At 67.4% G+C, this 55,729-nt stretch carries 54 protein-coding genes and 2 tRNA genes (1 of these 56 running past the window's edge); 21 read left to right on the top strand and 35 right to left on the bottom strand.

Features of this window, described 5'->3' with window-relative positions:
• Positions 1-666: the beginning of a bifunctional UDP-N-acetylglucosamine diphosphorylase/glucosamine-1-phosphate N-acetyltransferase GlmU gene (glmU, locus tag AC07NY_RS20540; protein WP_494585487.1), read on the bottom strand. 702 nt of this gene lie to the left of the window's left edge; the window shows 666 of its 1,368 coding nt (coding positions 1-666); its start codon is at positions 664-666; the stop codon falls past the left edge of the window.
• A gap of 308 nt (positions 667-974) precedes the next feature.
• On the opposite strand from glmU, the gene AC07NY_RS20535 reads away from it, so the two are divergent.
• Positions 975-2,534, top strand: a complete 1,560-nt coding sequence (locus AC07NY_RS20535; protein ID WP_494585339.1) for an OpgD/OpgG family glucan biosynthesis protein — start codon at positions 975-977, stop codon at positions 2,532-2,534.
• A complete protein-coding gene (gene mdoH / locus AC07NY_RS20530; RefSeq protein WP_492286299.1) occupies positions 2,522-4,705 on the top strand; it encodes a glucans biosynthesis glucosyltransferase MdoH in 2,184 nt (727 codons plus the stop codon). Before AC07NY_RS20535 ends, mdoH begins: the two co-directional genes overlap by 13 nt.
• Positions 4,706-4,895: 190 nt before the next feature.
• On the opposite strand, the gene AC07NY_RS20525 is transcribed toward mdoH, so the two are convergent.
• From AC07NY_RS20525 to tpiA, 7 genes are all read right to left on the bottom strand, one after another.
• Positions 4,896-5,777, bottom strand: a complete 882-nt coding sequence (locus AC07NY_RS20525; RefSeq protein WP_492286300.1) for a VOC family protein — start codon at positions 5,775-5,777, stop codon at positions 4,896-4,898.
• 73 nt (positions 5,778-5,850) lie between these two features.
• Positions 5,851-7,020, bottom strand: a complete 1,170-nt coding sequence (locus AC07NY_RS20520) for a glutathionylspermidine synthase family protein (protein WP_494585338.1) — start codon at positions 7,018-7,020, stop codon at positions 5,851-5,853.
• 1 nt (position 7,021) lies between these two features.
• A complete protein-coding gene (locus AC07NY_RS20515; RefSeq protein ID WP_494585337.1) occupies positions 7,022-7,645 on the bottom strand; it encodes a DUF1190 domain-containing protein in 624 nt (207 codons plus the stop codon).
• Between the two features lie 7 nt (positions 7,646-7,652).
• Positions 7,653-8,054 carry a DUF350 domain-containing protein gene (locus AC07NY_RS20510; RefSeq protein WP_492286303.1) on the bottom strand — a complete coding sequence of 134 codons (402 nt, stop codon included), beginning with the start codon at positions 8,052-8,054 and terminating at the stop codon, positions 7,653-7,655.
• Between the two features lie 130 nt (positions 8,055-8,184).
• Entirely contained in the window at positions 8,185-9,813 is a 1,629-nt protein-coding gene (gene pyrG / locus AC07NY_RS20505; RefSeq protein WP_492286304.1) for a CTP synthase, read from the bottom strand.
• A gap of 152 nt (positions 9,814-9,965) precedes the next feature.
• On the bottom strand, positions 9,966-10,379 hold the full coding sequence (secG, locus tag AC07NY_RS20500; protein ID WP_257733041.1) for a preprotein translocase subunit SecG: 414 nt from the start codon (positions 10,377-10,379) through the stop codon (positions 9,966-9,968).
• A gap of 144 nt (positions 10,380-10,523) precedes the next feature.
• Positions 10,524-11,288, bottom strand: a complete 765-nt coding sequence (gene tpiA / locus AC07NY_RS20495; protein WP_494585336.1) for a triose-phosphate isomerase — start codon at positions 11,286-11,288, stop codon at positions 10,524-10,526.
• A 188-nt stretch (positions 11,289-11,476) separates the two neighbouring features.
• Here tpiA and AC07NY_RS20490 point away from each other — a divergent pair, with 188 nt between their 5' ends.
• Positions 11,477-13,390, top strand: a complete 1,914-nt coding sequence (locus AC07NY_RS20490; RefSeq protein ID WP_494585335.1) for a SurA N-terminal domain-containing protein — start codon at positions 11,477-11,479, stop codon at positions 13,388-13,390.
• Between the two features lie 2 nt (positions 13,391-13,392).
• Complete coding sequence (gene trpE, locus AC07NY_RS20485) at positions 13,393-14,907, top strand: anthranilate synthase component I (protein WP_494585334.1); 1,515 nt, start codon at positions 13,393-13,395, stop codon at positions 14,905-14,907.
• A gap of 243 nt (positions 14,908-15,150) precedes the next feature.
• Here trpE and AC07NY_RS20480 read toward each other — a convergent pair whose 3' ends face one another.
• Positions 15,151-15,726, bottom strand: a complete 576-nt coding sequence (locus AC07NY_RS20480; protein ID WP_492286308.1) for a TIGR00645 family protein — start codon at positions 15,724-15,726, stop codon at positions 15,151-15,153.
• A gap of 243 nt (positions 15,727-15,969) precedes the next feature.
• Between AC07NY_RS20480 and AC07NY_RS20475 the strand changes: the two genes are divergently transcribed.
• A complete protein-coding gene (locus tag AC07NY_RS20475; protein WP_492286309.1) occupies positions 15,970-16,440 on the top strand; it encodes a BA14K family protein in 471 nt (156 codons plus the stop codon).
• 135 nt (positions 16,441-16,575) lie between these two features.
• On the top strand, positions 16,576-17,355 hold the full coding sequence (xth, locus tag AC07NY_RS20470; protein WP_492286310.1) for an exodeoxyribonuclease III: 780 nt from the start codon (positions 16,576-16,578) through the stop codon (positions 17,353-17,355).
• A gap of 69 nt (positions 17,356-17,424) precedes the next feature.
• Here xth and AC07NY_RS20465 read toward each other — a convergent pair whose 3' ends face one another.
• The 7 genes from AC07NY_RS20465 to dps all read right to left on the bottom strand — a co-directional run bounded on the left by AC07NY_RS20465 (position 17,425) and on the right by dps (position 26,860).
• Entirely contained in the window at positions 17,425-17,658 is a 234-nt protein-coding gene (locus AC07NY_RS20465; protein ID WP_492286311.1) for a hypothetical protein, read from the bottom strand.
• A 197-nt stretch (positions 17,659-17,855) separates the two neighbouring features.
• Positions 17,856-18,773 carry a tetratricopeptide repeat protein gene (locus tag AC07NY_RS20460; RefSeq protein WP_492286312.1) on the bottom strand — a complete coding sequence of 306 codons (918 nt, stop codon included), beginning with the start codon at positions 18,771-18,773 and terminating at the stop codon, positions 17,856-17,858.
• Between the two features lie 25 nt (positions 18,774-18,798).
• Positions 18,799-20,529 (bottom strand): dihydroxy-acid dehydratase, encoded by a 1,731-nt coding sequence (gene ilvD / locus AC07NY_RS20455; RefSeq protein ID WP_494585333.1) that lies wholly within the window; start codon positions 20,527-20,529, stop codon positions 18,799-18,801.
• A gap of 390 nt (positions 20,530-20,919) precedes the next feature.
• Positions 20,920-21,501, bottom strand: a complete 582-nt coding sequence (locus AC07NY_RS20450) for a YqaA family protein (protein ID WP_492286314.1) — start codon at positions 21,499-21,501, stop codon at positions 20,920-20,922.
• A 161-nt stretch (positions 21,502-21,662) separates the two neighbouring features.
• Positions 21,663-23,294 (bottom strand): alkaline phosphatase D family protein, encoded by a 1,632-nt coding sequence (locus tag AC07NY_RS20445; protein ID WP_494585332.1) that lies wholly within the window; start codon positions 23,292-23,294, stop codon positions 21,663-21,665.
• Positions 23,295-23,340: 46 nt separating this feature from the next.
• Positions 23,341-26,160 (bottom strand): valine--tRNA ligase, encoded by a 2,820-nt coding sequence (locus AC07NY_RS20440; RefSeq protein ID WP_494585331.1) that lies wholly within the window; start codon positions 26,158-26,160, stop codon positions 23,341-23,343.
• A gap of 148 nt (positions 26,161-26,308) precedes the next feature.
• Positions 26,309-26,860 (bottom strand): DNA starvation/stationary phase protection protein Dps, encoded by a 552-nt coding sequence (gene dps / locus AC07NY_RS20435; RefSeq protein WP_494585330.1) that lies wholly within the window; start codon positions 26,858-26,860, stop codon positions 26,309-26,311.
• Between the two features lie 189 nt (positions 26,861-27,049).
• Between dps and AC07NY_RS20430 the strand changes: the two genes are divergently transcribed.
• Together AC07NY_RS20430 and AC07NY_RS20425 are read left to right on the top strand one after the other, a co-directional pair.
• The gene (locus tag AC07NY_RS20430) at positions 27,050-27,535 is read left to right on the top strand and encodes a pyridoxamine 5'-phosphate oxidase family protein (protein WP_494585329.1); all 486 of its coding nucleotides are present in this window, start codon (positions 27,050-27,052) and stop codon (positions 27,533-27,535) included.
• A gap of 24 nt (positions 27,536-27,559) precedes the next feature.
• On the top strand, positions 27,560-27,790 hold the full coding sequence (locus AC07NY_RS20425; RefSeq protein WP_494585328.1) for a hypothetical protein: 231 nt from the start codon (positions 27,560-27,562) through the stop codon (positions 27,788-27,790).
• Positions 27,791-27,828: 38 nt separating this feature from the next.
• On the opposite strand, the gene AC07NY_RS20420 is transcribed toward AC07NY_RS20425, so the two are convergent.
• From AC07NY_RS20420 to AC07NY_RS20405, 4 genes are all read right to left on the bottom strand, one after another.
• Entirely contained in the window at positions 27,829-28,440 is a 612-nt protein-coding gene (locus AC07NY_RS20420) for a PopZ family protein (RefSeq protein WP_494585327.1), read from the bottom strand.
• A gap of 260 nt (positions 28,441-28,700) precedes the next feature.
• The gene (locus AC07NY_RS20415) at positions 28,701-30,116 is read right to left on the bottom strand and encodes a TolC family outer membrane protein (RefSeq protein ID WP_492286321.1); all 1,416 of its coding nucleotides are present in this window, start codon (positions 30,114-30,116) and stop codon (positions 28,701-28,703) included.
• A 159-nt stretch (positions 30,117-30,275) separates the two neighbouring features.
• Entirely contained in the window at positions 30,276-30,917 is a 642-nt protein-coding gene (locus tag AC07NY_RS20410; RefSeq protein ID WP_494585326.1) for a protein-L-isoaspartate O-methyltransferase family protein, read from the bottom strand.
• Between the two features lie 193 nt (positions 30,918-31,110).
• Positions 31,111-31,185: transfer RNA gene (locus tag AC07NY_RS20405), tRNA-Asn, on the bottom strand.
• 169 nt (positions 31,186-31,354) lie between these two features.
• Between AC07NY_RS20405 and AC07NY_RS20400 the strand changes: the two genes are divergently transcribed.
• A tRNA-Cys gene (locus tag AC07NY_RS20400) sits at positions 31,355-31,428 on the top strand.
• Positions 31,429-31,663: 235 nt separating this feature from the next.
• Here AC07NY_RS20400 and AC07NY_RS20395 read toward each other — a convergent pair.
• Positions 31,664-31,807, bottom strand: coding sequence for a hypothetical protein (locus AC07NY_RS20395; protein WP_336814580.1), 144 nt, complete (start codon positions 31,805-31,807; stop codon positions 31,664-31,666).
• Positions 31,808-31,886: 79 nt separating this feature from the next.
• Positions 31,887-32,144, bottom strand: coding sequence for a hypothetical protein (locus AC07NY_RS20390; RefSeq protein WP_494585325.1), 258 nt, complete (start codon positions 32,142-32,144; stop codon positions 31,887-31,889).
• Between the two features lie 382 nt (positions 32,145-32,526).
• Here AC07NY_RS20390 and AC07NY_RS20385 point away from each other — a divergent pair, with 382 nt between their 5' ends.
• The gene (locus AC07NY_RS20385) at positions 32,527-33,981 is read left to right on the top strand and encodes a cryptochrome/photolyase family protein (RefSeq protein ID WP_494585324.1); all 1,455 of its coding nucleotides are present in this window, start codon (positions 32,527-32,529) and stop codon (positions 33,979-33,981) included.
• A 193-nt stretch (positions 33,982-34,174) separates the two neighbouring features.
• On the opposite strand, the gene AC07NY_RS20380 is transcribed toward AC07NY_RS20385, so the two are convergent.
• A complete protein-coding gene (locus tag AC07NY_RS20380; protein ID WP_494585323.1) occupies positions 34,175-34,957 on the bottom strand; it encodes an SDR family NAD(P)-dependent oxidoreductase in 783 nt (260 codons plus the stop codon).
• A 165-nt stretch (positions 34,958-35,122) separates the two neighbouring features.
• Here AC07NY_RS20380 and AC07NY_RS20375 point away from each other — a divergent pair, with 165 nt between their 5' ends.
• Genes AC07NY_RS20375 through AC07NY_RS20360 form a run of 4 tightly spaced genes read left to right on the top strand, consistent with a single transcriptional unit; the run spans position 35,123 to position 37,738 of the window.
• Positions 35,123-35,839, top strand: coding sequence for an alanyl-tRNA editing protein (locus AC07NY_RS20375; protein ID WP_494585322.1), 717 nt, complete (start codon positions 35,123-35,125; stop codon positions 35,837-35,839).
• Positions 35,840-35,872: 33 nt separating this feature from the next.
• The gene (gene sseA / locus AC07NY_RS20370; RefSeq protein ID WP_494585321.1) at positions 35,873-36,730 is read left to right on the top strand and encodes a 3-mercaptopyruvate sulfurtransferase; all 858 of its coding nucleotides are present in this window, start codon (positions 35,873-35,875) and stop codon (positions 36,728-36,730) included.
• 34 nt (positions 36,731-36,764) lie between these two features.
• A complete protein-coding gene (locus tag AC07NY_RS20365) occupies positions 36,765-37,286 on the top strand; it encodes a cupin domain-containing protein (RefSeq protein WP_494585320.1) in 522 nt (173 codons plus the stop codon).
• A 14-nt stretch (positions 37,287-37,300) separates the two neighbouring features.
• On the top strand, positions 37,301-37,738 hold the full coding sequence (locus AC07NY_RS20360; RefSeq protein WP_494585319.1) for a GNAT family N-acetyltransferase: 438 nt from the start codon (positions 37,301-37,303) through the stop codon (positions 37,736-37,738).
• A gap of 13 nt (positions 37,739-37,751) precedes the next feature.
• Here AC07NY_RS20360 and tsaA read toward each other — a convergent pair whose 3' ends face one another.
• Positions 37,752-38,243, bottom strand: a complete 492-nt coding sequence (gene tsaA / locus AC07NY_RS20355) for a tRNA (N6-threonylcarbamoyladenosine(37)-N6)-methyltransferase TrmO (RefSeq protein ID WP_091859313.1) — start codon at positions 38,241-38,243, stop codon at positions 37,752-37,754.
• A 5-nt stretch (positions 38,244-38,248) separates the two neighbouring features.
• On the bottom strand, positions 38,249-38,455 hold the full coding sequence (locus AC07NY_RS20350) for a TOBE domain-containing protein (protein ID WP_494585318.1): 207 nt from the start codon (positions 38,453-38,455) through the stop codon (positions 38,249-38,251).
• A gap of 117 nt (positions 38,456-38,572) precedes the next feature.
• On the opposite strand from AC07NY_RS20350, the gene modA reads away from it, so the two are divergent.
• The 7 genes from modA to AC07NY_RS20315 all read left to right on the top strand — a co-directional run bounded on the left by modA (position 38,573) and on the right by AC07NY_RS20315 (position 46,658).
• Positions 38,573-39,376, top strand: coding sequence for a molybdate ABC transporter substrate-binding protein (gene modA / locus AC07NY_RS20345; RefSeq protein WP_494585317.1), 804 nt, complete (start codon positions 38,573-38,575; stop codon positions 39,374-39,376).
• Positions 39,373-40,071: a molybdate ABC transporter permease subunit gene (modB, locus tag AC07NY_RS20340; protein ID WP_494585316.1), complete on the top strand. Its 699-nt coding sequence runs from the start codon at positions 39,373-39,375 to the stop codon at positions 40,069-40,071. Before modA ends, modB begins: the two co-directional genes overlap by 4 nt.
• Positions 40,068-41,162 (top strand): molybdenum ABC transporter ATP-binding protein, encoded by a 1,095-nt coding sequence (modC, locus tag AC07NY_RS20335; protein WP_494585315.1) that lies wholly within the window; start codon positions 40,068-40,070, stop codon positions 41,160-41,162. Before modB ends, modC begins: the two co-directional genes overlap by 4 nt.
• 251 nt (positions 41,163-41,413) lie before the next feature.
• Positions 41,414-43,900, top strand: a complete 2,487-nt coding sequence (locus AC07NY_RS20330; RefSeq protein ID WP_494585314.1) for a heavy metal translocating P-type ATPase — start codon at positions 41,414-41,416, stop codon at positions 43,898-43,900.
• 1 nt (position 43,901) lies between these two features.
• Positions 43,902-44,312: a Cu(I)-responsive transcriptional regulator gene (gene cueR, locus AC07NY_RS20325; RefSeq protein WP_265059373.1), complete on the top strand. Its 411-nt coding sequence runs from the start codon at positions 43,902-43,904 to the stop codon at positions 44,310-44,312.
• Between the two features lie 166 nt (positions 44,313-44,478).
• Positions 44,479-45,897, top strand: coding sequence for a M20 family metallopeptidase (locus tag AC07NY_RS20320; RefSeq protein WP_494585313.1), 1,419 nt, complete (start codon positions 44,479-44,481; stop codon positions 45,895-45,897).
• A gap of 209 nt (positions 45,898-46,106) precedes the next feature.
• On the top strand, positions 46,107-46,658 hold the full coding sequence (locus tag AC07NY_RS20315) for a MarR family winged helix-turn-helix transcriptional regulator (RefSeq protein ID WP_494585312.1): 552 nt from the start codon (positions 46,107-46,109) through the stop codon (positions 46,656-46,658).
• On the opposite strand, the gene AC07NY_RS20310 is transcribed toward AC07NY_RS20315, so the two are convergent.
• The 10 genes from AC07NY_RS20310 to AC07NY_RS20265 form a co-directional block, all read right to left on the bottom strand.
• Complete coding sequence (locus AC07NY_RS20310) at positions 46,621-47,331, bottom strand: ABC transporter ATP-binding protein (protein WP_494585311.1); 711 nt, start codon at positions 47,329-47,331, stop codon at positions 46,621-46,623. The two genes, AC07NY_RS20315 and AC07NY_RS20310, sit on opposite strands and share 38 nt — an antisense overlap.
• Complete coding sequence (locus AC07NY_RS20305; protein ID WP_494585310.1) at positions 47,331-48,104, bottom strand: ABC transporter ATP-binding protein; 774 nt, start codon at positions 48,102-48,104, stop codon at positions 47,331-47,333. The genes AC07NY_RS20310 and AC07NY_RS20305 overlap by 1 nt, the downstream gene beginning before the upstream one ends.
• Complete coding sequence (locus AC07NY_RS20300) at positions 48,101-49,969, bottom strand: ABC transporter permease (protein ID WP_494585309.1); 1,869 nt, start codon at positions 49,967-49,969, stop codon at positions 48,101-48,103. Before AC07NY_RS20300 ends, AC07NY_RS20305 begins: the two co-directional genes overlap by 4 nt.
• A gap of 199 nt (positions 49,970-50,168) precedes the next feature.
• On the bottom strand, positions 50,169-51,377 hold the full coding sequence (locus tag AC07NY_RS20295; protein WP_494585308.1) for an ABC transporter substrate-binding protein: 1,209 nt from the start codon (positions 51,375-51,377) through the stop codon (positions 50,169-50,171).
• Between the two features lie 392 nt (positions 51,378-51,769).
• On the bottom strand, positions 51,770-52,021 hold the full coding sequence (locus tag AC07NY_RS20290; RefSeq protein ID WP_492286408.1) for a hypothetical protein: 252 nt from the start codon (positions 52,019-52,021) through the stop codon (positions 51,770-51,772).
• Positions 52,022-52,088: 67 nt separating this feature from the next.
• Positions 52,089-52,952, bottom strand: coding sequence for an energy transducer TonB family protein (locus AC07NY_RS20285; protein WP_494585307.1), 864 nt, complete (start codon positions 52,950-52,952; stop codon positions 52,089-52,091).
• Positions 52,949-53,398: a TonB system transport protein ExbD gene (gene exbD / locus AC07NY_RS20280; RefSeq protein WP_492286410.1), complete on the bottom strand. Its 450-nt coding sequence runs from the start codon at positions 53,396-53,398 to the stop codon at positions 52,949-52,951. Before exbD ends, AC07NY_RS20285 begins: the two co-directional genes overlap by 4 nt.
• Positions 53,399-53,401: 3 nt before the next feature.
• Entirely contained in the window at positions 53,402-54,481 is a 1,080-nt protein-coding gene (exbB, locus tag AC07NY_RS20275; protein ID WP_494585306.1) for a tonB-system energizer ExbB, read from the bottom strand.
• 311 nt (positions 54,482-54,792) lie between these two features.
• On the bottom strand, positions 54,793-55,143 hold the full coding sequence (locus tag AC07NY_RS20270; protein ID WP_494585305.1) for a winged helix-turn-helix domain-containing protein: 351 nt from the start codon (positions 55,141-55,143) through the stop codon (positions 54,793-54,795).
• Between the two features lie 7 nt (positions 55,144-55,150).
• Complete coding sequence (locus AC07NY_RS20265; protein ID WP_494585304.1) at positions 55,151-55,669, bottom strand: GAF domain-containing protein; 519 nt, start codon at positions 55,667-55,669, stop codon at positions 55,151-55,153.
• Positions 55,670-55,729: the final 60 nt, after the last annotated feature.

The raw sequence follows: 55,729 nt of genomic DNA, 5'->3' as shown, positions 1-55,729 counted from the left end.
CGCCTGCAGCGCGACGGCGTCGAGCCCGCGCTTGCGCGCGACTTCGACCGCGTCGGTCAAATAGAATTCGCCCTGGGCGTTATGGCTCCCGATCGCTTCCAGGATCGAGAGGGCGTGCTCGCCGGAGAGCGCCATCAGCCCGGCATTGCAGAGCGTGATCGCGCGCTGCTCCGGGGTGGCGTCCTTATGCTCGACGATCGCCTCCAGACGTCCATCCTTCTCGACGAAACGGCCATAGCCCGTCGGGTCCTTCGCCTCGAAGCCGAGCGCGACGACAGCTGCGCCGCCCGACAATGCCTGGCGCAGCGCCGAAAAGGTCTCGGGACGCACGAGCGGTGTGTCGCCAAAGGCGATGATGACGTCGTCATGGCCGGCAGTGATGGCGGCTTTCGCGGCAAGCGCCGCATGCGCCGTACCCCGGCGCTCGTGCTGGATCGCGATCTGCGCATGCGGAAGCTGCTGGCGCGCCGCTTCGCCGACTTCGGGGCGTTCCGAGGAAATCACGACGGCGACGGCATCCGCGCCGGCCTCCGAGACGGCCGCAAGCGCATGCCCGAGCAGCGACCGCCCGGCGACCGCATGGAGCACCTTCGGCCCCCGCGATTTCATGCGGGTGCCCTCTCCGGCTGCCAGGACGATCGCGAGGCAGGATCGGGCCGGCTGCATTTCGGTCATGTTTCTCGTTTCCCTTGCAGGCATGGTTGAACCACCGCCCACGCATCAGAGTCGAATTCACGCATGCTGGCGTTGCAGGCGCCGTGGATAGCCGATCCGCGCGCCCTTTGGCAAAGTTCAATCGCGGTGAAAGGCTCCTTTCGGAGATGGCCGTCCAGCCGGTTTGGCGCCGCCTCCATTTAGAAGGATCGCACCATCCGAAAGGCGTGCATCTTCCCGATCGGAAAGGCTTTTCAGGCGAACTGGAAATGCTCTAGAAGCGCGAGGGGCGAGGGCGTCGCCCGCGTAGTTTGGATCCCATGTCGAAACCCTTGAATCGTAGGCAGTTTCTGGAAGGCGCCGCAGGTGGCGCGGCTCTGCTCTCGTTGGCCGGCCCGGCCGCGGCGCAGGCCCCGACCGGCGCGGCGTCCTTCAACATCCCCACCCTCGTGGACGGACAGCGGTTCGACCCGGCTCTGGTCGTCGACGCCGCCAGGGCTCTGGCCCAGCGCCCGCTGATTCCGATGGCCACGAATGACCTGCCGGAGGGCTACACCACCCTCCCCGCCGACCAGTATGCGGGCATTCGGATGCAGCCGGGCGGCACGGTCTGGGCCGGCGAGAATCGCGGCTTCACGGTCGAGCCGCTGCATCGGGGCTATGTCTTCTCGAATCCGGTGAGCCTGTTCACGATCGAGGACGGCACGGTGCGCCGCATCGGTTTCGATCGCAGCAAGTTCGACTACGGGCGTGTCACGCCGCCGCAGGGCAATGCCGACCTTCAATTCTCCGGCATGCGGATCGCGGCCGGGCTGGAGCGCCCCTTCGAGGTCGCGGTCTTCCAGGGCGGCACCTTCTTCCGCGCCCTGGCGCGCGGCCAGAATTTCGGCGCGATGGCGCGCGCGCTGATCCTGCGCCCAGGCGAGACGCGTGGCGAGGAACTGCCCTTCTTCCGAGCGTTCTGGATCGAGCGGCCGAGCCCAGCCGTCGGCTCGCTGGTCATCCACGGCCTGCTCGATTCGGAGAGCGTCGCCGGTGCGGTGCGGATGACGCTGCGCCCGGGCGACGTCACCTTCATCGATGTCGAGATGACGCTGTTCGCGCGTCAGGCGCTGGACCATGTCGGCTTCGGTTGCACGAGCGCGACCTTCCTATCCGGCCCGCAGAGCCGGCGCGTCTTCGACGATATCCGCCCCTCGATCGGCGAGGTCTCAGGCGTGCAGATGCAGTCGGGCGCCGGCGAATGGATCTACCGGCCGGTCAACAACCCCGCCACCCTGCAGGTCTCGTCCTTCGTCGACGAGAATCCCAAGGGCTTCGGCCTCGTCCAGCGCGAGCGCGACCCCGCTGCCTTCCAGGACGACGACCAGCGCTTCGAACTTCGGCCGAGCGTCTGGATGGAGCCGTTGGGTGACTGGGGCGCGGGTTCGGTGCAGCTCATCGAGATCCCCAGCGATTCCGAGCCGAACAAGAACATCATCATGTATTGGCGGCCGAAGCAGCCGCTGGCTGCCGGCAGCGAGACCTCGCTGAGCTATCGCCAGGCCTGGTGCTGGCAGCCGCCGGAGCGCCCGCCATTGGCGCTCGCCACCCGCACGCGGCAGGGCAAGGGTTCGCAGGGGCGCCGCCGGCGCTTCGTCATCGACTTCACCGGTGACAGGCTTGCGGATGCCGCCCTCGTCGCCTCGACGCGGGCGACGATCACGGCCCAGCCCGGCGCCGTGCATAATGTCCGCCTCTGGCCTTATCCGGAGCGCAAGCTGATGCGCGTCGGCTTCGAGGTCGATCCCGGCAACGACAATCTCTCCGAGCTCCGGCTCGTCCTGCAATCGGGCGGTCAGCCCGTCTCTGAGACCTGGTTGAATCGATGGACCTGGTAACGGCAGCCCGCCGCGACGCCATGGAAACGGAACAGCGCGGCTACAGCGCGGCCCGCGAGCCGGCGACGCCGCCCGAAGAGCCGCTGGTCATGCCGGTGCAGTCGTTCCGGAGCTGGAAGGCTTCGGATCGCCGCGCCCCGGCCGATCCGCGCAACTGGAAGACGCCCTGGCTGAAGCGCCTCTTCGTCTTCGGCGGCGGGCTCGCGCTTACCGCCTTCGGCGCCTGGGAAATGTACAATGTCGTGTCGGTCAGCCGCACGACCTCGCTGCAGTACGCCTTGCTCGTACTGTTCACGATCAACTTCTCCTGGATCGCGCTCGCCTTCACCAGCGCGCTGCTCGGCTTCTTCGGCGTGCTCTTCGGCGCCGGCAAGGCGGATCGCGCCGAGAGCCTCAAGCACCGCACCGTCGTGGTGATGCCGATCTACAACGAATCCTCGGCCCGCATCTTCGCGGCGGTGGCGGCGATCCGTGAATCGGTCGAGGCGACGGGGCTCGGCGACCATTTCGACTATTTCATCGTCTCCGACACCACCAACCCGGATGTCTGGGTGGCGGAGGAGCGCGCCTTCCTGGCGCTGCGCGAGCGGCTCGGCCCCAATTCGCGCGTCTACTATCGCCATCGACCCAAGAATCATCACCGCAAGGCCGGCAACATCGCCGATTTCGTCACGCGCTGGGGCGGGCTCTACGAGCACATGGTCGTGCTCGACGCCGACAGCCTGATGACCGGCACCTGCATCGTGCGCCTCGCCGCCGCGATGGAGAACGATCCCGATGCCGGCATCATCCAGTCGCTGCCGCTGATCATCAACCGCAACACCTTCTTCGCCCGGCTCCAGCAATTCGCGGCGCGGGTCTATGGCCCGGTCATCGCGACCGGCCTCGCCATGTGGTCTGGCCGCGACGGCAATTACTGGGGCCATAACGCGATCATCCGCACCAAGGCCTTCGCCGATCATTGCGGCCTGCCAGACCTGAAGGGCAAGCCGCCCTTCGGCGGCCACGTGCTCAGCCACGATTTCGTCGAGGCGGCGCTGATCCGCCGCGCCGGCTGGTCGGTTTACATGCTGCCGGACCTGACGGGCTCCTACGAGGAAAGCCCGCCCTCGCTGATCGACATCTCGGTGCGCGACCGGCGCTGGTGCCAGGGCAATCTCCAGCACTCGCGGATCATGGGCGGCAAGGGCTTCGTCATGCCGACGCGCCAGCATTTCGCCACCGGCATCATGGGCTATCTCGCCTCGCCGCTCTGGCTGATGCAGCTCGTGGTCGGCATCCTGATCGTGCTGCAGGTCAATTACGCGCGGCCGGAGTACTTCACGCAGGAATTCACGCTCTTCCCGGTCTGGCCGCGCTTCGACCCCGAGCGTGCCTTGCGCCTGTTCGCGATCACCATGGGGATCCTGCTGGCGCCGAAGCTGTTCGGCCTGCTGCTGACCCTGTTCAACACCAAGCTCCGGCAGGCCGGCGGCGGCTCGATCCGCCTGATCGTCTCGGCCCTGATCGAGGTGCTGTTCTCGGCCTTCTTCGCGCCGATCATGATGCTGATCCAGTCCGGCTCGGTCTTCCAGATACTGCTCGGCCGCGACACCGGCTGGAACCCGCAGCGGCGCGACGACGGCTCGATCCCGTTCAAGGACATCGTGCGCCGGCACCGCACCCATACCGTGCTCGGCGTGGTCACCGGCCTCTCGGCCTTCATGATCGCGACCTCGCTTTTCGCCTGGATGTCGCCGACGATCGTCGGCCTCGTGCTGGCGATTCCGCTGTCATGGGCCTCGGGACAGCTCGCCATCGGCCTCTGGCTCAAGCGCCACAAGCTCCTGATGACGCCAGAGGAAGGCGCCCCGCCCGCGATCGCGACCCGCGCCAACGAGTTGCAGGCCGAGTTCGAGAAGGCCGGCTACGACGATGCCGACGGCATCAAGGCGCTCCATGGCGACGCTGAATTGCGCCACGCTCACGAGCTGATGCTGCCCTATGGCCAGTCGCGGCGGCGCGGCGAGATCGAGCCCGACCGCGCCGTGGCGCAGGCCAAGCTCGTCGATGCCGAGACGGTCGACGATGCCGCGATCTGGCTGAAGCCGAAGGAGCGCATGGTCGTGCTGCACGACCGGGCGCTGATCGGGCTGCTCGCCTCGTTGCCGCCCGTCGAGGCAAAGGGCTGAGGTCGGTCATTCAGGCCAGGAGCCACCTCTGTCATTCCGGGGCTTCGCGCAGCGAAGAACCCGGAACCCACGACCGGGTGAGCCGGCTGCAATCGGGTCTTGGATGTCCTGCCCAGTCGTGGGTTCCGGGTTCGCGCCTACGGCGCGCCCCGGAATGACAGAGGTGGTGCCGGGCAAACTGCCGCCGCCCTCACCCCTGCTCGAACGCCACCATGCAGCCGAAGGCGTGCTCGGCCGGCACGAACAGCCGCTCCTCGCCGCGCTGGAACGACACTTCATTCTCGGTCAGGCGTTCCGCCACCGCTTCGAGATCGGGCACCGAGACGCAGAAGCCGAGAAAACGGGCGGGCGTCGTGTCCGGCTCGACATGATAGGCGCCCTGCGCGGCCTCGGGATCGAGCACGTCGATGCGCCCGCGCGGCAGGGCGAGCACATAGTCCTCATTGCCCTCCAGCACCTCGGCGGCGCCGCTGAAAGCCGAAAGGAAGGCACGGTGGAAGGCCGGCTCCTCCGCCAGCATCACGACGGCCGAGAGCGCGGTAGCGCCGTTCGGATGATGCTGGAATTCGGGATTCCAGAAATTCTGCGGCTCGAATTGCTGGCAGACGAAGAAGCCGCATTCCGGCGCGCGCGAATCGGCGGCGAAGGCCAGCTCGAAGGCGACGCGAACGTCGCTGCCATCAGGGCGCCGCGCCCGGCGCTCGAAGAAGAACGGCTCGAAATCGCCGATTCCCTGTGCCTTGAAGGCGGCGGCATCGGCCTTGGCGTCGGTGCTCTCCAGCACCAGCATCGAGAGCCCCTCGCCCTGACCGGCCAGCGCCTCGCGCACGAAGGCGCCGAAGGAGAAGCGTCGCTCGCCATGCGGCGGGATCGCTGCATCATCGGCGATCGTCACCAGCTCCAGGAAGGAGCCGGGAAACTGCACGATCCGGTTCTCGGTGCCCCAGGGATGGCGATTGCGGGCGCCGACGCGGAAGCCGAGCTTCTCGTAGAAATGCCAGGCGGCATCGAGATCGCGGACGCCGATGACGAGATGGTCGAGACCGCGGGGCGTTGAGGCGTTTGCAGGCATGGCAGGCTCCGTCGACAGGCGTATCGGAGCCCAAGGCTAGCACAGATCAGGGCGCGGTCATGTCGTGCCGCGATCAGGGCTCGATATAGTGAGGCAGGAAGCGCGAGGTGTTCTTGGTGATCGGCGAGGCGTCCTCGCGGACGCAAAGCCCGCAGGCCTGCGAGGCGACGAGCCAGGAGCCGAGCACCGCGTATTTCCCGTCCGCCGAGAACAGGTTGGTCGCGGCATCCTGCAGGACATGGCCCTCGGCGCCATAGGGGCCGTCGTCGCTGTCGAGCACGCGGCCGCGCTCCATCAGCGTGACATTGGCGCCCTCGCGCGAATAGAGCGGCTTGCGCACATGCCGGGCCGAGAGCGTCGCGCAGCGCGGATCGCCCTCGAAGAAGGCCGGCAGCAGGTTGGGATGGCCGGGCTCCATTTCCCAGAGACAGGCAAGCAGCCCCTTGTTGGACAGGATCGCCTTCCAGGGCGGCTCGATGAACTGGCAGCCCGAGCCGGCGAGCGCCTTGCTGTAACTCTCCCGGAACATCCATTCCCAGGGGTAGAGCTTGAACAGCGTCTCGATCGGCTGGTTGGCGCCGTCGCAGAAGCGCCCATCGGTGAGGAGGCCTAGCTCCTCGATATAGGTGAAGCGCGCGTCGAGCCCGGCCTGCACCGCGCAATCGGTGAGGTAATCGACCGTGCCCTTGTCCTCGGGACTGCCTTGCACGCAGGTCAGGTGCAGGCGGTAGGGCGAGGGCTCGCGCAGGCCCTTGAAGGCCGCGATCAGGCGCTCGTGCAGCGAGTTGAACTGGTCGCTGCCGCGCGGGATCGCGCCGCGCGCCATCGCCTGCTCCAGCCAGTCCCACTGCACCACGCTCGATTCGAACAGGGCGGTCGGCGTGTCGGCATTGTATTCGAGCAGCTTGGCCGGCCCGCGTCCGTCATAGGCAAGGTCGAGCCGGCCATAGAGGTTGCGCTCGCCGCGCTGCCAGCTCTGCCGGATGTAATCCCAATGCTCGGCGGGAATCGCGAGCTTGGTCAGGGTCTCCTCGTGGTCGAGCGCCCTCTCGATGAAGGCGAAGCAGAGCTGCTCGATCGCCTCGGTCGGCCCCTCGATATCGCGCTCGATCTCCTGCAGCGTGAAGGCGATAGCCGCGCTCTCGTCCCAATAGGTCTCGCCGTCGATCGTGTGGAAGGCGAAGCCGAGGCGCTCGACCTGCTCGACCCAGTCCGGGCGCGGCGGAAGCGTGACGCGGCGCATCTCAGGACGAGGAATGCGAGGAATAGGAGCGCGCGGTCGAGCCGAATCCGCCGCGCGAGGACGTACTGGTCGTCGAGACGCTGCCACCGCGGGAGCCCCCGGCGAAGGCTGCCGTGACCTTGCTCCCGGTCGCCGTCGAATAGGCGCGCGAGCGGCTGCTGCTGCCGCCGTAGGAGCTGCTGCCGCCCGATGAACCTGACGAGGACGAGCGCGCCTGCTGGCATTCAGGTTGCGTCGAGCCCGGAGGGCAGGCCGAGGTGGTCGGCGGCATCAGGGGTTGCGCCTGCGCCTGTCCGCCGGAGAGGCCGCGCGCCAGCATGAAGCCGGCCAGAGCCGGGATGAAGTATTGCGCGCCGCCGATGCTGGCAGAGCCGCAGCCATTGGCGCCGTATTGTGCCTCGCAGGCGGACTGGCTCTGGAATTTCGGCGCATCCTTGAGCCGCGCGGCGCTCGCTTCCGAGAAGGCCGTCTCGCATTGCGAGGCCGAGACCTGCCCGGCCGCCCGGCAATCACTCAGGCTGTTATAGACGAGGTTCTCCTGCGGGTCCTCGCCCGTCATCGACCAGACGGTGGCGACGAGGAGGACGCCTGCGGCTGCGAGCCCGATCTGCGAGGAGCGCTTCATGGCCGCCTCACTCCGTCATGCTGGCCGCGGCCAGCGTCCCGGATACCACCGCGATCACGGCAAGCATGACCGCGGAGGGCAAGCGATCCTCCTCGATCTTCCGTGACAACTCGGGGATCAATAGCCGCGCCAGGCCATAGGCCGCGAACTGGATGATCATCGCCGCGAGAGCCCAGAGCACGCAGTCGGGAATGCTGCTGGCCTGCGAGATCGCCTGTTCCAGCGGCAGGGAGAAGCCGACCGTGTTGCCGCCAAGCGCGACCGCCGCCGAGAGATTGCCGCCGCGGATCAGGGCGATCTCGTCATGGGCGGTCATGCGCAGGTAGACCGCGACGAAAGCGGCGATGAGGGCCGCGCCGACGACGAAATAGAGAAGGAACGCGGGCAGGCCCGCCATCGAGATCGTCATGCGCCCTGCCCCCTGCCCTGTCCCGCCGCGCCGACCACAGGTCGACGAGGCAGCCTATTCTCAGGGTAACAGGAGAACGGCACAAGCCGTCATTCAAAGAGAGGATGCGCCCTCAGAGCCCCTGACGAAATCAGACCAAGCGGCTCTGGGCCTTCGCCGCCTCGATGAAGCTGGCGAAGAGCGGGTGCGGCTCGAAGGGGCGCGACTTCAGCTCGGGATGGTACTGCACGCCGATGAACCAGGGATGGTCGGGATATTCGACCGTCTCGGGCAACAGGCCGTCGGGCGACAGGCCGGCGAAGCGCAGGCCCTTGGCCTCCAGCTGCTCGCGATAGCCCATGTTCACCTCGTAGCGGTGGCGATGGCGCTCGGAGATCTCGGTCGAGCCGTAGATCTCGGCGATCTTCGAACCTGCCGCCAGCGTCGAGGCATAGGCGCCGAGCCGCATCGTGCCGCCGAGATTGCCGCCGGCCGCGCGCTCTTCCAGCTCGTTGCCGCGCATCCACTCGGTCATCAGGCCGACGACCGGCTCCTGCGTCGGGCCGAACTCGGTCGAGTTGGCGTCCTCGATGCCGGCGAGAGAGCGCGCCGCCTCGATCACCGCCATCTGCATGCCGAAGCAGATGCCGAAATAAGGCACCTTGCGGTTGCGGGCGAAGGTCGCCGCCTTGATCTTGCCCTCGGCGCCGCGATGGCCGAAGCCGCCGGGCACGAGGATGCCATGGACATGCTCCAGGAAGGGCGCCGGGTCCTCCTTTTCGAAGACCTCCGACTCGATCCAGTCGAGATTGACCTTCACATTGTTGGCGATGCCGCCATGGGTCAGCGCCTCGATGAGGGACTTATAGGCGTCCTTCATGCCCGTGTACTTGCCGACGACGGCGATGGTGACCTCGCCCTCGGGGTTCTTCACGCGCTCGGAGATGCGCTTCCAGCCGGTGACGTCCGGCTCCGGCTTGGCATCCATCCCGAAGGCGGCAAGCACTTCGGTATCGAGACCCTCGGCATGGTAGGAGAGCGGCACGTCGTAGATCGAGGCGACGTCGCGGGCCTCGATCACGGCGGTCTCGCGGACATTGCAGAACAGCGCGAGCTTGCGGCGCTCCTCGCGCGGGATCTCGCGGTCGGTGCGGCAGAGCAGGATGTCGGGCTGGATGCCGATCGAGCGCAATTCGGCGACCGAGTGCTGGGTCGGCTTGGTCTTCAGCTCGCCAGCGGTCGGGATATAGGGCAGCAGCGTCAGGTGCACGAAGATGCACTGGCCGCGTGGCAGTTGCTGGTTGGTCTGGCGGATGGCTTCGAGGAAGGGCAGGCTCTCGATGTCGCCGACCGTGCCGCCGATCTCGACCAGCGTGAAGTCGTAGCCTTCGTTGCCGGTGAGGATGAAGTCCTTGATGGCATTGGTGACATGGGGAACGACCTGGATCGTCGCGCCGAGATAGTCGCCCCGGCGCTCCTTGGTCAGGATGTCCATGTAGATGCGGCCGGTGGTGATGTTGTCGCCCTTGTTGCAGGGCCGGCCGGTGAAGCGCTCGTAATGGCCGAGATCGAGATCGGTCTCGGCGCCGTCGTCGGTGACGAAGACCTCACCGTGCTGATACGGGCTCATCGTGCCCGGATCGACGTTCAGGTAGGGGTCGAGCTTGCGCAGGCGGACCGTATGGCCGCGCGCCTGGAGAAGGGCCGCGAGAGCCGCCGCCGCCAGGCCTTTGCCAAGCGAGGACACCACGCCGCCGGTGATGAAAACATACCGCGTCATGGGAGGTCACCTCTATCGCCACGGGTTCGATTCGCTAAGCGCGTTCTGAGCAGTCCCGCCTTGCCCTGCGCGCTTGTCCACAAAAGAGAAGGCCGGTCGCCCGGCCTCTCCCATATCAAAAGAGAAGGGCCGGTTTCCCGGCCCTGCCCTGGTTACTGCTGCGGCGCCGCTGGCGGCGTCGGCGGCTGTGCGCCGCCTTGATTCTGGTTCTGCATCTGGCGCAGCTGGTCGAGCACGCCACCGGCATTCGGAGCGCTCGGGCCGGCCGGCGCGCCGGGCGTCGCCGGGGCCGAGGTCGCAGGCGCGCCATCGATGATCGAGCGCTGCGTGCGGCCGGTATTGGCCATCACCGCGAGCACGATCGAGGTCAGGAAGAACAGGCCGGCGAGGATCGCCGTGGCGCGGGTCAGGGCATTGGCCTGGCCGCGGCCGGTCATGAAGCCGCCGACGCCGCCCCCGCCGCCGGAGCCCATGCCGAGGCCGCCGCCTTCGGAGCGCTGCAACAGCACGACGCCGACGAGCGCGACGACGATGATCAGGTGGATGACGATGAGAACGTTCTGCATGGTCTCACGAAAATGGGCATGGCGCGGGCCGCCGCCAAGGGCCACCCGCTCCTCCTCGAAGATCGAGGCGAATTCGGCGCGGCACATAACATGCGTGGACCGGCAGCGCCACCCCTGCGTGCCGGCCTATTCACGTGGGAGTGCTCAGACGGCGCAGGCCCGGGCGATCGCCAGGAATTCCTCCGCCTTGAGGCTGGCGCCGCCGACGAGAGCGCCGTCGACATGGGCGACATTCATCAGTTCGGCAGCGTTCGAGGGCTTCACCGAGCCGCCATAGAGCAGGCGCACGCCGGCCGCTTCCTGCTTGCCGAGCAGGCGCCCGAGCTCGGCGCGGATCGCCTCATGCATCTCGGCGACATCGGCCGCCGTCGGCGTCAGCCCGGTGCCGATCGCCCAGACCGGTTCATAGGCGACGACGAGCGTCGCGGCCGTCGCGCCATCCGGCACGGAACCGCGCAACTGCTTCTTGACGACGGCGAGCGCCTTGCCGGCCTCGCGCTCGTCCTTGGTCTCGCCGACGCAGACGATCGGCACCAGCAGCGCCTTCTGCGCAGCCTCGGCCTTGGCCTTCACCGTGGCGTTGGTCTCGCCGTGGAGCGTGCGGCGCTCGGAATGGCCGACGATGCAGAAGCTCGCGCCCGCGTCGGTGAGCATCGCGGCGGAAACCTCGCCGGTGAAGGCGCCGGAGCCTTGCGTGCTGCAATCCTGCCCGCCGGTCGCGATGCGTGAGCCGATCAGCGCGGCGGTCGCTGCGAAGAGCAGGCTGGCGGGCGGGCAGATCGCGAGGTCGACGGCCGGCTTCAGTGCGCCGTCGTAGCCCTTCGCGACCTCGGCCGCGATCCCGAGGTCGGCCTTCAGGCCGTTCATCTTCCAGTTGCCCGCCACCAGCGGCTTGATGCTGCGCGTCACGTCGATCCTCCGAAATTCGTTCTCCCGGCTCTAGCAATGCCCGGCCGGCGCCGCAATCGCATGCGAGGCCGCATGGCGACTGTGACGGCGATTGCGGCTTTCGCCGTCGGTTCCTATAAGCAGCGCCGGCAAATACGCGCGCGGGCCCGTTTCCGCGCCACGAACAGGTTCAGGGAAAGACAGCTTCCATGATGATGCAGGGCATCCGCAAGGCGGGTCAGGGTTTCTTCGGGAAGCTCGTCATCGCGATCATGTTCAGCTTCCTCATCATGTCCTTTGCGATCTGGGGCGTGGGCGACATCTTCCGCGGCTATGGCCGCAACGAGGTGGCCAAGGTCGGCACGACCGAGATCGGCCTCGAGCAGATGCGCACCGCCTATCAGAACGAGATCCAGAACCTGATCCGCCAGCAGCGCCGGCAGATCTCGCCGGAGATGGCGCGCGCGCTCGGCCTCGACCGGCAGGTGCTCTCGCGCCTGCTCACCGAGGCGACGCTGGACCAGACGGCGCAAGGCATGCGCCTCGCGGTCTCCGACGAGACCATCCGCAACCTGATCTTCGACGACCAGGTCTTCCGCGACGCCTCCGGCCAGTTCTCCTCGGCCCGGTTCAACGAATTGCTGCGCACGAACGGCTACACCGAGCAGAGCTATGTCGCCCTCCAGCGCTCGACCATCCTGCGCCAACAGCTCTCGGAGATGGTCGTCGGCGGCCTCTCCGCCCCGCTCGCCCTGCAGGAAGTCGGCAACCGGCTGCGCAACGAGAAGCGCACGATCACCTTCGCCCGGATGCCGGCGAGCGCCGCCGGCGAGATCGCGGCCCCGACCGAGGACCAGCTCAAGAGCTTCTTCAACGACCGCAAGGCCGCCTTCCGCGCGCCGGAATTCCGCACGGCCAACATTCTCGCGATCACGGCCGAGACGCTGGCCGACCCCGCCAAGGTCACCGACGACGAGGCCAAGGCGCGCTACGACGCGACGAAGGCCCAGCGCTTCACCGCCGTCGAGACCCGCACCGTCCAGCAGATCCCCTTCCCCAGCGAAGAGGAAGCGCAGGCCGCCAAGGCGAAGATCGATGGCGGCGAGACCTTCGACGAGATCGCGACCGAGCGGAACGTCGCCTTCAACGACCTGACGCTCGGCACCTTCACCCGCGATCAGATGATCGATCCCGCCGTGCGCGATGCGGTCTTCGCCCTTGAGGAGGCCGGCGTCAGCGCGCCGGTCAAGGGCGCCTTCGGCACGGTGCTGCTGCGCGTGACCAAGGTCGAGGGCGCGCATGTGCGCCCGCTCGAGGAGGTCATCATCGAGGTGAAGCAGGAGCTGGCCACAAGCCGCGCCGCCACCCAGATCACCGAGCTGCATGACAAGATCGAGGACCAGCGCGCCTCGGCCCGGCCGCTCGCCGAGATCGCCAAGGAACTCAACCTCACCCTGCGCACGGCCGGCCCGATGAATGCCGGTCTCGGCAGGCCGGACGGCTCGCGCGAAGAGGCTCTGCCCGGCGGCGACCCGACGCTGCAGGCGATCTTCCGCTCCGATATCGGCATCGACAACGAAGCGATCCGCCTCCCCCGCAACGCCGGCTATGTCTGGTTCGACGTCACCAAGATCGACCCGGCGCGCGAGCGCGCCTTCGACGAGGTCAAGGCCGAGGTCGAGAAGCAGTGGCGCGCCGACGAATCGGCCACGCGGCTCTCGGCCAAGGCGCGCGAGCTCATCGAGCGCCTCGACAAGGGCGAGAATTTCGACGCGGTCGCGGCCTCGGCCAACCTCACGATCGAGACGGCTGCCGATCTCGGCCGCCAGGAGCAGCGTCCGGAATTGCCGGGCACGGTTATCGCCCAGGTCTTCGGCACCACCGTGGGCAAGAGCGGCTCCGCCGCCACGCCGGATGGCGGACGCATCCTGTTCAAGGTCGATTCGGCGACGGTAGCTCCTTATGTCCGCACGACGCAGGAGGCCGGCAATTTCGAGCGGCTGCTCTCGTCCAGCGTCAGCGAGGACATCATGTTGCAGTATGTCGCCAAGCGGCAGGCCGAGCTCGGCGTCAGCATCAACGAGGCCGCCTTCCGCAACGCGACCGGCGGGGCACAGAACTGACGATGCAGCCGCTCCAGGAGTTCGAGCACTTCGCGCAGACCTACGAGACCGGCGCCCCGCAATTGCTGCGCCAGGTGCTGGTCGGCGATTGCGAGACGCCGGTCGCCGCCTTCCTGAAGCTGCGCCACGCCACGACCGGCCCGGCCTTCCTGCTCGAATCTGTCGAGGGCGGCGCCGTGCGCGGCCGTTACTCGATGATCGGGCTTGAGCCCGACCTGATCTGGCGCTGCCATCACGGGCAGGCTTCGCTCTGCCGCACGGCTCTGGGCGAGAGCTTCCTCGACGATCCGCGCCCGGCCTTCGAAAGCCTGCGCGCACTTCTGGAAGAGAGCGCCATTCCGGAGGCGGAAGGGCTGCCGCCGATGGCCTCCGGCGTCTTCGGCTATCTCGGCTACGACATGGTGCGCCTGATGGAGCGCCTGCCCGAACCGAAGGAAACCGGTACGGGCGTGCCCGACGCCATCCTGACACGGCCGACGCTGATGGTGGTGTTCGACGCCGTGCGCGACGAGATCCATGTCGTGACGCCGGTCCGGCACATGCCGGGCGTCGGCGCGCGCCATGCCTATGAGCGGGCGCAGGAGCGGCTGGAAGCGGTGGTGCGGGCGCTGGAAGGCGCCCTCCCCGCCGAGGCTGAGATCGACATCGCCAACCTGCCGGTCCCGGCAACCACCTCGAACACGAGCGAGGCCGATTATCTGGAGATGGTCGGCAAGGCGAAGGAATACATCCGCGCCGGCGACATCTTCCAGGTCGTGCTGTCGCAGCGCTTCGAGGCGCCTTTCGCCCTGCCGCCCTTCGCGCTCTACCGGGCGCTGCGGCGGGTCAATCCGGCGCCCTTCCTGTGCTATCTCGATTTCGGCGACTTCCAGATCGTCTGCTCGAGTCCCGAGATCCTCGTCCGCCTGCGTGACGACACGGTCACGATCCGGCCGATCGCCGGCACGCGACGCCGCGGCGCGACCGAGGCCGAGGACAATGCCCTCGCCGAGGAGCTTCTGGCCGATCCGAAGGAGCGCGCCGAGCACCTGATGCTGCTCGATCTCGGCCGCAACGATGTCGGTCGCGTCGCTGAGATCGGTACGGTCAAGGTCACCGATTCGTTCTTCATCGAGCGCTACAGCCAGGTCATGCACATCGTCTCGAACGTCGAGGGCAAGATCGACCCGAAGCACGATTCGCTCGGTGCCCTGATCGCCGGCTTCCCCGCCGGGACTGTGTCGGGTGCGCCAAAGGTCCGGGCGATGGAGATCATCGACGAGCTGGAGCGCGATGCGCGCGGCGCCTATGCCGGCTGCATCGGCTATTTCGGCGCCAATGGCGAGATGGATACCTGCATCGTGCTGCGCACGGCCGTGGTCAAGGATGGGCGCATGCATGTCCAGGCCGGCGCCGGCATCGTCTACGATTCGAACCCGGCCTCCGAGCAGGAGGAGTGCATCAATAAGGCCAAGGCCCTGTTCCGCGCCGCCGAGGAGGCGATCCGCTTCGCCGCCCGCAGCGGGCGCGGACAGTAAGGCATACGGCTGCCCCGGAACGCGGCTAGGTTTCCTCGGAAACCAGACGTCATCCCGGGCTTGACCCGGGATCCATCGGAGGCCTCTGGAGCTCTACGATGGATCCCGGAGCGGCGCTGCTGCGCAGCTTGTCCGGGATGACGACACCGTTGTGCCAAAGAATAGCGAGCCCGAAACGCAAAACGCCCCGCCGGTCCGGCGGGGCGTTTCTGTTTCTGCGTCCGGGTCAGTGAACCTTGCTGGTCAGTGAGCCTTGCCGGGCGTCGACGTCATCTTGTCCACCCAGGCGATGCCGATGGCGGAGAGGATGAAGACGACATGGATCAGCGTCTGCAACAGCACGCCGGCTTCGGTATAGCTCGCGGTCTTGCCGGCGATGCCGATATTGCCGGCTTCGATGAAGGTCCTGAGCAGATGGATCGACGAGATGCCGATGATCGCCATGGCGAGCTTGATCTTGAGCACGCTGGCATTGACGTGGCTCAGCCATTCCGGCTGGTCGGGATGGCCCTGCAGCCGCAGGCGCGAGACGAAGGTTTCGTAGCCGCCGACGATCACCATGATCAGCAGGTTCGAGATCATCACCACGTCGATCAGCCCCAGCACGACCAGCATGATCTGCTGCTCGCTGAAGTCGAAGGCATGGGTGACGAGGTGCCAGAGCTCCTTGAGGAACAGGAAGACATAGACGCACTGCGCCACGATGAGGCCGATATAAAGCGGCAGCTGCAGCCAGCGCGAGCTGAAGATGATGGCCGGCAGCGGCCTCAACGGGCCAAGCGCGGCGGGCTGGGCAGACGGGTCGCGCGGTTGCGCCATGGTCGGTTTCCGATCCTTCGAACAAAGTGTCGCTATGCGGATGCAGCGCTAGATGGCGAGGAAATTCCGTCTGCGCAAGCGCTTCGACGTTGCTTTCGCGAGCAAAAGCGACGGGAGCGTGACGGCCTATTTATGCCCGGATTGACTGCTAGCTTTCCCTGTGGTCACGGGACCGCTACATTCGAATCCAAACGGGGGAACATGCGGAGTTCCGCTCGCCTGGTACCGCAGAGGAGTTTCGTCATGATCAGGACGCTCGCCGTCGCTGCCGCCATTGCCGGCGGCACCCTACTCGCCCTGCCTGCATCGGCTGCCCCGTTCGCTCCCGCGGCCCCTGCCGTCGCCACGACGCAGGCCGGCAGCGATCTCATCGAGACCGTGCAATACCGCCGCTATGGCTACGGCCCGCGCTACTACGGCGGCTATCGCCGCGGCCCGGCCGTGGGCGCCGGCATCGCCGCCGGCATCATCGGTGGTGCGCTCGCCGCCGGCGCGTTCGCGGCCCCACCGCCGCCGCCGGTCTACTATTATCCCCCGCCGGCTCCGGTCTATGTCGAGCCGCCGGTGGTCTATGCCCCGGCCGTGCCGCGTGCCTATGGCTACAGCGTCGAGGACACCGACGCCGTGGCCTACTGCTCGCGCCGCTTCCGCAGCTACAACCCCGAGACCGGGACCTATATCGCCTCGGGCGGCGTCGTTCGCGCCTGCCCCTGACAGCAGGCGACAGCGCGATCGCAGACAAGGACTCCCCGCAGCGATGCGGGGAGTTTTTCGTTTCGGCCGGAAACGGCTTGTCATCATGGCGGCCGTCCCGCTTTATCCTGCCGGCAGCCTGAATCGGAGCATCGCGTGCGGATCGCCACCTGGAACGTCAATTCGGTCAGGCAGCGCCTCGGCCATCTCCTGGATTTCCTGAAGGAGGCCGAGCCCGACGCGCTCTGCCTGCAGGAGATCAAGTGCGTGGATGCCGATTTCCCGCGCGCCGAGATCGAGGCCGCCGGCTGGCAGGTCGAGACGCACGGACAGAAGACCTTCAACGGCGTCGCGATCCTGAGCCGCTCGCGGCTGGAGGATGTCCGCCGCGGCCTGCCGGGCGACGATGGCGACGAGCAGGCGCGCTATCTCGAAGGCGTGCTGCCGCTCGGCGACGGTGTGGTGCGCGTCGCCTCGATCTACCTGCCCAACGGCAATCCGCCCAATACCGAGAAATACCCCTACAAGCTCGGCTGGATGCAGCGCCTCACCACCCATGCCCGGATGCTCATGGAGCACGAGGAGCCGCTGGTGCTGGCCGGCGACTACAACGTCATCCCCGAGCCTCGCGACGCCCGCGACCCGGCCGCCTGGGTCAGCGACGCGCTCTTCCTGCCGCAAACGCGCTCGGCCTTCCGGGGTCTGACCAATCTCGGCCTGACCGAGGCCCTGCGCAGCACGACCGATGCGTCCGGGCTCTACACGTTCTGGGACTATCAGGCCGGCGCCTGGCAGCGGAACAACGGCATCCGCATCGACCATCTGCTGCTTTCGCCGCAAGCGGCGGACCGGCTCTCAGGCGTGACAATCGCCAAGCATGTCCGCGGCTGGGACAAGCCCTCGGACCATGTGCCGGTCATGCTGGAGCTGCACTGAAGCGGCTTCCGATCGGACTGCATCGCCGCCGCGCAGAATGCGGCCATGCAGTGATGCGCGGAACCCCAGTCAATCCGCGCTGCCGCGTCGGATTCCATCCTTGATGAAGACACGGAACGGCGTCGTCCCAGCAGCCTCATTGTCGAGTGAGCGCCATTTGCCGTTCGTGCAGAGCACTCCGCCCTGCGTCGCAACAGCGTCGAAGACGATGCTGTTGCGATAGACGGTGCCATTCGGCTCGATCGCCCGGAACAGTGTTTTGCACGTTCCGTCTGCGATGACAGGATCGTAGTCGTGAATCATGATCCCGCCGCCACCCGTGCTCGGAAATGGGTTCCGAAGAGGCGCCCAATCCTCGAACCGCTCCTGAGCGCCTGCTCCGTGGGACATGATGGAGGACGAGAAGGCAGCGAGGCAGAGTAGTGTGAAGGGGCGCATGGCAGGACTCCCAGCAGGATCTGCATGGGATACGGCAGCGCAGCCTTCTCAGATGCAACGCCTCAGTTCTGAGGCGCGGCGCCGTTGCGCGAGCTGCCAAGATGCTGGCGCTCGATCAGGGCCAAAGCCGCCGAACGGTCGTTGGCCGAGGCCGCCGCGAAAGCCACGTCATGGCGCTCGATGATCCAGGCCTCGCGGGCCGGATCGGCACCCTCGCGCGCCATGGCGAGCCACATCAGGCCGAGAACCGGCTGGCGCGGCACGCCCTCGCCACCACGGATCAGCATCTCGCCGAAGGCGGCGCGGGCCGGCGCATGGCCCTTTTCGGCCGCGAGCTTCATCCAGCGCGCCGCTTGGCGCGGGTCGCGATTGGCGCCCTGCCCGGTCATGTAGAGGCGGGCGAGATTGTACTGGCCGTCCGGGTCGCCGAAATAGGAGGCGGCATAGTGGAACATGTCGAAGGCCCGGTCGGGATTGGGCTTCACATAGCTGCCCTTGATCCCGTCCGAGAAATAGTTGCCGAGCGCGACGAAGGCGCTGCCGACGAGCCGGGCATCGGCCGTGCCGGGCATGGCGTCGGCATTCTCGTCCGCGATCTTCGAGAAATACTCGAAGGCCTTGAGATCGTTGGTCGGGACGCCCTCGCCGCCGGCATACATCCGGCCGAGCTTGTACTGGGCGGTGAGATGGCCCTGCGAGGCCGCGTATTCGAGCGCGCGCACGGCGCCGACCTTATTGCCGGCGGTGGAATCGCGCATCCAGGCCTTCAGCGCGTCGCGGGCGCTGGTGAAGGGCACGAGCGGCAGCGCGGTGTGGGCCGTGGGGGTGTCGGGGCCGGGGGCGACGGCAGCTGCGCCATGGCCGCCGGGCCCGGAATCGTCCGGCTCCGGCAGCGCCGCGCCCGGAATGGCGCGCGGCGGCAGCAGCGGCTTCGCGCCTGAGAAGTCCTGCGCCAGGACGGCCTGATGGCCGCCCAGCAACAGGAACAGGCATGCTATGGTTGAGCTAGATATCCGCATAGCAATGGGTTTCGGCCGCCCCTCCTGGGTGGGTGACGGCACCGCCTTTGGCGGAGCCGACGGTCTGCGCGTATTTCCACAGCGCACCGGAATTGTAGTCGGTCTTCCGTGGTTTCCAGTCCTTACGACGCGCTTCAAGTTCGGCATCAGAAAGGCGGACTGCGAGCTTTCCTGTGATGGCGTCGAGCTCGATGATGTCGCCGTCGCGGATCAGGCCGATCGGGCCGCCGACGGCGGCTTCAGGCCCGACATGGCCGACGCAGAAGCCACGCGTCGCGCCGGAGAATCGGCCGTCGGTGATGAGCGCGACCTTGTCACCCATGCCCTGGCCGTAGAGCGCAGCGGTGGTCGACAGCATCTCGCGCATGCCGGGGCCGCCCTTGGGACCCTCGTAGCGGATGACCAGCACGTCGCCGACCTCGTAAGTCCGGTTCTTGACGGCCTCGAAGGCATCCTCCTCGCGATCGAAGCAGCGCGCCGGGCCGGTGAAGACGAGCTGGTCCTCAGGCATGCCGGCGATCTTCACGATCGCGCCTTCCGGGGCGAGATTGCCCTGCAGGCCGACGACGCCACCGGTGACCGTGATCGGCTTGTCGGCGCGGTAGACCACGTCCTGCTGGTCGTTCCACTTCACCGAGGCCATGTTCTCGGCGATGGTGCGGCCGGTGACGGTCATGCAGTCGCCGTGCAGGTAGCCGGCATCGAGCAGGCTCTTCATCACCAGCGGAATGCCGCCGACCTCGAACATGTCCTTGGCGACATATTTTCCGCCCGGCTTCAGGTCGGCGATATAGGGCGTCTTCTTGAAGATTTCGGCGACCTCGAACAGATCGAAATCGATGCCGCATTCATGCGCGATCGCCGGCAGGTGCAGAGCGCCATTGGTCGAGCCGCCGGTCGCGGCGACGACCATTGCGGCATTCTCCAGCGCCTTGCGGGTGACGATGTCGCGCGGACGGATGTTCCGGGCGATCAGCTCCATCACCATCTCGCCGGCGGTGTAGCAGAAGGTGTCACGGACATCGTAGGGCGCCGGCGCGCCACAGCTATAGGGCAGCGCGAGGCCGATCGCCTCGGCGACGGTCGCCATGGTGTTGGCGGTGAACTGGGCGCCGCAGGAGCCGGCCGATGGGCATGCGACCTCCTCGAGCTCCTTCAGATCCTCGTCGGACATCGCGCCGACCGAATGCTTGCCGACGGCCTCGAACACGTCCTGCACTGTGACCGGGCGGCCCTTGAAATTGCCGGGCAGGATCGAGCCGCCATAGATGAAGATCGAGGGCACGTTGAGGCGCACCATCGCCATCATCATGCCGGGCAGCGACTTGTCGCAGCCGGCAAGGCCGACCAGCGCATCGTAGCAATGGCCGCGCATGGTCAGCTCGACCGAGTCGGCGATGACCTCGCGCGAGGCCAGCGACGACTTCATGCCCTGGTGGCCCATGGCGATGCCGTCGGTGACCGTGATCGTGCAGAACTCGCGCGGCGTGCCGCTGGCGGAGGCGACGCCCTTCTTCACGGCCTGGGCCTGGCGCATCAGTGAGATGTTGCAGGGGGCGGCTTCGTTCCAGCAGGAGGCGACGCCGACGATGGGCTGCGCGATCTGCTTCGCGGTCATGCCCATCGCGTAATAATAGGAACGGTGCGGGGCCTTGGCCGGGCCAACGCTCACATGGCGGCTCGGCAGCCTCGACTTGTCGTACACACGCCCGTCCATCGCCACTCGTCCTGTCCCCCGATCAGCACGGCGCGAAGATGTGCCACGCCATGCCTGCCGGGAGCAATCGCGCCCCTGAAAACTCGAAAAACGTCCGGAACCCTTCCCGGCTCCGCGCGTTACCCCCGATTTTGATATATCTCAGGCACTTAACGCAGCGTTTTGCTGGGCCTCGTTTGTGGCGGCTTCGCGGCGATTGGGGCGGCCGGGGTGGCACCGGACACCGATCCCGCCTGGGTGTTGCGCTGATGTCACAAAACCGGGGCCAGCAAGGTAATGTAACGGTGACTTCGGCGGCTGCGGGGCGCACGAGCCCGCGCTCTGGGGAGCCGCATGACGGCGGCTCCAGGCATGCTTCGGATGAGGGCTGGGTAGGCTTCGAACGGCCGCTCAGAGCACCATCGGCAGCACGAAGAAGCCGCCGATGATGACCACAAGCAGGGCCAGCGCCACCATCGGCAGGTGCTTCTCGATGAAGATGCGGATGTCGTCGCCGTAGAAGCGCAGGGCCACCGCGATCATCAGGAAGAAGCTGGCGCGCGAGACGACCATGCCGATCGTGAACTTCCACAGGTCGAAATGCAGGAAGCCGGACATGATCGTGACGATCTTGAACGGGATCGGCGTCAGGCCCTTGGTCACGAGCACCCAGAACCAGTAGTCCTGCGAGGTCGCGATCAGGCTGGCGGCCTTGTCCTGCAGGCCGTAGATGCCGATCAGCCAGGCGCCGACCGACTCATAGAGCAGCGCGCCGATCGCATAGCCGAGATAGCCGCCGAGCACCGCGCCGAGCGAGCAGATGCCGGCATAGAACCAGGCCCGGTCCGGCCTGGCGATACACATCGGAATCAGCAGCGGAATCGGCGGCAGCGGGCTGAACGAGCTTTCGATGAAGGTGATGCCGAAAAGCAGCCACGGGGCGGCGGGATGGGAGGCGTATGAAACGCACCAGTCATAGGCTCGCTTGAGCATCGTGACGAAACAACCGGTCCTGGGTTACTGGCATCGAGGCGCATGGCAGGCTTGCGCCTGATGCGCATCTAACCGTCTCGGTGGGAGAATGCCAGCGTTCTCTTACGCGAAGGTCAATTTGAAGACGGAGTCGTGGCGGGAACCGGGCACGACGCGATCACCTACGCGGGCGCCAGGCCGGGCTTGCCGGCCTCGGTGACGAAGCTCGCGCCCGTCACGACCTTGGCGCCGGCCTGCGTGACACGCTCGAGCAGGCGGTAATCCGCCTGCCAGCGCTCCTTGCCGACACTGTGGCGCATATAGCCGCGCTGACTGTTGAAATAGCGGATATGGGGGTTCTTCTGGAGCCCGACCCTGCCGGCTCGCGTCATCGCCGCACCGTCGCCGCCGGAGGTGATCGAGGTCGCCACGAATTCGACGCCGACCGTCGCTGAGGCCGGATCGTCGAAATTGGCCTTCAGCTCGCCAGCCCAGTTCTGGTGGATGTCCCCGGTCAGGACGATCGCATTGGCGATCCGCGCCTGCGTCAGCCCGTCGAACAGGCGCTGCCGCGCGGCGGCCGCGCCGTCCCACTTGTCCATGTGGTAGCTGGCGCCGCCGGCCTCCGGGTCATTGTCGCGTCGCATCATCATCACCTGCTGCGCCAGCACGTTCCAGCGCGCTCGCGGCAGGCGGAAGCCCTCGCTGAGCCAGGCCTCCTGGGCCGGGCCGAGCATCGTCTTGTCCGGAGCCAGCGCCTCGGCGCAGCGCGCCTGCCAGCCGCCGCCGCAAGGCTGGTCGGTGCGGAACTGGCGCGTGTCGAGCACGTCGATCTGGGCGAGATCGCCATAACGGAAGCGGCGATAGGCCTGGATCGCCGGACCGTTCGGCAGTGCGCTTCGCCGCAGCGGCATATGCTCGTACCAGGCCTGGAACCCGGCTGCCCGCCGTAGCGCGAAGATCTCGGGCGGCACGCCGGCCTCCTCGGAGACGAAGCCGGCCCAGTCATTGTCGATCTCGTGGTCGTCGAACGAAACCAGCCACGGCGCCGAGGCATGGGCCGCCTGAAGGTCGGGATCGAGCTTGTAGAGCGCGTAGCGGCGGCGATAATCGGACAGCGCGTAGATCTCGTCGGGATCGCCCGGCATCACCCGCGCGACGGGCAACGGACGATCGCCCGGCCGGATCGTGCGATACTCGTAGATGTAATCGCCATAGTGATAGACGAAATCGAAGCGCTCCTCCGCGACATGGCGGAAAGCGGTGAAGAAGCCGTCCTCATAGCGCTGGCAGCCGACCACGCCGAAACGCATCCGCTCGACGGCAGCCCCGGCCGCCGGAAAGGTCCGGCCGCGCCCCGCCTGGCTGCGCACGCCACCGCAGGTGAACCGGTAGAAATAGAAGCGATCCGGCTGAAGGCCACCTAGCTCGACATGGACGGCGTGGCCGAGTTCAGGCCGTGCCAGCCCGGTGCCGCGCTGCACGACGCGCGCGAAAGCCTCGTCCTCGGCGACCTCCCACGCGACCTCGACGGCCCGCATCGGCATGCCGCCATGCTCCGCCAGAGGGGTGGGAGCAAGCTTCGTCCAGATCACGAAGCCGTCCGCCGCGGGATCCCCCGAGGCGACGCCGAGCGAGAACGGATCGGCCGCGAAGACCGGGTTGGCCCAGAGCCGCTGCGCCTGGGCCTGCCCGCCCATGAGCAGCAGGCCCGAAGCCGCCAGCCCCTGCAGCAGCGATCGGCGCGAGGGCGTCCCGATCGCGGTGACGAAATCGTCGGGATCGAAACGTCCGAAGGCGTCGCGGCGAAACATGCTGGCTTCCCCCACTACCCTCGAACACGACCGCGGCGCGGCGATCCTATGCCAGCCGCGTCAGAGCCTCCGCGACCTTGAGCTTGCGGGCCTCGGCCGCCGCCTTGCGATCGCGATTCTCCTCGACGATCTCCTCCGGCGCGCGCGCCATGAAATCGGGGTTGCCGAGCTTCTTCTCGACGACCGCGATGTCCTGGTCGAGCTTGACCAGTTCCTTGGTCAGGCGCGAGCGCTCGGCATCGAGATCGATCAGCCCGGCAAGCGGCAGGGCCGCGACCTCGCCGCGCACGATGATCTGGGCCGACTGGGCCGGTGCTGCCGTCTCGAAACCGATATCGGAGACGCGCGCCAGACGTTCGATCATCGGGCGCCAGCTCTCGATCGTCGCCCGCGTCGCCGCCGAGGCATTGACCAGAACGAGCGGCGCCTGCGTCCCGGCCGGCACGTTGACCTCGGAGCGAACCGAGCGGATGTCCGAGATCAGGTCGACGACGAAGCCGATCTCGGCTTCCGCCGCCGCGTCCTTGAGCGCCGACAGGTCCGGCCAGCGGGTCAGGCAGACCAGCGAGGCATCGCCCTCCACGAGCTTGCGCGGCGCGCCGGCCTCGGCCTTCTGCGCCCAAAGCTCCTCGGTGAGGAACGGCATGAACGGGTGCAGGAGCTGGCAGATCAGGTCGATGACGTAAGCCACCGTCGCCTGCGTCTCGGCACGCGCCGCAGCATCGACGCCCTCGCCCTGCAGCACGGGCTTGGCGAGTTCGAGATACCAGTCGCAGAACTGGTTCCAGACGAAGCGATAGGCCGCGCCCGCCGCCTCGTTGAACTTGAAGCTCGGGATGCCGGCCGCGATCTCCTCGGCCGCCTGCGCCGCCTCGCTGAGAATCCAGCGGTTGAGCGGCTGCTTGACGCTGGCCGGATCGAAGCCCTCGGCGCGGGCGCAGCCGTTCAATTCGGCGAAGCGCGCGGCGTTCCAGATCTTGGTCGCGAAGTTGCGGTAGCCCTCGACGCGCTGCGTGCTGAGCTTGATGTCACGCCCCTGCGCCGCCATGGCTGACAGCGTGAAACGCAGAGCATCGGCGCCGTATTTGTCGACGAGCGTCAGCGGGTCGATGACGTTGCCCTTGGACTTCGACATCTTCGCGCCCTTCTCGTCGCGAACGATGGCGTGGATATAGACGTCCTTGAACGGCACCTCGTCCATGAAGTTCAGGCCCATCATCATCATCCGGGCAACCCAGAAGAAGATGATGTCGAAGGCGGTGACGAGCGTCGCCGTCGGATAATAGTGCTTCAGCTCGGCGGTCTGCTCGGGCCAGCCCAGCGTCGAGAACGGCCAGAGCGCCGAGGAGAACCAGGTGTCGAGCACGTCCTCGTCGCGCGTCAGCGCGACGGTGTCGCCGTAATGCGCCATCGCCAGCGTCTGCGCCTCGGCTTCCGACTCGGCGACGAAGACCTCGCCATCCGGCCCGTACCAGGCCGGAATCTGGTGGCCCCACCAGAGCTGGCGCGAGACGCACCAGGGCTCGATATTCTCCAGCCAGTCGTAATAGACCTTGGTCCAGTTCTCGGGCGTGAACTTGGTCCGCCCGTCCTGCACCGCCTTGATCGAGCGCTGCGCCAGCGGCTTGACATCGACATACCACTGGTCGGTGAGCCAGGGCTCGATCACGACATCGGAACGGTCGCCATGCGGCACGGTATGGGTGTTGGGCTCGACCTTCACGAGCAGGCCGCGCGCGGCCATCATCTCGACGACGCGGCGACGCGCGACGAAGCGATCGGCGCCGTCGAGCGCCAGCGTCTCGGCCTCCGGCTTGGCACGGGCCAGGAACTCCTCGTTGCCGGCGAGCAGGATGCGCGCCTCGCCATCGAGGATGTTGACGACGTCGAGCTGGTGGCGCTTGCCGACCTCGAAATCGTTGAAGTCATGCGCCGGCGTGATCTTGACCGCGCCGGTGCCCTTCTCGGGATCGGCATAGTCGTCGCCGAAGATCGGGATGACGCGGCCGACCAGCGGCAGCACCGCCTTGCGGCCGATCAGATGGCCGATCGTCTCGTTCTCCGGATGCACCGCGACGCCGGTATCGCCCAGCATCGTTTCCGGACGCGTCGTCGCGACCGTGATGAAGGTCGAGGCGTCGTCGGCGTCATAGGTCGCGCCTTCGAGCGGGTAGTTGAAATAATAGAGATGGCCGTTCGGGTCGCGGCTCAAGGCCTTGTCGAGCTTGGCCGCGTCGAATTCGTCCTCGCCACCGCGCTGCCATTTGAACGTGCCGGTCTTCTCGACCTGCAGAACCTCGAGATCCGAGATCGCGGTCTGGAATTTCGGATCCCAGTTCACCAGCCGCTTGGCGCGGTAGACCAGCCCCTGCTTGTGCAGGCCGACGAAGACCTTGAGGACGGCGACTGAGAGCCCCTCGTCCATGGTGAAGCGCTCGCGCGACCAGTCGCAGGAAGCGCCGAGGCGGCGGAGCTGGTTGACGATCGTGCCGCCCGACTCTTCCTTCCACTTCCAGACCTCGGCGAGGAAGGCCTCACGGCCCATGCTGCGGCGGTCGGTGCGGTTCTCGGCGGCGAGCTTGCGCTCGACGACCATCTGCGTCGCGATGCCGGCATGATCGGTGCCGGGCTGCCAGAGCACGTCCTTGCCGCGCAGGCGCTCTAAGCGGCAGAGCACGTCCTGCAGCGTGTTGTTGAGCGCGTGGCCCATATGCAGCGAGCCGGTGACGTTCGGCGGCGGGATCACGATGCAATAGGGCTCGGCGCCGGGCGCAGCGCCCCTGCCCGCCTTGAAGGCGTTGGCCTCGTCCCAGGCCTTGCTGATCCGGGCCTCGACGGCGGCCGGTTCGAAAGTCTTGTCCATCATCGCATCGCTCGAACGCAGAAAGGCCGGGGAACCTGCCCCGGCCGGAAAAATCACGGGCCAAAAAGGTCTCGGCCCTTAAGAACCCATGCACGGGCTGCGCGTCAACGTTTTCGATGATACGCGGCGTTCTACATGGCCTGCGCAGGCCTCAGGCCAGGTTCGACTGCAGGAACCAGAGCGACTTGTCGAGCATGCGCGAATAATCGGTCAGGATATCGGCGGTGTCGGCATCGCCGGCCTCGTCGCAGGCGTCGATCGCCTCTCGCACCTTGTTGGCGGTGTCGGCATAGCGCTCGATCAGCGCGGCGAGATGATCCTGCACGGCGACGATCTCGGTCGGATAGGGCTTCAGTGACGTCGCCTGGACCGTCGTCTGCGTTGTGCCGAAGGCGATGCCGCCAAGCTGCGCGATGCGCTCGGCGACCGTGTCGACATGGGTGTCGAGCTCGTCGCGGAAGCCGTCGAGCATCAGATGAATGCCGATGAATCCCGGCCCCTTCAGGTTCCAATGCGCCTGCTTGGTGACGAGCGAGAGGTCGATGCCATCGGCGAGGCGCTCGTTCAGCAGGCCGATGACCTTGGTCTTGGTGTTCGAAGCCAGGTCGACCCGGCTGGATTTGACCACCTTGGCCGTGGTCGAGCTTTTCGGTGCGCTGCGCGGCGCGGCCTTCGTTGCGGTCTTGGCTGCGGTCTTGGCCATGGCAAATCCTCGGGTCGGGAAGGATTGGGAGCAGCGTCGCTGCCGGCGCCGGACGAACCCGGTGCATCTCTCCTGATACGCGCGAGCGGCTGCACGGTTCCGGTTGGATGGCCTGCTTCCGGCACGGAACCAGCCGCGTCCCGCCCCGTTGGACCAACATCAGCCCACGACAGCAGCAGGGAGAGCGACATGCCTCACCATAGCGACCAGACCCGCGTCTGGGACCTCATCGATTCCATCAAGTTCGCGATGCTCGTGACCCATGACGGCCAGGGCGACGAATTGCGCGCCCGGCCGATGCATGCCCATGGCGAGCGCGCGGATGACGCGATCTATTTCCTGACCGACCGCCGCCACCACAAGGACGACGAGATCCAGGTCAACGACAATGTCTGCCTCGCCTTCGCCGATACCGGCGGCCAGCGCTACGTCTCGGTGACGGGCACGGCGACCGTCCTCGACGATCGCGAGCGCGTGCATCATCTCTGGGATGCCAGCAACCGCGCCTTCTGGGACGATGAGAACGATCCGAACATCCGCGTGCTGCGTGTCCGGCCGAGCGTGGCGGAATTCTGGGACAGCCCCGGCAAGATCGTCACGACCGTCAAGATGGCGGCAGCGGCGCTCACCGGCGCCAAGCCCGATCTCGGCGAGAACCGCAAGGTTCGCCTCTAAACCCGCAGAAACGAGCAGGATGTGATGATGAAGCTCTTGGTCCACGCCCTCGGGGCCTGGTTCGCAGTCGAGGCGGCGTCTGGCCGCTACCCCCGCCCGGTCGCCGTGGGCCTGACCATGCTGGTCTCGCGGCTCGGCGCGCCAGCGACGGCTTTCGCCATGGTGGGCTATGGCCTGATGCGTCTCAGGGAAGCCGGTGCCTTCGAGCAGGCGCAATCACGCCCGCGGCGTCGCCGAACCGGCCGCGCGGCCTGACACGGTGAATGCAAGACGGAGGCGGCCCTGTGGCCGCCTCAGCTGCGGCCGCCGCGTGCGACGCGCTCGATCTCGGTGCGGACCAACCGCTCGACCATGGTCGGCAGGTTGTCGTCGAGCCAGGTCTTGAGCATCGGCTTCAGCATGTCCTTGACCAGGTCCTCCAGCGTCCGCGCGTTGTTGCTCAGCACGGTGGAGGCCAGCTGGCCGAAGGCATTGGTGACGACGGAGCTTGCCTGATCCGACAGCAGGCTCGCCATGTCCGGCATCGGCGCGAACGCGGCCTGAGGCTCGGGTTGAAACTGCGGCTGCGGCGCAGGCTGGATCGACACAGGCGGCGGCTCGACGGGAGCAACGAGCGGCTCCGGCGGCAGAGCCGCGACAGGCTCCTCGTCGACGAAGGCGATGTCGGAATCATCTGGGAATGCGGCCGGTGCGGGCGCAGGCGCCGCGACCAGCGCCGCCTCTGCCCCGAGGTCGAGCACGTCGTCGTCGATGGCCGCAACTGGTGCGGGTTCCGGCTCGGGCTCGCGCTCGGGAGCCGGCGCCGCGGCCTCCTCGGCCGGCTTCTCATCGTCCGAAATGATCCGGCGGATGGAGGCGAGGATCTCCTCCATCGACGGTTCGTTGGGCTTGGCTTGCGCGCTCATGATGAGTCTAACCGTTGGACAACGGGCGCGCCGATGGAATCAACGCCGCTCCAAGAGCGCAGTATTCCACGGCGCCGATGTCAGACAAGGCGCCAACCCGTTCTCCCACAGGAGAAATCCGCCCTGTTGCTCGATGGCATCGGGCGGAAAAGCGGCGTCGGCACTCTGGGAGGCTTCGATTCGGCGGCAGCTAGCCAGTGCCGCAGTCGCGCCCGATCCGGGCGCGAAGACCTGATGCGGCGCTTGCTGCGCGAGCGCGATCAGCGACCGTCGGGCGTCTGCGTGCCCCAGAGCTTGCCCTGGACCTGCTCGTAATGCTCGCGGGCGTCGTAGATCTCGGCCTTGAGCTTAAGGGACTGGGCGGAAAGCTTGCCGACGGCGGACAGGACCGCATAGGACGCGACGACGCGGTCTCGCTGGGCCACCACGAGGCTCGAGCGGGCGCTCACCAGTTCCTGTTGGGCGTTCAGCACGTCGAGCGTGGTGCGCTGGCCGACCTTGGCCTCCTCACGCACGCCGGAAAGCGCGGTGGACGCAGCCTCGACCTGCGCCTGGGCGGCGATGATCTGGGCCTTGGCCGCTTCGTGACCGCCCCAGGCGGACACGACGGCGGCGCGCACGGTGTCGCGCTGGGTATCGACCTCGATACGACGCTGGCCGGCGGTTTCCTTGGCTTGGCGCGTGCGGGCGTAGATCTGGCCACCCTCGTAGATCGGAATGGTCAGCGTGCCGACGATGCTGGCCGAGAAGCGGTTGTCGCCGGAGAACTGGGTGTCGTAGCGCTGCTGGACGACGCCACGCACGCCGACGACGGGATAGAGATCGGCCTCGGTGACCTTGACCTGAAGCTCGGCCGCATCGACGCCGTGAAGCGAGGCGATGATGGCCGGGTGGTTCGACAGGGCCTGGGTCAGCGCGGCCGGCAGCGACTTCGGCAGGAGCCCTTCGACAGGACGCCCCGGCGCGAGCGAGCGCGGCTCGGTGCCGACATTCTGCCGGAAGCGGGCGACCGAGGTCTTGAGGTTCGATTCGGCGAGAATCGCCTGCGAGCGGGCCGATGACAGGCGGGCTTCCGCCTGGGCGACGTCGGTACGCGTCACCTCGCCGACCTGAAACCGGTCACGCGTCTGGCGCAGCTGCTCCTCGAGCACCTCGACGTTGTTGCGGTTGAGGTTGAGGATCGCCGTGTCGCGCAGCACGTTCATATAGGAAGTCGCGGCGTCGAGCAGCACGTTCTGCTCGGTATTACGCAGCGTGGCGCGGGCGCCGAGCACCTGCGATTCGGACTGGCTGACGGCGCTGCGGGTCTTGCCGGAATCGAAGATGTTCTGGTCGACCTGCACGCCGGCGCCGCGCGGGCCGAGGCGGGACACGTTGGTGGTGTGAACCGGCGAGCTGCTGGCGAAGGCCGGAATGCCTGACTGGGTGATGCTGGCGCCGATATCGGCCGAAGCCGTGATTCGCGGCCGGTAGCCCGCTTTTGCCTGCGGCACGTTCTCGTCGGTCGCGCGGACCGAGGCGCGCTGCGCATTGAGGGTCGGGTTCGCTGAATAGGCCCGCGCGAGCGCGGCATCCATGGTTTGTGCCGAAACCGGCCCCGCCCAGCCCCCGGCCAGCGCCAAAGCGAAGGCAGCAGAGAGAGCAAGTCCGGAAATCTTGTCGTAGCGTTTATGCACTGGACGCCTCATGTGCGCACTGAAAGTCGCGCCCAGGCATCGCCCCAGCCTCGGCAGAGTTACATTTCATACCCGCTCCGGCACCTCTCGCCAACGCATGGCGCGGTGCCGGAATGGTTTCGTTCGTGCAGTGCCGTAAAAATGCGACACCTGCGGTCATCAGAAAACGAAGGCCGCGGGACGGCGGAACTCCGAAAGCACCGGCGCTGCCGCATCGAAGACCGGCCGGCCGGAGACGACGTCGCTGGACTTCATATAGAGCATCACCCGCGCCGCCCGACCCAGGCCTTCGACCGCGATGAGCCGGCCTTCCGGCCGCAGCAGCGGGAAAAGCGATTCGGGCGCGATCTCGCAGGCGCCGCTGACGAGGACGGCATCGAAGCTGGCAGCCCCCGGCTGCGCGGCCGTGATCGTCACGTTGCTGGCACCGGCACGACCAAGCGCCGATTCGGCCAGCGCACGCGCTGCATCATCAGGCTCCCAGAGCGTAGCCTTCGCTCCCATATCCGCCATCAGCGCGGCGCCATAGCCGGAACCGCCGGCATATTCGAGCACGGCCTCGCCCGGCTGCGGGTCCAAAAGCTGGATCATCCGCACGGCGACCATCGGGGTCATCAGCGCCCGGCCGGTGCCCGGCAGCGGGATCGACTGATCGAGATAGGCAAGATGCGAGAGATTTTCGGGGACGAAGGCCTCGCGCGGCACGGAATCGGCCGCGGCCAGGGCGGCCCGGTCGGTGATGTCATAGGTGCGCAGCTGGCAATCGACCATATTGCGGCGCAGCGAGGTAAAATCGTCCATGCCCGAACTCTCCGTCCACGACGCCGGTGCTGCAAGGGGCGGCCGACGCTCTGGAAGCCGCCACGAACCGGTGCAGCGATCGCGCCGTTCTTCGGCAGCTTTCTGTTCGACGCTCGCGCAAAAGGCAAGCGCCGCCTGACCGCAGGCATAAACCAGCGACGGTTAAGACGATCTGTCGATGTGAGGGAAAAGCTGGCTCCCGGAGCAGGATTCGAACCTGCGACCAATCGATTAACAGTCGATTGCTCTACCGCTGAGCTATCCGGGAACAACGTGGCGGCGTCTTAGCCGTGCGATCCGGATAGTGCAAGCCCCTTGCGAGCCGACCAAGCAGATTTGTCGTCTGGCCTGTGGAAGTTGCGATGCCGGGTTGCGGCGCGGCGCGGCTTGTGGTTAGTGCGCTCTCGCTGAAGCGGCCGCGGCTGTTTCCGCAGGAAGGCCTCGTGGCGGAGTGGTTACGCAGAGGACTGCAAATCCTTGCACCCCGGTTCGATTCCGGGCGAGGCCTCCAACAGAATTCCAGCGCTGATCTCCTCGCGCTTTTCCCCGATTTGACCAGCCCCGCATCACATCCCGCTCGCGCTGGATGCGGATAACCGTTTGGTTCGGGAACCAATTCACCCGCCCGACATTACACTTGCGAATTTTCGAGTGGTGCCCGGTGGCGACGGCCGGCCGGGCGGGGGCTGGAGGCCCAGATGAGCCCCATCGGCACGGCCGGTGGGGCTCTCTCTTTTGGCTGCGTATCAGCGCGTCTCGGAGCGTGATTGAAACGAATCCGGCGCAACCCGTTCGGGAAACGTCATCGACGACACCGCGACGATCACGGTGAGGCCGATGACGGCCAGCCAGAGCCAGAAATCCAGTGGCGGTTTTTTCGGATTGCCCATGAAGAAGGGACGCCCGAGCCGCCTCCCGGTTCCCGTCTACGCACGGGAAGCTTGCCTTGCGGCACCCGATCCCGCGCCTTCAGCCCTTCTGCTGGCTGTCGCCCCGGCCCTGCCGCGCGCCGTGCTTGATTGCGAGGCTCAGAATCGTCCGGCCGACAGCCTCCGGCAGATCGGCATCCAGCACCACGCGCAGCCGGCCGGTGCCGGCCTCCGTCGCTGAAACCTCGAAAGCGCCGGGCTTGAACCGCCCTCCGTTGCGGGGCCGGCGGGCCGTGAACAACCGGTCCAGCCGCCGGCCCATCTCTCCGAGCTCGAGGTCGAGACCGGCTTCCTGCAATGCGTCCATCGTCCAACAGCCGTCCATCCGAAGCCATCGTTCAGGCTGTGATTCGCCTTAAGGATTTCGTTTACAAATCGTTAAAATTTTAGTTAGTGGAACCTGCCTGTTGAGGCGGAGTAGCGTCATGGTCGAAGCAATCCTGGTAGCGGTCCTCATGGCCGGCACCGCAGGCCTGTCCTGGGTGATCGCCGACGTCCTGCACTTGCCACTGGAAATCTGAGCCGGCGACATCATCGCCCCGGCAGACCGCTCTGAACGTCGATGCGCCGCCCGGGCCTGCGTCGCCAAAGAATCTTTCTCTCGTCAGCTTCCGAACCGGCGCGAGCCGCGTTGATGTCGGATCGCGAACGATGCGATACCGCCAGCCGGACGAGGGAAGATGACTGAACGCGCGCTCCATTGGTTCCGGAACGACCTGCGGCTGGCCGACAACCCGGCGTTGGCTGCGGCTGTCGAGACCGGCCCGGTTCTGTGTCTCTACATTCTCGACACCGGAAAAGACCGCCGCCCATTCGGAGGCGCTTCCCGTTGGTGGCTGTCGCGCTCGCTCGCTGCACTCGACGAGGCGCTAACGGCGAAGGGCGGTCGACTTCTGCTGATGCAAGGCGATCCGGCGGAATTGCTGCCGCGTATCGCGGCCGAAGCCGATATCAAGCAGGTCACCTGGAATCGTCGCTACGAGGCGGCGGAGATCGCACTCGACCGCACGCTCAAGGAAGACCTCTCCGGGCGCGGAATCACCGTCCGCAGTTTCAACAGCCATCTCCTGAACGAGCCGTGGCAAGTGACGACCACGACCGGGCAGCCGATGAAGGTTTTCACGCCTTACTGGCGCGCGGCCCGTCAGAAGGGAGAGCCCGATGCTCCGGTTCCCGCTCCCGCGCGAATCCCGGCGGCGCCCCTGCCCGCTTCGATTGAGGCCCTGACGGTGTCGCTGGGTGAACTCGGGCTGGAGCCGACGAAGCCGGACTGGGCCGGCGGCTTGCGGGCCGAGTGGACGCCGGGAGAAGCCGGCGCCGCCGAGCGGCTCGATGATTTCATCGGCGGCGGCCTTGCCGGTTACGCCGAGGACCGCGACCGGCCGGACCGGGCCGCGACATCGCGGCTCTCGCCGCATCTGCATTTCGGCGAGATCGGGCCGCGGCAGGTCTGGCACGCACTTCAGCATGCCCGTGCCGCCGGCGAAGCGGCTGGATCGGAGCGCGACGCCGAGAAATTCCTCTCCGAGATCGGCTGGCGCGAGTTCTCGCACCACCTGCTCTTCCACAATCCGGAGCTTGCGACCCGCAACTACGATTCGCGCTTCGACGCCTTTCCCTGGCGGCCAGACGACAACGCGCTCCGCCGCTGGCAACGCGGCCAGACCGGCATCCCGCTCGTCGATGCCGGCATGCGCGAGCTCTGGACCACCGGCTGGATGCATAACCGCGTGCGGATGGTCGTCGCCTCCTTCCTGATCAAGCACCTGCTGCAGGACTGGCGGGCCGGCGAAGCCTGGTTCTGGGACACGCTGGTCGATGCCGACGCCGCCAACAACGCCGCGAGCTGGCAATGGGTCGCGGGCTCGGGCGCCGATGCCTCGCCCTATTTCCGCATCTTCAACCCCGTGACGCAGGGCGAAACCCACGATCCCAAGGGGGCTTACGTTCGCCAATGGGTGCCGGAGTTGGCGGGGCTGTCGGACAAGGACATCCACCAGCCCTGGAAAGCATCGGAGAAGGCCCTGCGCGAGGCCGATATTCGAATCGGCGAGACCTACCCTGCCGCGCTCGTCGATCTCGCCTTCGGGCGCCAGCGGGCGCTCGATGCCTTCGCCACGATTCGCAGCAGCTGAGGCGGGACTGCAGCGCCTTTCCTCGGAAACACATCGTCATCCCGGACAAGCTGCACAGCAGCGCCGATCCGGGATCCATCATAGAGCTCCCGAGCCCTTTGATGGATCCCGGGGCAAGCCCGGGATGACGGCGCGGTTTCGAGGAGAGTGAGATGCCTGCGTGGTTCGGCAAAACAGCAGAACGCTGACGCGTTCAGCCGCTCCGCTCGGCGAAACGGCGCATCAGCGCGAAATAGACCGGGTAAGGCAGGAGCCGCGCCAGCTTCAGGATGAAGGCGAGGCGGCGCGGCACGGTGATCTCGAAGCCGCCGCGCTCGAATCCATCGGCGATTCGCTTCGCACCCTCTTCCACCGTCATCAGGAACGGCATCGGGAAGCGGCGGCCCTCCGTCATCGGCGTCTCGATGAAGCCGGGATTGACCAGTTGCAGGCGAATGCCGGCCGCCTCGCAATCGAAGCGCATCGATTCGCAGAAATGGATCGCGCCCGCCTTCGCCGCGCCATAGGCGGCCGCACCTGGCAAGCCGCGATAGCCGACGAGCGAGGCGTTGACCGCGATCTGGCCCGCTCCACGCGCGACCATGCGCGGCTGGATCGCGAAGAAGCTCTTGGCCACGCCCAGCAGATTGACGCCGACCACCGCCTCGACGGTCTCGACATCGACGGCCTTGCCCTGCCCCGAGGCGATGCCGGCATTCAGGAAGGCCAAGGCGATCGGCCCATGGATGCTCTCGATCGTATCGGTGACGTCCCGCATCCCCTGCGCATCGGTGACGTCGCCGGCATGGGCGACGATGCGGCCGGGCAGGTTCTCGGCGCTGCGGGCAAGACGCTCCAGCGCCTCCAGCCGCCGGGCCGTGACCGCGACCGTCCAGCCCCGCCGCGCCAGTTCGAGCGCGACCGCGGCGCCGATGCCGGAGCTTGCGCCGGTGATCCAGGCGACGCCGTCCTGCGGCTTCATTCGGGCTGAGGCCATGCTGGCTCCGGGTTGGCGGATAGTCATCTAGGCATCCAATCGCCTGGCAGGAAGCCATGCGTCCCAAATCATCCCCGCTATCCCGCCAATGAGGTGGCACCCCGGCGGCAATCGGTGCAGTCTGCGCCGCGAAGGCGCGCTCGCGCCACCATGAGACACGAGACCATGCCGACCGAACTGCTCTTCCGCCAGGATGCCTATCTCCAGGAAACACCCGCGACGGTCGAAGCCGTGAACGAGCGCGGCGGCATCATCCTCGATCGCACCAATTTCTATGCGACGGGCGGCGGCCAGCCCGGCGATGCCGGGCATCTGCGCCGCGCCGACGGCAGCCAGATCGTCATCGCCACGACGATCTACGATCCCGAGGACAAGAGCCGGGTCATCCATGTTCCCGCCGAGGGGCAGGCCCTGCCCGCGCCGGGCGAGGCGGTCACCGCCGTGCTCGACTGGGAGCGCCGCTTCAAGCGCATGCGCATCCACACCGCTTTGCATCTGCTCAGCGTCGTGCTCGCCTTCCCGGTCACCGGCGGTTCGATCGGCGATGGCGATGGAAGGCTCGATTTCGATATCCCCGAAGGCGGGCTCGACAAGGCGGAGATCTCGGAGAAGCTCAATGCCCTGGTCTCCCGCAACGCCGATGTGACCGAGCGCTGGATCACCGACGAGGAGCTCGATTCCAATCCGGGTCTGGTCAAGACGATGTCGGTGAAGCCGCCGCGCGGCTCCGGCCGCGTCCGGCTCGTCGCCATCGGTGATATCGACCTCCAGCCCTGCGGCGGCACCCATGTCCGCAACACCGCCGAGATCGGCACGGTCGTGGTCACCGATATCGAGAAGAAGGGCAAGCAGAACCGGCGCGTCCGGATCGCGCTCGCCTGAGAACGCTCAAGCTTATGCCCAGAGGATACGCCTATGGCCCGTGAAGACGTCTTCGTTTCGACCGAGTGGCTGGCCGAGCGCCTGAACGCGCCGGATGTCATCGTCGTCGATGCCTCCTGGTACCTGCCGGCCCATGGCCGCGATCCCCACGCCGAATTCGCCGAGCGGCGCATTCCCGGCGCGGTGCATTTCGACATCGACGCGGTGAAGGACACGAGCTCCGACCTGCCGCATATGCTGCCGCGCCCGGAGGCCTTCGCGGCAGGTGTCGGCGCCATGGGCATCGGCGACGGCATGCGCATCGTCGTCTATGACGGCCTCGGCCTGTTCTCCGCGCCGCGCGTGCGCTGGACGTTCCGCACCTTCGGCGCCAAGGACGTCGTCATTCTCGAAGGCGGCTTCCCGAAATGGGAGCGCGAGGGCCGGCCGATCGAGCATGGCCCGCCGCGCGCCCGCGCCAACCGCAGCTTCACCGCCCGGCTCGACCATTCCGCCGTCGCCAGCGCCGACGATGTCGCAAAAGCCCTTTCCGCCGGCAATGCCCAGGTGGTCGATGCCCGCCCGGCCGACCGCTTCCGCGGCGAGGCGGCAGAGCCGCGCCCCGGCGTGCGCTCCGGCCATATGCCGGGCGCCTTCAACGTGCCGGCCACCGCGCTCGTCGCCGATGGCAGCCTGAAGGACCCGGCCGCGATCGCCGCCGCCTTTGCCGAGGCCGGCGCCGATCTCGACCGGCCCCTGATCACGAGCTGCGGCTCCGGCGTCACCGCCGCGATCCTCGCGACCGCGCTGGAGACGATCGGCAAGCCGGCGCGTGCGCTCTATGACGGCTCCTGGGCCGAATGGGGCGCGAGCGACCGGCCGATCGCGACCGGGCCGGCGAAGAAAGGCTGAGCCCGGCGCGGGCTCGCCAGCCAAGGAGACGATCATGAGCCACGATCATTCCCACGACCACGACCATCCGCACGACCACAGCCATGACGGCGAGCCGCGCTGGAAGCATGATGGCGTGCGCGTCATCTCCGGCGACAAGCTCGATCCCAACACGGCGCAGACGCCCGGCATGTTCCGGCAGGCCGCGATCAATCATGCCCGCGTTGGCGCCCAGAAGATCTGGGCCGGCACGGTCGCGATCGAGCCCAATGCCAAAACCGGCGTGCACCATCACGGAGAACTCGAAAGCGTGATCTATGTGGTCAGCGGCAAGGCGCGGATGCGCTGGGGCGAGCGGCTGGAATTCGTCGCCGAGGCGGGACCGGGCGACTTCATCTACGTGCCGCCCTTCGTGCCGCATCAGGAGATCAACGCCGATCCCGACAACCCGCTGCAATGCGTGCTGGTGCGCTCCGACAACGAGGCGGTGGTGGTCAACATCACCGATGTCGACCCAGTCGAGAAACCGGAAGCGGTCTACTGGGTCGACCCGATCCACAAGCACCCGCACGCATGAACAGGGACGCTGCCTTGTCTGTCGAACTGCGCGAAATCACCGCGGCGACGGTCCGGACCATCTGCGGACTGGAGGTCGCGGAAGAGCAGAGCGACTATGTCGCGCCGGTCGCGATCTCGATTGCGCAGGCGCATTTCGAGCCGCGCGCGACCTTCCGGGCGATCTATGCCGGGGACGAACCCGTCGGATTCATGCTCTGGCGCGACGACGACAAGCCCAGCACCGCCTATCTCTGGCGCTTCATGATCGACCGGCGGCATCAGGGCAAAGGCTATGGCCGCGACGCGCTGGAGCAGGCCTTCGCGCTGCTGAAGGCGCAAGGCGTCACCACGCTCAGCGCCAGCGTCGTCCGTGGCGAGCACAGCCCGCTGGGCTTCTACCTGTCGATCGGCTTCATCGAGGCGAACGAAGTCACGAGCACCGGCGAGTGGCTGATCCTGAAGAGCCTCTAGGCAAGCCGGCCGTCTAGCCCGTCTCGAAATCGCCGGGCTGCGGCGGGGCGATCGGGGTGAACAGCGTGCGGTCGGGCTTGATGTCGAGCAGCGGCGTCTCATCGAGACAATCGAGCCCGCGCACCAGCAGCACCCGCCCTTCCCGCGCCACCAGCGTCGCGATCGAGGTGCCGATCGGATTGGGCCGGACCGGCGTGCGCAGGGCGAAAGTGCCGTGCGTCTCGCCGTTATTGGCCGGGCTCTGGCGGACGAGATCGCGGCGCGACTGGTGCAGCCAGTAGAGCACCTCCAGCCGCTCGAAGCGCTCGATGCCCTCCAGCGCCTCGTCCCAGGGCGGGAAGAGTTCGATGCGGCAGATCGGCCCGTCCGCCCTGCCCTGGCGCGGGCAGACCAGCCGCGAGGTCCAGGGCGTGCGGATCGTGCCGATGAAGACGAGGCCGGCATCGGTCGCCTGCGGCGGCGCCACAGTGACCTCCTTCTCGCGGATCTCGTTCTCGCGGACCATTGTCGTCAGTCGATCGCGATCATCACGTCGGAGGCCTTGACCACGGCGTAGGCCTCTTTGCCGACGGTGAGCCCGAGATCGTCCACCGCCGCGTTGGTGATCGAGGAGGTCACGATCGCGCCGCCGATATCGATGCGGACATGGGCCGTCGTCGCGCCCTTGGTGACCTCGACGATCTTGCCTTTGAGCTGATTGCGGGCGCTGATCTTCATGGCTCTGCCTCTCCTTGCGACAACGCGACCGCCGCCGCGCCTTGACTTGGGTCCGGGCGCGCGGCAACCATCGTTATATCCGTCGATATACAACGATAAATCCGAGCGAGGAACAGCATGTTGAAGCGCCGCACCCTGCTGGGCATGGGCCTGGCCCTTGCCGTGAGTTTCGCACCCGCCTTCGACGCTGCGCAGGCGCAGACGAAGGACCTCGTCATCTTTGCCGCCGCCAGCATGAAGAACGCGCTGGACGAGGCCGCCGCCAACTGGGTCAAGGAGAGCGGCAAGCCGGCGCCGAAAATCTCCTATGCCGCCAGCAACACACTGGCGAAGCAGCTGGAGAACGGCGCCCCGGCCGATCTCTTCGTCTCGGCCGATCTCGACTGGATGGACTATGCAGCGGGCAAGAACCTGATCAAGCCGGATACCCGCGTCAGCCTGCTCGCCAACCGGATCGTGCTGGTCGCCGGCAAGGATTCGACCGCCACGCTCGACCTCAAGCCCGGTGTCGATGTCGCGGGCGCGCTCAGTGCCGGCCGCCTCGCCATGGGCAATGTCGATTCCGTCCCCGCCGGCAAATACGGCAAGGCCGCGCTGGAGAAGCTCGGCGCCTGGGACAAGGTGAAGGACAAGATCGCGCAGGCCGACAATGTCCGCGCCGCGCTGCTCCTGGTCTCGCGCGGCGAGGCTCCGCTCGGCATCGTCTACGCGACCGACGCTGCCGCCGACCCGCAGGTCAAGGTGGTCGCGACCTTCCCCGAGGATTCGCACCCGCCGATCGTCTATCCGGTCGCCGTGACCAAGGACTCGGCCAATCCCGACGCGCAGGCCTTCCTGACCTATCTGCGCAGCCCCGCCGCCAAGCCCGTCTTCGAGAAGCAGGGCTTCACGATCCTCAACAAGGCCGCCAGCTCTTCGTGACCGACTGGCTCTCGCCTGAAGAATGGACGGCGGTGAGGCTCAGCCTCATCGTCGCGACGACCGCCATGGTCGCGAGCCTCCCGCTGGGACTTGGCGTCGGCTTGCTGCTGGCGCGCGGGCGCTTCTGGGGCAAGTCCCTGCTCGACGCCATCGTCCATATGCCGCTCATCCTGCCGCCGGTGGTGACGGGCTATCTGCTGCTCATCGGCTTCGGCCGGCGCGGGCCGATCGGGCAGTTCCTCTATGACTGGTTCGGGATCGTGCTGTCCTTCCGCTGGACGGGCGCAGCGCTCGCCTGCGCCGTGATGGGCTTTCCCTTGATGGTCCGCGCCATCCGGCTCTCGATCGAGGCGGTCGACCGCAAGCTCGAATCCGCCGCCGGGACATTGGGCGCGAGCCCGATCTGGGTCTTCCTCACCGTCACCTTGCCGCTCTGCCTGCCCGGCATCATCGCCGGCATGATCCTGTGCTTCGCCAAGGCGATGGGCGAATTCGGCGCGACCATCACCTTCGTGTCCAATATCCCCGGCGAGACGCAGACCCTGCCCACCGCGATCTACACCTTCACGCAGGTGCCCGGCGGCGATGCCGGCGCGATGCGCCTCACGCTGATCTCCATTGTGATCTCGGTCGCGGCGCTCTTTCTCTCCGAACTGATGGCGCGCATCGTCGGCCGCCGGATCGCCGTCGAATGACTGATGTCCTCGACATTGCCGTCCGCCACAGGCTCGGCGACTTCACCCTCGATTCGAGCTTCACCTCGGACGGGCGCCTGACCGCCCTGTTCGGCAGCTCGGGCTCGGGCAAGACCTCACTGGTCAATGTCATCGGTGGATTGATCCGCCCCGATTCCGGCCATGTCCGCGTCGACGGCGAGACGCTCGTCGATACCGGGCGCGGCGTCTTCCTGCCGAAGCATCGCCGCCGCATCGGCTATGTCTTCCAGGAGGCGCGGCTGTTTCCGCATCTCACCGTGCGGCAGAACCTGCTGTTCGGGCACTGGTTCGTGCCGCGCGCCCAGCGCAAGCCGGCCGAGCTCGACAAGGTGCTGGAATTGCTCGGCATCGGCCATCTGCTGCGCCGCCGCCCCGGCGGGCTCTCCGGCGGCGAGAAGCAGCGCGTCGCCATCGGCCGGGCCCTGCTGGCGCAGCCGCGCCTGCTGCTGATGGACGAGCCATTGGCGGCGCTCGACGATGCCCGCAAGGCCGAGATTCTGCCGCATATCGAACGCCTGCGCGACGAGGCCGGCATCCCCATCGTCTATGTCTCGCATGCGCTGGCAGAGGTCGCGCGCCTCGCCACCACCGTCGCCATGATCGAGAACGGGCGCGTCGCGGCTTGCGGCCCGACGGCCGACATCCTGTCCAGGCCCGATCTGGCCGCTCGGCCGGGCGCGCCAGAGGCGAGCACCTTGCTGTCCGCCGAGGTCACGGGCTTCGAAGAGGCTTTCGGGCTGGCGCGACTCACGACGCCGGCCGGGCCCTTGACGATCGCACGTGGCGCGTTGCGGCAGGGCCAGCGCATCAAGATTCGCATCCTGGCGAGCGACGTGATGCTCAGCCTTGGCCAGCCGGCCGAGATCAGCGCACTCAACGTTTTGTCCGGCTCTATTGCCGAGATCGGCGAGCGCAGCGGCGCCGGCGGCAGCACCGTGCATCTATTGATCGCTTGCGGCGAGGCGAAATTGGCGGCGCGTCTCACCGCGAAATCCGTCGCCCTGCTGGGCTTGGCGCCCGGCAAGCCGGTCCATGCGGTCATCAAGAGCGTCTCGGTCGAGACGCCCTGAGAAGCGATCTGTTTTCTCAGCCCTCATCCTGAGGAGCCGCGTCAGCGGCGTCTCGAAGGATGTTTCAGGAGGCTCCCGAGCCCTCTGGAGCATCCTTCGAGACGCGGCCTGCGGCCGCTCCTCAGGATGAGGGTTCGATTTTGCAGCCGGCACCAACGCTCCCCGCTGTGCAAAAAACTCATGGGGCCAACCTTGACCTTCCCATAATGGGAAACCTTATATCGCCTGTCATCACCATGAAGGAGACGGCGATGACGGTCATCGACAGGAGCAGGAACGACCTCGAAACCCTCGATCTGGGTGTCGAGGGCATGACCTGCGCGAGCTGCGTCGCCCATGTCGAGCGCGCCATCGCGGCGGTGCCGGGCGTCGATGCGGTCTCGGTCAATCTCGCGACCGAGCGGGCTCACATCAGCTTCGCCAAGAGCGGCACCGACCTCAAGCAGGTCGAAGCGGCCGTCCGCCAGAGCGGCTACACCCCGGTCGAGAACACGATCGAATTGTCGGTCTCGAGCATGACCTGCGCGTCCTGCGTCGGCCATGTCGAAAAGGCGCTGCGCGCCGTGCCGGGCGTGGTCGAGGCCACCGTCAACCTCGCGACCGAGCGTGCCAGCGTGAAGACGCTCGCCGGCAACGACATCATTCCTGCCCTGACGAAGGCCGTGGCCGGCGCCGGCTATGAGGCGAGCCCGATCGTCGCGGCCGATGGCGAGGCCGACACACGCCGGCAGGCTGCCAAGGACGAGGAACAGGGCAAGCTGCTGCGCTCCGTCATCCTCGCCGGCCTGCTGACGCTGCCGCTGCTCGTCGTCGAGATGGGCAGCCACATGTTTCCTTCCCTGCACCATTGGCTCGCCGGCACCTTCGGCGAGTGGAACCTGCGCGTCTTCTCCTTCGTGCTGGCGACCATCGTCCAGTTCGGGCCGGGCCTCGTCTTCCTGCGCAAGGGCTTCCCGGCGCTGCTGCGGCTGGCGCCCGACATGAACTCGCTGGTCATGCTCGGCACCGGCGCGGCCTATCTCTATTCGAGCGTCGCGACCTTCCTACCGGACTTGATGCCGGCCGGCACGGAAGGCACCTATTTCGAATCCGGCGCGGTCATCGTGACGCTGATCCTGCTCGGGCGTTGGTTCGAGACCCGCGCCAAGGGCCGGACCGGCGCTGCCATCCGCAGCCTGATCGCGCTCCAGCCCAAGACCGCCCGCGTGCTGCGCGGCGGCGCCGAGAGCGATATTGCCGTCGACAGCGTGCGCCCTGGCGACATCGTCATCCTCAGGCCCGGCGAGCGCGTCCCGGTCGATGGCGAGATCACGGATGGCAGCTCCTTCGTCGATGAATCGATGATCACCGGCGAGCCTGCTCCCGTGCGCAAGGAGGCCGGCAGCACCGTCACCGGCGGCACCGTCAACGGCTCCGGCGCGCTGCGCTTCACCGCGCGGAAGGTCGGCGCCGACACGCTGCTCGCCCAGATCGTGCGCACCGTTCAGGCCGCGCAGGGCGCCAAGCTGCCGATCCAGGCGCTGGTCGACCGCGTCACGCTCTGGTTCGTCCCGGTCGTGATCGTGCTAGCGCTGGTGACCTTCGCGGTCTGGCTGGCCTTCGGTCCGAGCCCGGCCTTGTCGCACGCGCTGGTCAATGCCGTCGCGCTGCTGATCATCGCCTGCCCCTGCGCGATGGGTCTGGCGACCCCGACCTCGATCATGGTCGGCACCGGCCGGGGCGCCGAGCTCGGCATCCTGTTCCGGCAGGGCGACGCCTTGCAGGCCCTGAAGGACGTCCAGATCGTCGCGCTCGACAAGACGGGCACGCTGACCAAGGGCAAGCCGGAGCTCACCGATATCGAGCCGGCGAACGGCTTCGCGGCGGACGAGATGCTGCGCCTCGTCGGCTCGGCCGAGAACCGCTCCGAGCATCCGCTGGCACTGGCGCTGGTCGCAGCCGCGAAGGCGCGCGGGCTCGCCCTCGCCGAGCCGGCCGATTTCACCAGCGACCCCGGTCGCGGCGTCACCGCGACGGTCGAGGACCGCAAGGTCGCGATCGGCGGCCACCGCCTGATGGAGGACGCGAAGCTCGACATCGCGCCCTTCGCCGCCCGCACCAAGGCGCTGGCCGAAGCCGGCAAGACCCCGCTTTATGCCGCGATTGACGGCAGGATCGCCGCCGTCATTGCCGTTGCCGACGCGGTGAAGGAGACCACACCCGCGGCCATCGCCGCCCTGCACAAGCTCGGCCTCAAGGTCGCGATGGTGACCGGCGACGACCGGCGCACGGCGGAAGCGGTCGCGCGCGGCCTCGGCATCGACGAGGTCTGGGCCGAGGTGCTGCCGACCGACAAGGCCGAAGTGGTCAAGCGCCTGCAGGGCCGCGGCGCCAAGGTCGCCTTCGTCGGCGACGGCATCAACGACGCACCGGCGCTGGCCCAGGCCGATGTCGGCATCGCCATCGGCACCGGCACCGATATCGCGATCGAAAGCGCCGATGTCGTGCTGATGTCCGGCGACGTGATGGGCGTGCCCCGCGCCATCGCCCTGTCGCAGGCCGTTATCGCCAATATCCGCCAGAATCTCGCCTGGGCCTTCGGCTACAACGCCCTGCTGATCCCGGTCGCGGCCGGCGTGCTCTATCCGGCCTTCGGTATCCTGCTCTCGCCGGTCTTCGCCGGGCTCGCCATGGCGCTGTCGAGCGTCAGCGTCGTCAGCAATGCGCTCAGGTTGAAGCGCTTTCAGGTGGAGGCCTGAGATGAATATCGGCGAAGCCGCAACCCGCTCCGGCGTCAGCGCCAAGATGATCCGCTATTACGAGAGCATCGGCCTGATCACCGCGCCGGCCCGCACCGCCGCGCAATACCGGGTCTATGCCGCTGACGACGTGCATACGCTGCGTTTCGTGCGCCGCTCGCGCGATCTCGGCTTCTCGCTGGAGGAGACGCGCGAATTGCTCGCGCTCTGGCGTGACAAGAGCCGGGCCAGCGCCGATGTGAAGAACCTCGCCATGGCGCATGTGCGCGAGCTCGAGGAAAAGGCGGCCGAGCTCAAGGCCATGGCCGACACGCTGCGGCATCTGGCGACGCATTGCCATGGCGACCACCGGCCGGATTGCCCGATCCTGGCGGACTTCGCCGCCACCACGCCGACGCAAGGCAAAGCCTGAGACGCTGCTCCGCCATGCGCTGAATGTCTGGACGGAGCGGCACGGGATTGCTCATATGCCACCGCCCACCAGAGGCGGGTCCGGCCCGGCCGCATCGGCTCCGTCGGGGAATCCGCCTCTCAACAAAAGACGGGGAACGCCCGCGCGGTCCCCAGGCGGAACGACAATGGACAATCGAAACGATCTCTGGCGGCATGTCGATGCGAACAAGGAGCGCCTGATCGCGCTCTCCGACCGGGTCTGGGGCATGCCGGAGGTGTGCTACACCGAGAAGCGCTCGGTCGCCGAGCACATCGCCGAGCTGAAGCACCAGGGCTTCAAGATCACCGAGAACGTCGCCGACATCCCGACCGCCGTGATCGGCGAGGCCGGCGAAGGCGGCCCGGTCATCGCCTTCCTCGGCGAATACGACGCCCTGCCCGGCCTGTCGCAGGAAGCCGGCGCCTCCGAGCACAAGGAAATCGAGACCAACGGCCACGGCCATGGCTGCGGCCATAACCTGCTGGGCTCCGCCGCGATGCTCGCAGCGGTGGCGATGAAGGAATGGCTCGCCGAGAACAAGATCCCCGGCCGCGTCCGTTACTACGGCTGCCCTGCCGAGGAAGGCGGCGCCGCCAAGGCCTTCATGGTCCGCGCCGGCGCCTTCGACGACGCCGATGTCGCCATTAGCTGGCACCCGTCGAGCTTCTGGGAGGTCGCTCCGGCGCTGGCGCTCGCCAATACCCGCGCCGATTTCGTCTTCACCGGCCGCGCCTCGCATGCGGCGGCTGCGCCCCATCTCGGCCGCTCGGCGCTCGATGCGGTCGAATTGATGAATGTCGGCGTCAACTATATGCGCGAGCATATGCCGTCCGATGCGCGCGTTCATTACGCGCTGCTCGACACCGGCGGCATCGCGCCGAACGTCGTCCAGGCCCACGCGCGCGTTCGTTATTCCATCCGTGCTCGCGACCTGCGTGGCATGCTGGAGCTCGTCCAGCGCGTTAAGAAGATCGCCGAAGGCGCTGCATTGATGACGGAAACCAAGATGGAGATGCGCATCGTCAGCGCCGTTTCCGACCTCGTCGCCAACACGCCCCTCGAAGAGGCCATGCACAAGGTGATGGGCGAGCTCGGCGCGCCGCATTTCGACGATGCCGACAAGGCCTATGCCGAGAAGATCCGCGGCACGCTTTCGCCGCAGGAGATCGCCTCGATCTGGCGCACCGTCGGCATGCCGGATAGCGGCGCGCCGCTCGCCGACTTCCTCGTGCCGCGCGACGCCAAGCGCAACCCGGCGATCGGCTCGACCGATATCGGCGACGTCAGCTGGGCGGTGCCGACCGTGCAGGCCCATGCGCCGACGGTCGCGATGGGCACGCCGTTCCACACCTGGCAGGTGGTGGCGCAGGGCAAGTCCCCGGCCGCGCACAAGGCGATGGTCCATGTCGCCAAGGCGATGGCCGCGACCGGCGCCGCCGTGCTGAGCGACCCCGCCCTGATGGCGGCCGCCAAGGCCGACCACAAGGCGCGCCTCGGCAAGGAAGGCTACACCTCGCCGCTGCCGCCCGAAGTGAAGCCGCCGCTGACGATGTCGCTGGGCTGATAACGCTTCCCTTGCCGTCATTCTCGGGCGCCGCGCAGCGGTGACCCGAGAATCTCGTGCCGAGAAGGGCGCCTTTCCTTCCGGAGATGCTCGGGTCAAGCCCGAGCATGACGGCGGCGACTGCGTTGCCTTGCCGATTGAACGAACACATATGATCCGGGAGAATGCGCCGCTGCCGCCCGCCGGCAGAATCGCCACCCGGAGCCAGCATGGATCGCGCAGAGGAATCGGAAGACGGGCTCGGCCGGCATCACCGCTCGGCCAGCGGCCAGGCCGATTCCGCGATTCCCGCCCCCGTCGACCTCGCCGGCTATGTGCTGGACGAGCAGTTCGGGTTCCTGCTGCGCCAGATGCAGCAGCGCTATGTCGCGATGTTCCTGGAGATGATGGGCGCGGACGGGCCGACGCCGCCGCAATTCGCGGTGCTGTGCCGGCTCGCCGTCGACGGCCGAATTTCCCAGAACCAGCTCGGCCGCATGACGGCGATGGACCCGGCCACGATCCGGGGCGTCGTGACGCGGCTGGCCGAGCGCGGGCTGGTCGAGCGCCTGCACGATCCCGACGACAAGCGCCGCGTGCTGGTGCAGCTCGGCGCGCGCGGCCGCGAATTGCTGCCGGTCTATGTCGAGCGTGCCAAGGCGATCACCGTCGCCGCGCTGGACCCGATGGCGGATGGGGAGGTCGAGCCCCTTCTCGATGTGATGCGTCGCCTGCTTTCCGGCTTCAAACCGCCAGATACTGGCTCCGTGCAGCCTCGTTAGCCTTGAGCGCTGCCATCGTATCGTCGAAGCGGATCAAGCCCTTCTCGATGATCACGGCGCGGTCGGCGATGCTGCCGGCGAAATGCAGATTCTGCTCGGAGAGCAGCACCGACAGCCCCTCGCCCTTCAGCACGCGGATGGTCTGCGCCATCGCCTCGACGATGACCGGCGCGAGCCCTTCCGAAGGCTCGTCGAGCAGCAGCAGGCGCGGATTGCCCATCAGCGTGCGGGCGATGGTCAGCATCTGCTGCTCGCCGCCGGACATGGCGCCGCCCGGCCGGTCGCGCATGCGGCCAAGATTGGGGAAGAGTTCGAACAGGCGCTCCGGCGTCCAGTGCGGCGCGCCGGTCCGCGGCGGCTGGCGGCCGACTTCGAGGTTCTCCATCACGGTCAGGTCAGAGAAGACGCGCCGGTCCTCCGGGACATAGCCGATGCCGAGCCGGGCGATCTGGAAAGGCTCGCGGCCGGCGATCTCCTTGCCCTCGAAGCGGATCGAGCCTTGCGGCTCAGGCACCAGTCCCATCACCGTCTTCATCGTCGTCGACTTGCCGGCGCCGTTGCGGCCCATCAGCGCGACGACCTCGCCCGACCTGACCGAGAAGCCGACGCCGTGCAGGATTTTGGCGCGGCCATACCAGGCCTCGACGCCCGCGAGTTCAAGGAGCGCCGTCATCAATGCCCTCCCGAGGTCGCGCCGGAGCCGAGATAGACGGCCCTCACCTGCGGGTCGTTGCGGACCTCGGCACTGGTTCCCGCCGCGATCAGCCGGCCGCGATCGAGCACCAGCACGCGGTCGGCATGGGCGAAGACGACATCCATGTCGTGCTCGGTGAAGAGCACGGCAATGCCGCGCTCCCGCGCGATGCGGGCGGTCAGCGCCATCAGGGCGATGCGCTCCTGCGGTGCCATGCCGGCGGTGGGTTCGTCCATCAGCAGCAGCTTCGGCGCATTGGCGAGCGCGACCGCAAGCTCGACACGCTTGAGGTCGCCATAGGCGAGCACGCCGCAGGCGCGCTCGGCCTGCCCGGTCATGCCGACCTGAGCGAGCAGCGCATCCGCCGCCTCGCGCTGGCGCCCGTCGGCGCGGCCGAACAGACGCCAGCTCTTCCCGGCGTGCGAGATCAGCGCCATCTGGACATTCTCGCGCACGGTCATCGAGGCGAAGGTCGCGGTGATCTGGAAGGTGCGGCCGACGCCGAGTCGCCAGACCTTGCGCGGCTCCAGCCCGGTGATCGGCCGGCCCGCCAGGAGGACTTCGCCGCGATCGGGCTTGAGCTGCCCGTTCAGCATGTTGAAGCAGGTCGTCTTGCCGGCGCCGTTCGGGCCGATCAGGGCGACCAGCTTGCCGGCTTCGACCGAGAAGGAGACGCCGTCGACCGCCTTCACCCCGCCGAAGGATCGGGCGAGGTCGCGGGTTTCCAGCACAGGGACGACGGGCGCGTTCATGCCGTTGCCGTCGCTTGCGCGGCGCTCTCGCGCCGGGCCCGCCAGAACAGCCAGGTGCCGACGAGGCCGCGTGGGAACAGCACGACCAGCAGCACGATCGACAAGCCCAGCACGAAGCGCCAATAGGCCGTCAGCTTCATCAACTGCTCGTTGAGGCCCATATAGGCGAAGGCCCCGATGACCGGCCCGGCGACCGTCTGCACGCCGCCGAGCAGCACCATCAGCAAGGCATCGACCGAGCGCGGGATCGCCATATAGGTCGGGAAGACCGAGCCCTTCGAGAAGGCGAAGAGCCCGCCGGCAATGCCGGCCGCGATCGCTGCGATAGTGAAGGCCGCCCATTGCAGGCGCCCGACATCGAGCCCGATCGCCTCGGCCCGCAGGGGGCTGTCGCGGCCGGCGCGCAAGGCGTAGCCGAAGGGCGCGAAGATGATGACGCGCAGGGCGACGATCACCAGGACGGCTATGGCGAGCGAAAGGTAATAGAACACCGTCTTCGGAACCGCCCAGGCCGAGGGCCAGACGCCGAGGATGCCATTGTCGCCGCCGGTGAGATCGACCCACTGGAAGGCCGTGGCCCAGGCGATCTGGGCGAAGGCCAGCGTCAGCATGGCCAGATAGACGCCCGAGAGCCGGACGCAGAACCAGCCGAAGATCGCGCCCGCGATGCCGGCCATCAATGGCGCCAGCATCAGCGCCTCCTCCATCGGGCTGCCCAGCCATTTCACCGCCAGCGCCGCGCCATAGGCGCCGAGGCCGAAATAGGCGGCGTGGCCGAAGGAGGTGATGCCGCCCGGCCCCATCAGCAGATGCAGCGAAGCAGCGAAGACCGCGAAGATGACGAGGTCGGTCAGGGTCAGGACGACATGGTCCGGCACGACGAGCGGCGCGAGGGCCAGCAATGCGAGTGCGATGACGCCGAACAGCTTGGCCGCGCCATCGGCCGGGCGCAGCAGGAAGAGCTGGCCGGCATGGCCGCGTGGCTCGACGCCGGCCTTGCCGAGCAGGCCATGCGGCCGGGCGATCAGCACCGCCGCCATCACCAGGAAGACCAGCACCAGCGTGATCTTGGGCAGGATCAGGATGCCGAAGGCATGGAGCACGCCGATCAGCACGGCCGCGAGATAGGCCCCCGTCACGCTGCCGAGCCCACCGACCACCACGACCACGAAGGCCTCGGCGATCATCGACAGGTCCATGTGCAGGTTGATCGCCTCGCGCGGAAGCTGAAGCGCGCCGCCGAGCCCCGCCAAAGCCGCACCGAAGGCGAAGACCGAGGTGAAGAGCAGGCGCTGGTTGACGCCGAGCGCGCTGACCATTTCGCGGTCCTGCGTCGCGGCGCGGATCAATACGCCCCAGCGCGTCCGGTGGAACAGCAGCCAGATCAGGCCAAGCACGACCGGCCCGACCGCGATCAGGAAGAGATCATAGCTCGGGAAGCGATTGTCGAACAGGATGACGAAGCTGCGGAAGCCGGGCGCACGCGGGCCGAGCTTGTCCTCCGGCCCCCAGGTCGCGAGCGCGATGTCCTGCAGCATCAGCACGACGCCGAAGGTCGCGAGCAACTGGAACAGCTCCGGCGCCTGATAGATCCGCCGGAGGATCAGGACCTCGATCAGCACGCCGGCAAGGCCCGTCAGCAGCAGGGCGAGGATGACGCCGCCCCAGAATCCGAGCGGGTCGGCCGGGCCGAGCCAGGTCACCAGCGTGAAGGCCAGATAGCCGCCCAGCATGTAGAGCGAGCCATGGGCGAAGTTCACGATGCGCGTGACGCCGAAGATGATCGACAGCCCGCACGCCACCAGGAACAGCGACGACGCCGAGGCCAGGCCGTTCAGGGTCTGGGTGAGGACGAGATCAAGCATGTCGTCTCGGAGGAAGGCGTATGTCTCGGACGGTAGGGGCCAGCCGGCGGGTTATCCGCATCATGTCGGCTCCTCGCTCCGTCATTCTCGGGCGAAGCGAAGCGTAGACCCGAGAATCTCAGGCCGAAAGAGGCTCAGGAGCCTCACGCGGCAGGAGATGCTCGGGTCAAGCCCGAGCATGACGCGGAGAGCATCAAGCTCAGCCCACAACCGGGCGCAGCTTGCGGACCTCGTCGTCGCTGGGCAGGTACTTGGCGCCGTCGCGGTAGCTCCAGTCGACCATCACGCCCTTGCCGTTCTTCAGCGCGCTCTTGCCGACATAAGCACCAAGCGTCGACTGGTGGTCGATCTTGCGGAATTCGATCGGGCCGAAGGCCGAGCCGAATTTCAGCCCTTCGAAGGCATCGACCAGCTTCTCGTTGTCGGTGGAGCCCGCCTTCGCCAGCGCGGCGGCGATGGCCTGCACCGTCTCGTAGCCGACGACCGAGCCCAGCCGCGGATAGTCGTTGTACTTCGCCTTGTAGGCATCGCGGAACTTGACGTGCTCCGGGGTTTGAAGCTCGGCATGCGGATAACCGGTGATGATCCAGCCTTCCGGCGTCTCGGCGCCGAGCGTGTCGAGATATTCCGGCTCGCCGGTCAGCATCGAGACGACCTGGCGCCCTTCGAACAGGCCGCGCGTGTTGCCGGCGCGGACGAAATTGGCGAGGTCGACCGCGAAGGTGACGTTGAAGATCGCATCGGGCTTGGCCGCCTCCAGCGCCTGGACGGTCGCGCCGGCATCGATGCGGCCGAGCGCCGGGAACTGCTCGGCGACGAAGGTCACGTCGGGGCGCGCCTTCAGGAGCAATTCCTTGAACCACTTCACCGCCGACTGGCCGTATTCGTAGTTCGGCGCAACGATCGCCCATTTCTTGGCCGGGAGCTTCGCCGCTTCCTCGACCAGCATCGCGGCCTGCATGTAGGTCGAGGGCCGCAGGCGGAAGGTGTAGCGGTTGCCCTTCGACCAGACGAGCGCGTCGGCAAGGGGCTCGGAAGCAACATAGAGCCGCTTGTTCTGATTGGCGTAGTCGGCGAGCGCCAGCCCCACATTGGAAAGGAAGCCGCCGGCGATGATGTCGATCTTCTCGGCCGTCGCGAGATCGGCGGCATGGCGCACCGCATCCTCGGGCTTGCCGGCATCGTCGCGGAACACGGTCTCAAGCTTGCGGCCGAGCACGCCGCCGGCCGCGTTGATCTGCTCCTGCGCCAGCTCCCAGGCCTGCCGATAGGGTTTCAGGAAGGCCGGCTGCGCGGTATAGGAATTGACCTCGCCGATGCGGATCGGCCCCGCGCCCTGGGCGCGCACCAGCTGGGGAACGCCGAGGGCCAGCGAGCCCGCGACGAAACTGCGACGATCGATCTTCATCGGATGGGTCCTTCGCCTCGCTGCGGCTGCAATCCGCAGCGATACCGCTCGCACCGGGCTTGGGAGAGCGGTTTTCATATGCATACATATGAATGGATAGTTCCCGACGCTTGTCAATCTGCCTTTCTTGCAATGCAGCGCATCGGCAATCGATGGGCAGCGGCTCGCGCCAGCGCCAAGAAAAATCAGATAAACTATTGATTTCAATAATAAACTCTGCCGCCCAAAAATAAGTCAGCGATGCTGCCCTTTTGGCCTTGCAGGCGCGCTTTGAGCTTCCTATCTAGGATGCAGCGCAGCAGAGATGTTGCGTCGCCCTCCTTGGGCGTTTCCTCCCTAGACTTGGGCTGCGCTTCTCGCGCGGCCCTTTTTTCTTGTCGGGAGTAGGGCTCTTACCAGCGCCGGCCATAGGCCCAGGGCGGCCCGCCGAAGGAGGCGTCGAACCGGTCGAAGCGATAGCGCCGCTCGGCCGCGCGATCGAGATCGAGCTGCAGCAGGCAGTTCGAGAATCCCTCGCTCGGCGCGCGGAAGCCGAAGGAGCGGCAGCGCTGCTCGTCCATGGCCCGGTATTCGGCTTCGGTGGTGACGCAGCCGCCCAAAGCGAGGGCCAGCATCGCGCCGGCTGCAAGCTTGACGATCGTCATCGCGCTTCTCCTCTCGCAAACCTGTCCGTCCTACGCATGGACGGCCTTCCAGTTCCCGCAAGCCAGTCTAGCGCGAGAACCGGATCGGCACAGCCAGCGAGATCGCGCCGCCGCCGAGCCCGTCCGGCGGGGCCGGCACGGGGCTGGCGCGGCGGATCATCGAGACCGCCTCCTCGTCCAGCGCCGCATCGCCCGAGCCACGGACGAGCCGGGCGGAGAGCACGCGGCCGCCGCGATCGATGCTGAACGCGACCTGCACCGTGCCGGGGCTGGCGCCCCCGGGGAAGCGCTTGTAGCGATTGAGATGCGCCATCAGCGTGCCGCGCCAGCTCGCGGTCGCGGCCGGAGACGGCGAGGACGCCCCGGAATTGGGGGCAGCCGCGCGCGGCGCCGCCTGCTCCTGCGCCACCGGCGCGGTGGTCTGCTCGGCCTTGGGCTTGTCCGGCCGGATCGGCTTCTTCTTCTCGACGACCTTCGGTTTCGGCTTCGGCTTAGGCTTCTCCGGCGGAGGCGGCTTCGGCTCCTCCTTCGGCGGCGGCGTCAGGATGGCCGCGGCGTCCGGCAACGGCGGCAATTCGGGGATCTTGATCTCCGGCTCCGGAATCGCGACGGGCTCCGGTTCCGGCGGCGGCGGCTCGATCTCCTTGGGCTGCTCGACCGGCTCGGGCGGCGGCGGCTCAGGTTCCGGCTGCGCTTCGGCCATCTCGGGGCCGGGCGCAACGTCCTGCGGCGGCGCCTCGGGCGCGACGGCCAGCGGCGCAAGCTCGATCATGACGGCGGCGGGAGGCGCGCCCATCGCGGCTTCGGCGCGCTGCCAGTTGGCGATGACCCAGCCGGCCGTGCCATGGGCGCTCGCGACCACGAAGGCCGCCAGGCTCCAGCGCAGGGCGGCCGGCGCGTAGCGGGAGATCGACGGGCGTTCCATGCTCATGGCTTAGGCCCCGCAGCAGCCCCCTGCCCGGTGTCCTCGAGCCCGACCAGCGCGATCTTGAGATAGCCGGCATTGCGCAGCAGGTTCATCACGTTCATCAGTTCGCTATAGGAGACGCTGCCATCGGCGCGCAGGAAGACCCGCTGCTCGCGATCGCGGTTCGTCTTCTGGTCGAGCGCCGCCTGCAAAGCCTCGCGCGGCACGGCGTCATTGCCGAGCGCGAGCGAGAGATCGCCCTTCACGGTCAGGAACATCGGCGTGTCCGGCCGCGGCTGCGGCTGGGCGTTCGAGACCGGCAGATCGACGGCGACATCCACGGTCGAGAGCGGCGCCGCAACCATGAAGATGATCAGCAGGACGAGGATGACATCGATGAACGGCGTCACGTTGATGTCGCTGACCTCGCCGAGGTCGCCGTCCTGAGGCTCCTTGAGGGAAACGCCCATGGCTCACTCCGCCGGAACGAGCGGCGCGGATGCCACGCTCGCGGCCGAAGCCGAGGATGACGAGGCCGTGCGCGGAGCCGGCGCGACGGCGCGCTGGCGGCGCTCCAGGTCGCGCGAGAGGTGGCGCAGGATCTCGCCCGAGGCATCGGAGAGGGTCGCCCGATAGCCGGTGATCGCGCGGGCGAAGACGTTGTAGATGATGACGGCGGGGATGGCGGCGACGAGGCCGATCGCGGTCGCCAGCAGCGCCTCGGCGATGCCCGGTGCGACGACCGCGAGATTGGTCGTCTTGGCCTGGCTAATGCCGATGAAGGAATTCATGATGCCCCAAACCGTGCCGAACAGGCCGACGAAGGGGGCGGTCGAGCCGATCGTGGCCAGCAGGCCGGTGCCGCGCGCCATGGAGCGGCCGGCGCGCGCCTCGATCCGCGACAGCGCGATGGCGACGCGCTCCTTGATGCCGTCCTCGCCGAGATCGGCCGAGCGGCGCGTCTCGGCAAGGGCCGCCGAGAGCAACTGGCCGACGGCGCCGCGCAGCTTGCCGTTCTTGCCGGCAGTAGCACTGGCCGCAGCACTCAGGTTGTCGGCTGCCTCGATGCGACGCAGCGCCCGGCCGGCCGAACGCTTGGCGGCGGCGAGCTCCATCGCCTTGGCGAGCCAGATCGTCCAGGTCACCAGCGAGGCGAAGGCGAGCCCGAGCATCACGCCCTTCACGACGATGTCGGCCGCCATGAACATGCCCCAGGGCGACAGGTCATGCGGCAGGGTGGCCGCCGCAGCCGGAGGAGCGACCACGGGCGTCACCGGGTTGCCGGGCGTCAATGGCGGATGGGCAGTGCTCGGCGGGTTGATGCCGAGCTGGGGCAGAGCCGGCGGCAGCGGATTGGTCGGGGTGGCCGGCTGAGCGGGAGCGGCTTGCTGTGCCGGCGCGGCGGGCTGGCTCGGAGCGGTCGGCTGGGTCTGCGCCGCGGGCGGAGCCGTATCGGCCGGTAGCTGGGGAGCGGGCTGCCCCGGTGCCTGGGCCTGGGCCACCACCACGGACAGGCTCACCGCAACAAGAGCCAGACGGAACGCACGCATCATCACAAATCAGCCTTCTCTGGAGGAGTGCCGTGCCGGCTTGCGCCGGCTCCACAGCCTTGCTGCCGGGCACCTGGGGGCTGGCAGCTTCCTCATTGGAATCATTACAAAAAAAGACTTGCAGCACCGATGCTGCATATGCGATACGCCTGTTCGAATCGGGCGGGCATGTCAAGAAAAAGCGGCTCGCCGGCCTTGGCCCGCAAGGGTTCCGGCCACGCGAAATCAGGCCTGCCCGCGCTCCCGGACGGCCCTCACATATCCGCTATTCGATGAATGCAGGGCGCCGCCTCTGCGCCGCGTTTGACCGTTCGTCAGCCGCGCTCGGGCCGATCGATCTCGGCCTGCAGAGCTGCGAGATGCGTCGCCGCGGCCTCAGTCGCAGCCTGCTCGACTGCGCGGAAGCGCAGGATGAGCGCTTCGCCGAGCGGGGTCAGTTGCGCCCCGCCGCCATTGCGCCCGCCGACCTGGCGCTCGACCACCGGCTTGCCGAAGAGCGCGTTCAGTTCCTCGACCAGCTCCCAGGCGCGCCGGTAGGACATCTCCATCGCCCGGCCTGCCGCCGAGATCGAGCCATGCATCGCGATGTTCTCGAGCAGCGCGATCTTGCCGGGGCCGATCCGGCCTTCGGGGTCGAGCTGGATGCGCAGGCTCAGCGAGGGCACCGCGGCCTCAGGAGGCTTTGGCGAGGTTCGCCTGCGCGCCTTCGCCGCAAGCCGCGAGCCAGATCGCCGCGATGCGCTCGATGCCCGCCTGGTCGTCGGCGTCGAATCGCGCCGGCAATGGGCTGTCGAGATCGATCACGCCGATGACGCCGTCGCGGCCATGCAGCGGCACCACGAGTTCCGAGCGCGAGGCCGCATCGCAGGCGATATGGCCGGGGAAGGCATGGACGTCCTCGACCAGCATCGATTTCCGCTGCGCCACGGCCGCGCCGCAGACGCCCTTGCCCACAGGAATACGGACGCAGGCCGGCTTGCCCTGGAATGGACCGAGCACCAGCTCGCCCGATCGCATGATGTAGAAGCCGGCCCAGTTCAGGTCCGGCATCATCTGGAACAGCAGGGCCGAAGTGTTGGCGGCGTTGGCGATCGGATCGCTTTCGCCGGTGAGCAGGGCTTCGAGCTGCCCGGCCAGCTCGCGATAGAACTCCGGCTTGCTGCCGGCGGCGATGCTGCGTGCCTCGAACATGATCCTGACGCCTCGCTTGCGGTCGCTCTCGAAATCCAGCGCCGGTTCCTATCACCATCC

This window comes from Allobosea sp. GW821-FHT09G06 (genome assembly GCF_059416005.1).
The sequence above is the reverse complement of the archived record's forward strand: the minus strand, read 5'-3'. Positions and strand labels throughout refer to the sequence as shown.

Coding starts and splice junctions, on each gene's coding strand:
- dps (WP_494585330.1), bottom strand. CDS start 26,860: ATGGCCAAGACCGCAGCCAAGACCGCAACGAAGGCCGCGCCGCGCAGC.
- AC07NY_RS20515 (WP_494585337.1), bottom strand. CDS start 7,645: ATGAAGCGCTCCTCGCAGATCGGGCTCGCAGCCGCAGGCGTCCTCCTC.
- exbD (WP_492286410.1), bottom strand. CDS start 53,398: ATGGGCGTTTCCCTCAAGGAGCCTCAGGACGGCGACCTCGGCGAGGTC.
- AC07NY_RS20305 (WP_494585310.1), bottom strand. CDS start 48,104: ATGAACGCGCCCGTCGTCCCTGTGCTGGAAACCCGCGACCTCGCCCGA.
- AC07NY_RS20520 (WP_494585338.1), bottom strand. CDS start 7,020: ATGCGCCGCGTCACGCTTCCGCCGCGCCCGGACTGGGTCGAGCAGGTC.
- AC07NY_RS20465 (WP_492286311.1), bottom strand. CDS start 17,658: ATGATTCACGACTACGATCCTGTCATCGCAGACGGAACGTGCAAAACA.
- AC07NY_RS20535 (WP_494585339.1), top strand. CDS start 975: ATGTCGAAACCCTTGAATCGTAGGCAGTTTCTGGAAGGCGCCGCAGGT.
- AC07NY_RS20300 (WP_494585309.1), bottom strand. CDS start 49,969: ATGCTTGATCTCGTCCTCACCCAGACCCTGAACGGCCTGGCCTCGGCG.
- AC07NY_RS20365 (WP_494585320.1), top strand. CDS start 36,765: ATGAGCCACGATCATTCCCACGACCACGACCATCCGCACGACCACAGC.
- AC07NY_RS20315 (WP_494585312.1), top strand. CDS start 46,107: ATGGATCGCGCAGAGGAATCGGAAGACGGGCTCGGCCGGCATCACCGC.
- secG (WP_257733041.1), bottom strand. CDS start 10,379: ATGCAGAACGTTCTCATCGTCATCCACCTGATCATCGTCGTCGCGCTC.
- AC07NY_RS20380 (WP_494585323.1), bottom strand. CDS start 34,957: ATGGCCTCAGCCCGAATGAAGCCGCAGGACGGCGTCGCCTGGATCACC.
- AC07NY_RS20290 (WP_492286408.1), bottom strand. CDS start 52,021: ATGACGATCGTCAAGCTTGCAGCCGGCGCGATGCTGGCCCTCGCTTTG.
- AC07NY_RS20350 (WP_494585318.1), bottom strand. CDS start 38,455: ATGAAGATCAGCGCCCGCAATCAGCTCAAAGGCAAGATCGTCGAGGTC.
- AC07NY_RS20375 (WP_494585322.1), top strand. CDS start 35,123: ATGCCGACCGAACTGCTCTTCCGCCAGGATGCCTATCTCCAGGAAACA.
- modC (WP_494585315.1), top strand. CDS start 40,068: ATGACTGATGTCCTCGACATTGCCGTCCGCCACAGGCTCGGCGACTTC.
- AC07NY_RS20480 (WP_492286308.1), bottom strand. CDS start 15,726: ATGGCGCAACCGCGCGACCCGTCTGCCCAGCCCGCCGCGCTTGGCCCG.
- pyrG (WP_492286304.1), bottom strand. CDS start 9,813: ATGACGCGGTATGTTTTCATCACCGGCGGCGTGGTGTCCTCGCTTGGC.
- tsaA (WP_091859313.1), bottom strand. CDS start 38,243: ATGGTCCGCGAGAACGAGATCCGCGAGAAGGAGGTCACTGTGGCGCCG.
- AC07NY_RS20510 (WP_492286303.1), bottom strand. CDS start 8,054: ATGACGATCTCGATGGCGGGCCTGCCCGCGTTCCTTCTCTATTTCGTC.
- trpE (WP_494585334.1), top strand. CDS start 13,393: ATGCAGCCGCTCCAGGAGTTCGAGCACTTCGCGCAGACCTACGAGACC.
- AC07NY_RS20440 (WP_494585331.1), bottom strand. CDS start 26,160: ATGATGGACAAGACTTTCGAACCGGCCGCCGTCGAGGCCCGGATCAGC.
- AC07NY_RS20295 (WP_494585308.1), bottom strand. CDS start 51,377: ATGAAGATCGATCGTCGCAGTTTCGTCGCGGGCTCGCTGGCCCTCGGC.
- cueR (WP_265059373.1), top strand. CDS start 43,902: ATGAATATCGGCGAAGCCGCAACCCGCTCCGGCGTCAGCGCCAAGATG.
- sseA (WP_494585321.1), top strand. CDS start 35,873: ATGGCCCGTGAAGACGTCTTCGTTTCGACCGAGTGGCTGGCCGAGCGC.
- AC07NY_RS20265 (WP_494585304.1), bottom strand. CDS start 55,669: ATGTTCGAGGCACGCAGCATCGCCGCCGGCAGCAAGCCGGAGTTCTAT.
- AC07NY_RS20525 (WP_492286300.1), bottom strand. CDS start 5,777: ATGCCTGCAAACGCCTCAACGCCCCGCGGTCTCGACCATCTCGTCATC.
- AC07NY_RS20320 (WP_494585313.1), top strand. CDS start 44,479: ATGGACAATCGAAACGATCTCTGGCGGCATGTCGATGCGAACAAGGAG.
- AC07NY_RS20475 (WP_492286309.1), top strand. CDS start 15,970: ATGATCAGGACGCTCGCCGTCGCTGCCGCCATTGCCGGCGGCACCCTA.
- AC07NY_RS20490 (WP_494585335.1), top strand. CDS start 11,477: ATGATGATGCAGGGCATCCGCAAGGCGGGTCAGGGTTTCTTCGGGAAG.
- exbB (WP_494585306.1), bottom strand. CDS start 54,481: ATGATGCGTGCGTTCCGTCTGGCTCTTGTTGCGGTGAGCCTGTCCGTG.
- ilvD (WP_494585333.1), bottom strand. CDS start 20,529: ATGGACGGGCGTGTGTACGACAAGTCGAGGCTGCCGAGCCGCCATGTG.
- AC07NY_RS20420 (WP_494585327.1), bottom strand. CDS start 28,440: ATGAGCGCGCAAGCCAAGCCCAACGAACCGTCGATGGAGGAGATCCTC.
- AC07NY_RS20330 (WP_494585314.1), top strand. CDS start 41,414: ATGACGGTCATCGACAGGAGCAGGAACGACCTCGAAACCCTCGATCTG.
- AC07NY_RS20285 (WP_494585307.1), bottom strand. CDS start 52,952: ATGAGCATGGAACGCCCGTCGATCTCCCGCTACGCGCCGGCCGCCCTG.
- AC07NY_RS20450 (WP_492286314.1), bottom strand. CDS start 21,501: ATGCTCAAGCGAGCCTATGACTGGTGCGTTTCATACGCCTCCCATCCC.
- AC07NY_RS20445 (WP_494585332.1), bottom strand. CDS start 23,294: ATGTTTCGCCGCGACGCCTTCGGACGTTTCGATCCCGACGATTTCGTC.
- modA (WP_494585317.1), top strand. CDS start 38,573: ATGTTGAAGCGCCGCACCCTGCTGGGCATGGGCCTGGCCCTTGCCGTG.
- mdoH (WP_492286299.1), top strand. CDS start 2,522: ATGGACCTGGTAACGGCAGCCCGCCGCGACGCCATGGAAACGGAACAG.
- AC07NY_RS20410 (WP_494585326.1), bottom strand. CDS start 30,917: ATGGACGATTTTACCTCGCTGCGCCGCAATATGGTCGATTGCCAGCTG.
- AC07NY_RS20310 (WP_494585311.1), bottom strand. CDS start 47,331: ATGACGGCGCTCCTTGAACTCGCGGGCGTCGAGGCCTGGTATGGCCGC.
- AC07NY_RS20425 (WP_494585328.1), top strand. CDS start 27,560: ATGATGAAGCTCTTGGTCCACGCCCTCGGGGCCTGGTTCGCAGTCGAG.
- AC07NY_RS20385 (WP_494585324.1), top strand. CDS start 32,527: ATGACTGAACGCGCGCTCCATTGGTTCCGGAACGACCTGCGGCTGGCC.
- AC07NY_RS20430 (WP_494585329.1), top strand. CDS start 27,050: ATGCCTCACCATAGCGACCAGACCCGCGTCTGGGACCTCATCGATTCC.
- AC07NY_RS20395 (WP_336814580.1), bottom strand. CDS start 31,807: ATGGGCAATCCGAAAAAACCGCCACTGGATTTCTGGCTCTGGCTGGCC.